This is a genomic window from Arthrobacter sp. zg-Y895 (genome assembly GCF_020731025.1).
Classification (GTDB): Bacteria; Actinomycetota; Actinomycetes; order Actinomycetales; family Micrococcaceae; genus Arthrobacter_B.
Genome location: NZ_JAJFZY010000004.1, coordinates 226,747 through 283,092, shown reverse-complemented (window position 1 = coordinate 283,092; position 56,346 = coordinate 226,747). Strand labels below are relative to the sequence as shown.

57 protein-coding genes (2 of these 57 cut by a window edge) are annotated in these 56,346 nt (G+C 66.0%); 24 read left to right on the top strand and 33 right to left on the bottom strand.

Annotated features, from left to right (window positions below; translation table 11 throughout):
* The 3 genes from LJ760_RS08070 to LJ760_RS08060 all read left to right on the top strand — a co-directional run.
* Positions 1–428, top strand: partial view of a DEAD/DEAH box helicase gene (locus LJ760_RS08070; RefSeq protein ID WP_227921568.1) — the 3' portion only. 2,434 nt of this gene lie to the left of the window's left edge; 428 of the gene's 2,862 nt are visible here — the last part of the coding sequence; the start codon falls outside the window, past its left edge; it ends in the stop codon at positions 426–428.
* Positions 429–471: 43 nt separating this feature from the next.
* The gene (locus LJ760_RS08065) at positions 472–2,118 is read left to right on the top strand and encodes an amidohydrolase (protein WP_227921566.1); all 1,647 of its coding nucleotides are present in this window, start codon (positions 472–474) and stop codon (positions 2,116–2,118) included.
* 495 nt (positions 2,119–2,613) lie between these two features.
* A complete protein-coding gene (locus tag LJ760_RS08060) occupies positions 2,614–3,342 on the top strand; it encodes a polyprenol monophosphomannose synthase (RefSeq protein WP_227921564.1) in 729 nt (242 codons plus the stop codon).
* 199 nt (positions 3,343–3,541) lie between these two features.
* On the opposite strand, the gene LJ760_RS08055 is transcribed toward LJ760_RS08060, so the two are convergent.
* The 4 genes from LJ760_RS08055 to LJ760_RS08040 all read right to left on the bottom strand — a co-directional run bounded on the left by LJ760_RS08055 (position 3,542) and on the right by LJ760_RS08040 (position 6,705).
* On the bottom strand, positions 3,542–3,889 hold the full coding sequence (locus LJ760_RS08055; protein WP_227921562.1) for an RNA polymerase-binding protein RbpA: 348 nt from the start codon (positions 3,887–3,889) through the stop codon (positions 3,542–3,544).
* A gap of 244 nt (positions 3,890–4,133) precedes the next feature.
* Entirely contained in the window at positions 4,134–5,099 is a 966-nt protein-coding gene (locus tag LJ760_RS08050) for an SPFH domain-containing protein (RefSeq protein ID WP_227921560.1), read from the bottom strand.
* 104 nt (positions 5,100–5,203) lie between these two features.
* Positions 5,204–5,680 (bottom strand): NfeD family protein, encoded by a 477-nt coding sequence (locus tag LJ760_RS08045; RefSeq protein WP_227921558.1) that lies wholly within the window; start codon positions 5,678–5,680, stop codon positions 5,204–5,206.
* Positions 5,681–5,868: 188 nt separating this feature from the next.
* The gene (locus LJ760_RS08040) at positions 5,869–6,705 is read right to left on the bottom strand and encodes a putative RNA methyltransferase (protein ID WP_227921556.1); all 837 of its coding nucleotides are present in this window, start codon (positions 6,703–6,705) and stop codon (positions 5,869–5,871) included.
* Positions 6,706–6,762: 57 nt separating this feature from the next.
* Between LJ760_RS08040 and LJ760_RS08035 the strand changes: the two genes are divergently transcribed.
* Positions 6,763–8,802, top strand: coding sequence for a S9 family peptidase (locus LJ760_RS08035; RefSeq protein WP_227921554.1), 2,040 nt, complete (start codon positions 6,763–6,765; stop codon positions 8,800–8,802).
* Between the two features lie 12 nt (positions 8,803–8,814).
* On the opposite strand, the gene LJ760_RS08030 is transcribed toward LJ760_RS08035, so the two are convergent.
* Entirely contained in the window at positions 8,815–9,444 is a 630-nt protein-coding gene (locus LJ760_RS08030) for a peptide deformylase (protein WP_227921552.1), read from the bottom strand.
* A 65-nt stretch (positions 9,445–9,509) separates the two neighbouring features.
* Here LJ760_RS08030 and LJ760_RS08025 point away from each other — a divergent pair, with 65 nt between their 5' ends.
* The gene (locus LJ760_RS08025) at positions 9,510–10,070 is read left to right on the top strand and encodes an SOUL family heme-binding protein (RefSeq protein ID WP_227921550.1); all 561 of its coding nucleotides are present in this window, start codon (positions 9,510–9,512) and stop codon (positions 10,068–10,070) included.
* Here LJ760_RS08025 and LJ760_RS08020 read toward each other — a convergent pair.
* The 5 genes from LJ760_RS08020 to LJ760_RS08000 all read right to left on the bottom strand — a co-directional run bounded on the left by LJ760_RS08020 (position 10,043) and on the right by LJ760_RS08000 (position 14,864).
* Positions 10,043–10,207, bottom strand: a complete 165-nt coding sequence (locus LJ760_RS08020; RefSeq protein WP_227921548.1) for a hypothetical protein — start codon at positions 10,205–10,207, stop codon at positions 10,043–10,045. The two genes, LJ760_RS08025 and LJ760_RS08020, sit on opposite strands and share 28 nt — an antisense overlap.
* Positions 10,208–10,214: 7 nt before the next feature.
* A complete protein-coding gene (locus tag LJ760_RS08015; protein WP_227921546.1) occupies positions 10,215–10,649 on the bottom strand; it encodes a cytidine deaminase in 435 nt (144 codons plus the stop codon).
* Between the two features lie 90 nt (positions 10,650–10,739).
* Positions 10,740–11,042: a DUF4193 domain-containing protein gene (locus LJ760_RS08010; RefSeq protein WP_227911407.1), complete on the bottom strand. Its 303-nt coding sequence runs from the start codon at positions 11,040–11,042 to the stop codon at positions 10,740–10,742.
* Between the two features lie 1,114 nt (positions 11,043–12,156).
* Positions 12,157–12,987, bottom strand: coding sequence for a class I SAM-dependent methyltransferase (locus LJ760_RS08005; protein WP_227921544.1), 831 nt, complete (start codon positions 12,985–12,987; stop codon positions 12,157–12,159).
* Positions 12,988–13,049: 62 nt separating this feature from the next.
* Positions 13,050–14,864, bottom strand: a complete 1,815-nt coding sequence (locus LJ760_RS08000; RefSeq protein WP_227921542.1) for an SARP family transcriptional regulator — start codon at positions 14,862–14,864, stop codon at positions 13,050–13,052.
* 277 nt (positions 14,865–15,141) lie between these two features.
* Between LJ760_RS08000 and LJ760_RS07995 the strand changes: the two genes are divergently transcribed.
* The 5 genes from LJ760_RS07995 to LJ760_RS07975 all read left to right on the top strand — a co-directional run bounded on the left by LJ760_RS07995 (position 15,142) and on the right by LJ760_RS07975 (position 19,912).
* Positions 15,142–15,585, top strand: coding sequence for a YciI family protein (locus tag LJ760_RS07995; protein WP_227921540.1), 444 nt, complete (start codon positions 15,142–15,144; stop codon positions 15,583–15,585).
* Between the two features lie 2 nt (positions 15,586–15,587).
* Positions 15,588–16,835, top strand: coding sequence for a DUF6596 domain-containing protein (locus tag LJ760_RS07990; protein WP_227922760.1), 1,248 nt, complete (start codon positions 15,588–15,590; stop codon positions 16,833–16,835).
* Positions 16,836–16,942: 107 nt separating this feature from the next.
* Positions 16,943–18,574 (top strand): glycoside hydrolase family 13 protein, encoded by a 1,632-nt coding sequence (locus LJ760_RS07985; RefSeq protein ID WP_227922757.1) that lies wholly within the window; start codon positions 16,943–16,945, stop codon positions 18,572–18,574.
* A gap of 167 nt (positions 18,575–18,741) precedes the next feature.
* Entirely contained in the window at positions 18,742–19,089 is a 348-nt protein-coding gene (locus tag LJ760_RS07980; RefSeq protein WP_227921538.1) for a UBP-type zinc finger domain-containing protein, read from the top strand.
* A 37-nt stretch (positions 19,090–19,126) separates the two neighbouring features.
* A complete protein-coding gene (locus tag LJ760_RS07975) occupies positions 19,127–19,912 on the top strand; it encodes an SDR family oxidoreductase (protein WP_227921536.1) in 786 nt (261 codons plus the stop codon).
* Between the two features lie 6 nt (positions 19,913–19,918).
* On the opposite strand, the gene LJ760_RS07970 is transcribed toward LJ760_RS07975, so the two are convergent.
* Positions 19,919–21,013, bottom strand: coding sequence for a lysylphosphatidylglycerol synthase transmembrane domain-containing protein (locus LJ760_RS07970; protein ID WP_227921532.1), 1,095 nt, complete (start codon positions 21,011–21,013; stop codon positions 19,919–19,921).
* Positions 21,014–21,180: 167 nt separating this feature from the next.
* On the opposite strand from LJ760_RS07970, the gene LJ760_RS07965 reads away from it, so the two are divergent.
* The 5 genes from LJ760_RS07965 to LJ760_RS07945 are packed head-to-tail and all read left to right on the top strand — an operon-like array spanning position 21,181 to position 24,384.
* Positions 21,181–22,326 (top strand): ABC transporter permease, encoded by a 1,146-nt coding sequence (locus tag LJ760_RS07965; RefSeq protein WP_227921530.1) that lies wholly within the window; start codon positions 21,181–21,183, stop codon positions 22,324–22,326.
* Positions 22,323–23,024, top strand: a complete 702-nt coding sequence (locus LJ760_RS07960) for an ABC transporter ATP-binding protein (RefSeq protein WP_227921528.1) — start codon at positions 22,323–22,325, stop codon at positions 23,022–23,024. Before LJ760_RS07965 ends, LJ760_RS07960 begins: the two co-directional genes overlap by 4 nt.
* A 25-nt stretch (positions 23,025–23,049) precedes the next feature.
* On the top strand, positions 23,050–23,655 hold the full coding sequence (locus tag LJ760_RS07955) for a TetR/AcrR family transcriptional regulator (RefSeq protein WP_227921526.1): 606 nt from the start codon (positions 23,050–23,052) through the stop codon (positions 23,653–23,655).
* Positions 23,652–24,056, top strand: a complete 405-nt coding sequence (locus LJ760_RS07950) for a DUF3054 domain-containing protein (protein ID WP_227921518.1) — start codon at positions 23,652–23,654, stop codon at positions 24,054–24,056. The genes LJ760_RS07955 and LJ760_RS07950 overlap by 4 nt, the downstream gene beginning before the upstream one ends.
* Positions 24,057–24,102: 46 nt before the next feature.
* Positions 24,103–24,384, top strand: coding sequence for an Lrp/AsnC family transcriptional regulator (locus LJ760_RS07945; RefSeq protein WP_227921514.1), 282 nt, complete (start codon positions 24,103–24,105; stop codon positions 24,382–24,384).
* A gap of 29 nt (positions 24,385–24,413) precedes the next feature.
* On the opposite strand, the gene trpD is transcribed toward LJ760_RS07945, so the two are convergent.
* Entirely contained in the window at positions 24,414–25,460 is a 1,047-nt protein-coding gene (trpD, locus tag LJ760_RS07940) for an anthranilate phosphoribosyltransferase (protein WP_227921511.1), read from the bottom strand.
* 160 nt (positions 25,461–25,620) lie between these two features.
* Between trpD and ctaE the strand changes: the two genes are divergently transcribed.
* The 4 genes from ctaE (at position 25,621) to qcrB (ending at position 29,946) form a co-directional block, all read left to right on the top strand.
* Positions 25,621–26,259 carry an aa3-type cytochrome oxidase subunit III gene (ctaE, locus tag LJ760_RS07935; protein ID WP_227921508.1) on the top strand — a complete coding sequence of 213 codons (639 nt, stop codon included), beginning with the start codon at positions 25,621–25,623 and terminating at the stop codon, positions 26,257–26,259.
* Positions 26,260–26,340: 81 nt separating this feature from the next.
* Positions 26,341–27,141, top strand: coding sequence for a cytochrome bc1 complex diheme cytochrome c subunit (qcrC, locus tag LJ760_RS07930; RefSeq protein WP_227921507.1), 801 nt, complete (start codon positions 26,341–26,343; stop codon positions 27,139–27,141).
* A gap of 85 nt (positions 27,142–27,226) precedes the next feature.
* Positions 27,227–28,258 (top strand): cytochrome bc1 complex Rieske iron-sulfur subunit, encoded by a 1,032-nt coding sequence (gene qcrA / locus LJ760_RS07925; RefSeq protein WP_227921506.1) that lies wholly within the window; start codon positions 27,227–27,229, stop codon positions 28,256–28,258.
* Between the two features lie 2 nt (positions 28,259–28,260).
* Complete coding sequence (qcrB, locus tag LJ760_RS07920; protein WP_227921502.1) at positions 28,261–29,946, top strand: cytochrome bc1 complex cytochrome b subunit; 1,686 nt, start codon at positions 28,261–28,263, stop codon at positions 29,944–29,946.
* A 102-nt stretch (positions 29,947–30,048) separates the two neighbouring features.
* Here qcrB and LJ760_RS07915 read toward each other — a convergent pair whose 3' ends face one another.
* From LJ760_RS07915 to LJ760_RS07885, 7 genes are all read right to left on the bottom strand, one after another.
* Positions 30,049–30,606: a hypothetical protein gene (locus tag LJ760_RS07915; protein ID WP_227921499.1), complete on the bottom strand. Its 558-nt coding sequence runs from the start codon at positions 30,604–30,606 to the stop codon at positions 30,049–30,051.
* A 60-nt stretch (positions 30,607–30,666) separates the two neighbouring features.
* Complete coding sequence (locus tag LJ760_RS07910) at positions 30,667–31,440, bottom strand: GntR family transcriptional regulator (protein WP_227922755.1); 774 nt, start codon at positions 31,438–31,440, stop codon at positions 30,667–30,669.
* A 235-nt stretch (positions 31,441–31,675) separates the two neighbouring features.
* Positions 31,676–32,077 (bottom strand): cytochrome c oxidase subunit 4, encoded by a 402-nt coding sequence (locus LJ760_RS07905; protein WP_227921498.1) that lies wholly within the window; start codon positions 32,075–32,077, stop codon positions 31,676–31,678.
* A complete protein-coding gene (gene ctaD / locus LJ760_RS07900) occupies positions 32,077–33,801 on the bottom strand; it encodes an aa3-type cytochrome oxidase subunit I (RefSeq protein WP_227921496.1) in 1,725 nt (574 codons plus the stop codon). The genes LJ760_RS07905 and ctaD overlap by 1 nt, the downstream gene beginning before the upstream one ends.
* A gap of 8 nt (positions 33,802–33,809) precedes the next feature.
* The gene (ctaC, locus tag LJ760_RS07895) at positions 33,810–34,667 is read right to left on the bottom strand and encodes an aa3-type cytochrome oxidase subunit II (RefSeq protein WP_227921493.1); all 858 of its coding nucleotides are present in this window, start codon (positions 34,665–34,667) and stop codon (positions 33,810–33,812) included.
* 182 nt (positions 34,668–34,849) lie between these two features.
* Entirely contained in the window at positions 34,850–35,230 is a 381-nt protein-coding gene (locus tag LJ760_RS07890; protein WP_227921490.1) for a HesB/IscA family protein, read from the bottom strand.
* Between the two features lie 160 nt (positions 35,231–35,390).
* On the bottom strand, positions 35,391–36,806 hold the full coding sequence (locus LJ760_RS07885) for a dipeptidase (RefSeq protein ID WP_227921481.1): 1,416 nt from the start codon (positions 36,804–36,806) through the stop codon (positions 35,391–35,393).
* Between the two features lie 38 nt (positions 36,807–36,844).
* On the opposite strand from LJ760_RS07885, the gene LJ760_RS07880 reads away from it, so the two are divergent.
* Positions 36,845–37,438 (top strand): DUF3043 domain-containing protein, encoded by a 594-nt coding sequence (locus LJ760_RS07880; RefSeq protein WP_227921479.1) that lies wholly within the window; start codon positions 36,845–36,847, stop codon positions 37,436–37,438.
* A 63-nt stretch (positions 37,439–37,501) separates the two neighbouring features.
* Here LJ760_RS07880 and LJ760_RS07875 read toward each other — a convergent pair whose 3' ends face one another.
* Positions 37,502–38,572, bottom strand: a complete 1,071-nt coding sequence (locus LJ760_RS07875; RefSeq protein ID WP_227921476.1) for a quinone-dependent dihydroorotate dehydrogenase — start codon at positions 38,570–38,572, stop codon at positions 37,502–37,504.
* Between the two features lie 78 nt (positions 38,573–38,650).
* Between LJ760_RS07875 and LJ760_RS07870 the strand changes: the two genes are divergently transcribed.
* Positions 38,651–39,649: an alpha/beta hydrolase gene (locus tag LJ760_RS07870; RefSeq protein WP_227921474.1), complete on the top strand. Its 999-nt coding sequence runs from the start codon at positions 38,651–38,653 to the stop codon at positions 39,647–39,649.
* Here LJ760_RS07870 and LJ760_RS07865 read toward each other — a convergent pair.
* The 8 genes from LJ760_RS07865 to LJ760_RS07830 form a co-directional block, all read right to left on the bottom strand.
* A complete protein-coding gene (locus LJ760_RS07865) occupies positions 39,633–40,454 on the bottom strand; it encodes an isoprenyl transferase (protein WP_442860645.1) in 822 nt (273 codons plus the stop codon). The two genes, LJ760_RS07870 and LJ760_RS07865, sit on opposite strands and share 17 nt — an antisense overlap.
* Positions 40,455–40,456: 2 nt before the next feature.
* Entirely contained in the window at positions 40,457–41,206 is a 750-nt protein-coding gene (recO, locus tag LJ760_RS07860) for a DNA repair protein RecO (RefSeq protein ID WP_227921472.1), read from the bottom strand.
* Between the two features lie 67 nt (positions 41,207–41,273).
* A complete protein-coding gene (gene leuA / locus LJ760_RS07855) occupies positions 41,274–43,016 on the bottom strand; it encodes a 2-isopropylmalate synthase (protein ID WP_227921469.1) in 1,743 nt (580 codons plus the stop codon).
* Between the two features lie 177 nt (positions 43,017–43,193).
* Entirely contained in the window at positions 43,194–44,717 is a 1,524-nt protein-coding gene (locus LJ760_RS07850) for an LCP family protein (protein WP_227921466.1), read from the bottom strand.
* A gap of 90 nt (positions 44,718–44,807) precedes the next feature.
* Positions 44,808–45,737 carry a GTPase Era gene (era, locus tag LJ760_RS07845; protein WP_227921464.1) on the bottom strand — a complete coding sequence of 310 codons (930 nt, stop codon included), beginning with the start codon at positions 45,735–45,737 and terminating at the stop codon, positions 44,808–44,810.
* Positions 45,730–47,034 carry a hemolysin family protein gene (locus LJ760_RS07840; protein WP_442860656.1) on the bottom strand — a complete coding sequence of 435 codons (1,305 nt, stop codon included), beginning with the start codon at positions 47,032–47,034 and terminating at the stop codon, positions 45,730–45,732. Before LJ760_RS07840 ends, era begins: the two co-directional genes overlap by 8 nt.
* 20 nt (positions 47,035–47,054) lie before the next feature.
* Positions 47,055–47,531, bottom strand: a complete 477-nt coding sequence (gene ybeY, locus LJ760_RS07835) for an rRNA maturation RNase YbeY (RefSeq protein WP_227921458.1) — start codon at positions 47,529–47,531, stop codon at positions 47,055–47,057.
* The gene (locus LJ760_RS07830; protein WP_442860655.1) at positions 47,528–48,607 is read right to left on the bottom strand and encodes a PhoH family protein; all 1,080 of its coding nucleotides are present in this window, start codon (positions 48,605–48,607) and stop codon (positions 47,528–47,530) included. The genes ybeY and LJ760_RS07830 overlap by 4 nt, the downstream gene beginning before the upstream one ends.
* A gap of 372 nt (positions 48,608–48,979) precedes the next feature.
* Between LJ760_RS07830 and LJ760_RS07825 the strand changes: the two genes are divergently transcribed.
* Positions 48,980–49,951: a GerMN domain-containing protein gene (locus LJ760_RS07825; protein ID WP_227921454.1), complete on the top strand. Its 972-nt coding sequence runs from the start codon at positions 48,980–48,982 to the stop codon at positions 49,949–49,951.
* Positions 49,952–49,964: 13 nt separating this feature from the next.
* Here LJ760_RS07825 and LJ760_RS07820 read toward each other — a convergent pair whose 3' ends face one another.
* The 3 genes from LJ760_RS07820 to hrcA all read right to left on the bottom strand — a co-directional run bounded on the left by LJ760_RS07820 (position 49,965) and on the right by hrcA (position 52,995).
* Positions 49,965–50,732: a 16S rRNA (uracil(1498)-N(3))-methyltransferase gene (locus LJ760_RS07820; protein ID WP_227921452.1), complete on the bottom strand. Its 768-nt coding sequence runs from the start codon at positions 50,730–50,732 to the stop codon at positions 49,965–49,967.
* Between the two features lies 1 nt (position 50,733).
* On the bottom strand, positions 50,734–51,876 hold the full coding sequence (gene dnaJ / locus LJ760_RS07815; RefSeq protein ID WP_227921449.1) for a molecular chaperone DnaJ: 1,143 nt from the start codon (positions 51,874–51,876) through the stop codon (positions 50,734–50,736).
* Positions 51,877–51,981: 105 nt separating this feature from the next.
* Positions 51,982–52,995 carry a heat-inducible transcriptional repressor HrcA gene (gene hrcA / locus LJ760_RS07810; RefSeq protein ID WP_227921446.1) on the bottom strand — a complete coding sequence of 338 codons (1,014 nt, stop codon included), beginning with the start codon at positions 52,993–52,995 and terminating at the stop codon, positions 51,982–51,984.
* 209 nt (positions 52,996–53,204) lie between these two features.
* On the opposite strand from hrcA, the gene LJ760_RS07805 reads away from it, so the two are divergent.
* Positions 53,205–54,053, top strand: a complete 849-nt coding sequence (locus tag LJ760_RS07805) for a DUF3097 family protein (protein ID WP_227921444.1) — start codon at positions 53,205–53,207, stop codon at positions 54,051–54,053.
* 117 nt (positions 54,054–54,170) lie between these two features.
* On the top strand, positions 54,171–54,599 hold the full coding sequence (locus tag LJ760_RS07800) for a DUF4870 domain-containing protein (protein WP_255766287.1): 429 nt from the start codon (positions 54,171–54,173) through the stop codon (positions 54,597–54,599).
* Between the two features lie 59 nt (positions 54,600–54,658).
* Here LJ760_RS07800 and hemW read toward each other — a convergent pair whose 3' ends face one another.
* Positions 54,659–55,891, bottom strand: a complete 1,233-nt coding sequence (hemW, locus tag LJ760_RS07795) for a radical SAM family heme chaperone HemW (protein WP_227921443.1) — start codon at positions 55,889–55,891, stop codon at positions 54,659–54,661.
* Positions 55,888–56,346 carry the 3' end of a translation elongation factor 4 gene (gene lepA, locus LJ760_RS07790; RefSeq protein WP_227921442.1) on the bottom strand. The gene runs 1,395 nt beyond the window's last position, so 459 of the gene's 1,854 nt are visible here — the last part of the coding sequence; its start codon lies beyond the right edge, outside the window — the gene reads right to left on this strand; the stop codon is at positions 55,888–55,890. Before lepA ends, hemW begins: the two co-directional genes overlap by 4 nt.

The following is a 56,346-nucleotide window of genomic DNA, read 5'->3' as shown; positions in this document are numbered from 1 at the left end:
CTGACCTCGACGCCGCCGAGCTGGCCTGCCTGGCCTCTGCCCTGGTCTACCAGGCGAAGCGGGAAGAGCGCGGGCTGCGGCCGAAGATGCCGAGTGTTTCGCTGGAGTCGGCGGTGGACGTCGTCATCCGCCAGTGGTCCGAGCTCACGGACCTCGAAGAGGCGTCCCGGCTGCCGCAGACCGTCGAACCGGAACTGGGCCTGGTCTGGCCCATGTACAAGTGGGTCAAGGGCAAGCACCTGCAGGTGGCCCTGAACGGCACGGAGCTGGCGGCGGGGGACTTTGTCCGCTGGGCCAAGCAGGTGATCGACCTGCTGGACCAGCTGGCCAAGGTCCCGGACCTGCCGGCCGGCATGCGCCGCCGCTTCCTGGACGCCATTTCCCTGGTGCGGCGCGGCGTCGTCGCCTACTCCAACGTCGGCGACTGAACCGCCGCCACCCTCCATCGCCCTACAGAAAACAGGTGAGTCCTTGAACGGCAGTCCCATCCCGAGCGCCCGCACCCTGACGCTCTACCGCAACGGTTCGGTCTACAGCGCCGGCGATCCCTTTGCCACCGCAATGCTGGTCGACGGCGACACCATCGCCTGGGTGGGGTCCGAACAGGCCGCCACCTCCATCCAGGACAGCAAGATGGACGTGGTGGACCTGCAGGGCGCACTGGTGGCGCCCGGATTCGTGGATTCCCACGTCCACACCACCGAGCTGGGCATGTCCCTGGTGACGCTGGACCTGAGCGGTTGCACCTCCCTTGACGATCTGCTGGACACTGTCCGGGAGCACGCGGCGGGGACCACGGGCCTGATCCTGGGGTCCAACTGGGACGAGTCGCGCTGGCCGGAACGGCGCGCACCCACCGCGGCCGAACTCGACGCAGCCTCCGGCAACCGCGCCGTGTACCTCTCCCGCTCCGATGTGCACTGTGCGGCCGTCTCCGGCACGCTGGCGGCCGAACTTCGGCTGCAGGAGTACGACGGCTGGGACAACGGCTTCGTAGTCCGTGCCGCGCACGACGCCGCGCGCACCGTGGCGCGCGACGCCGATCCGGACCAGCGCGGTGTATTCCAGCTGGCTGCCCTGAAGCATGCGGCCTCCCGCGGGGTAGTGGCAGTCGCAGAAATGTCCGCACCGCACATTGCGCCGCCGGAGGACCTGCGCCGGTTGCTGGGCCTCGACGGTCCCCTCAGCGACGATGCGCTGCCGCAGATCCTCCCGTACTGGGGCCAGCTGGCGGAAACCGAGGCTCAGGTAGCCGGGCTGGTGGACTTCTTTGAGGGCCGGCTGCTGGGCCTCGCCGGCGACCTGAACATCGACGGATCCTTCGGTGCCCGTACGGCTGCACTGCGCGAGCCGTACGCCGACCGGCCCGACATCAGCGGCACCATGTACCTGACTCCGGAACAGGTCGGGCGGCATTTGGAGCTCATGACGAAGGCCGGACTGCAGGGCGGCTTCCACGTCATTGGCGACGCAGGGATGGACACGGCGCTGGCCGGGCTCCGCCTCGCTGCCGAGGCCGTCGGGGAGGCCGCCGTCCGGGCTGCCCACCACCGACTGGAACATGCGGAACTGACCGATGACGCCGCCATTGCCGAACTGCTGCGCTTTGGCGTCACTGTCAGCCTGCAGCCCGGGTTCGATGCTGCATGGGGCCATCCCGGCGGACTATACGAACAGCGCCTCGGGGACAGGCGGGAAAACATGAACCGGATGGCCTCGCTGCTCTCCGCCGGTGTGCCCGTTGCCCTGGGCTCCGACACGCCCGTCCTGCCACTGGACCCCTGGTCCGGTGTGCGCGCCGCAGTGTCCCATTCCAACCCCAAGGAGCGGGTCTCGGCGCGGGCAGCGTTTATCGGTCACACCCGTGCCGGCTGGCGTGCGGCAGGGGAGAGCAACTTCATGCGGGGCCAGCTGGCCGCCGGAGCACCGGCGTCCTTCGCGCTGTGGGAAGTACAGGAACTGATGGTCCAGACACCGGATGCGAACGTATCCGCGTGGAGCACGGACCCGCGCGCCGGCACGCCGCTGCTGCCCGCACTGGACAACGGAGACGAGCCGCGCTGCCTGCAGACGGTCCACAACGGCAAAGAGCTGTACCGCGCTCCGGATCTTGCCTGAACAGCGAAACTACCTGCGTGCTTCGGCCTCCTCCACACCGCGTCTGACCTGCATGGACATGAAAAGCTCCTAGTCAGGGGCCATATTGACAGGGGCTAGCCAGCACGTAGGCTATGAGGACCGTAGTCGGGTCCGGCCTTTTGAGGTATGCCGAGCGCTGTTCTGGAACTCTTTCCAGGTCTGCGCTTCGGGTGCCTTCGGCTGGCCCGTACTGCCATGGCCTGTACTACGCGCACCGGAGCAGCTGCTCCGCGGGTGCCGGTTACCGGGTCCAGCATCACACAACCGGGTGGATTCAACCGTCAGTAGAAAACAGGGCCGGCAGTTAGCCGGAACTGGCCCGAAGACGGCTGGATCCGCCCGGTTGCGCTGTCCGGGGCCGCAAGGCGCTGACCCGAGGGGCCGCACACTCCCATATACTGGATAGTCTGCCGGGGGAGTAACCCCGTCCCTGCCGCGAACAACGCGGCGTGCGTCCGCTGAAAGGCTTACTGAGTGCGTGTCCTGACTATCATCCCCACATACAACGAGATCGAGTCGCTCCCCATCACACTGAAGCGGCTGCGGGACGCAGTTCCAGATTCGGATGTACTGATCGCGGACGATAACAGCCCGGACGGCACCGGCGGCTACGCCGACGAAGCCGCTGCCAACGATCCGAAGGTGCATGTGCTGCACCGCAAGGGCAAGGAAGGACTCGGAGCTGCGTACATTGCCGGCTTCCGATGGGGCCTGGAACGCGGCTACGACATCCTGGTCGAAATGGACGCCGACGGTTCGCACCGTCCGGAGGAGCTGCCCCGCCTGCTTGAAGCCTCCAAGGCGGGTGCCGACCTCGTCATCGGTTCCCGCTGGGTCACCGGAGGATCTGTGGTCAACTGGCCGTTCCACCGGAAGCTGCTTTCCCGCGCCGGCAGCACCTACTCGCGGTTCATGCTGGGCATCCCTGTCCGGGACATCACCGCCGGCTACCGTGCCTTCCGCCGCGGCACCCTGGAGCAGCTGGACCTGGGCGCCGTCGAATCCGTCGGCTACGGCTTCCAGGTGGACATGACCTTCCGCGTGGCTCGCCTGGGCCTGAAGATCACCGAGGTGCCGATCACCTTCGTCGAGCGCGAACTCGGCGACTCCAAGATGAGCGGCAACATTGTCGTTGAGGCAATGGCCAATGTGACCCGCTGGGGTCTGACCGCCCGCTGGCGGAAGCTCACCGGACGCGGCTGAGCTTAAACGAAAAAAGCGGGGCGGGGGCCAGATTGCACCCCCCCCCCTTTTTTTTCTCTATGCGGCCCTTTACCGTCAACCCACCCGGCCCGCGGCTGAGCTTAAACCAAAAACGGGGGGCGCCCCCCTGAGGCCCCCCGCCCCGCTTTTTTGTCTCTAGGCGCCCTTGTCCGTTCACCGGACAGGGGGCCGCAAGGATTTAGGCGCTGGTGCGCTCTCCGCGGCGTTCGCGCAGGATCGTCAGGCGGTCCTGGAGGATCGTCTCAAGTTCCTCGATGCTGCGTCGTTCCAGCAGCATGTCCCAGTGCGTCCGCACCGGCTTGTCGTTGCTGGTGTCAGGCTTCTCGCCGTCCACCAGAAGCGCTTCCTTGCCGGTCTTGGAGATCCAGACCGGAGGAACGTCCGCTTCGGCAGCGAAAGTTACGAAAACACGCTCGCCGTCCTCACAGCGGTATTCCACCCGCTGGCGGGGAGCCGGCTCCACACCGGATTCAGTCTCCATGCTCTGTGCGCCCAGGCGCATACCCCGCAGGCTACGATCGCTCATCTTTTCTCCCTCTTAAATCCGCTGGATCCGCTGGCGGATCCCTTGTTATGCCGGTGCCGTACCCGCCTGCCGCCCGGAGGCGGACCGGCTGGGTGCCTAAGGCTGGCCGTCACAGCCAATACAACGCCGACGACGCCGCAGCTGTTCCCGTCGGCGGTCCCGTTCGGTGCCGCAGCTATTGTCCGGCAAACAACCGATTATACCGGCACCGAACGGGAATCGGCTAACAGGGGGAGCGGACGGGCTAGGCTCCGGCTGCAGGCCCGGATGCAGCTGCGGGACCGGTGGCCTGGGCCGGGGTGCTCCCGTTGGATGAGTGCATGGCTGCGTCCGGCACAAAGTCGCCCAGTGCGCTGCCTACACCCTTGAGGGCTTCGCCGAGCTCGCTGGGAATGATCCACAGCTTGTTGGAGGTGCCTTCGGCCAGTTTCGGCAGGGTCTGCAGGTACTGGTAGGCCAGGAGCTTCTGGTCCGGGTTGCCCTTGTGGATGGCATCGAAGACCTTGGCGATTGCCTGGGCCTCGCCGTCGGCCCGCAGGATCGCTGCCTTGGCGTCACCTTCGGCAGCGAGGATGGCGGCCTGCCGGCGGCCTTCGGCGGTGAGGATCTGCGACTGCTTGGTGCCTTCGGCCGTCAGGATGGTTGCGCGCCGTTCCCGCTCGGCCCGCATCTGCTTCTCCATGGAGTCCTGGATCGACAGGGGCGGTTCAATGGCCTTGAGCTCCACCCGGGAGACCCGGATACCCCAGCGGCCGGTGGCGTCATCCAGGACGCCGCGCAGCTGGCCGTTGATCTGGTCACGGGAGGTCAGCGCCTCTTCCAGGTTCAGCCCGCCGACTACGTTGCGGAGTGTGGTGGTGGTCAGCTGCTCCACTGCCTGGATGTAGTTCGCGATCTCATAGGTGGCTGCCCGGGCATCGGTGACCTGGAAATAGACCACGGTATCGATGGAGACCACGAGGGAGTCCTCGGTGATGACCTGCTGCGGGGGGAAGGACACCACCTGTTCACGCAGGTCCAGCAGGGGCAGCATCCGGTCCACAAAAGGAACCAGGATGGTCAGGCCGGGATTCAACGTGCGCTGGTACTTGCCAAGCCGCTCCACCACGCCTGCCCGGGCCTGCGGGACGATCTTGACCGCCTTGACCAGGATGACCAGTACAAAGATCACCAGGACGGCGAGAATAACTAGGACTGCTGTTCCACTCATGTTCCCCCTTGCGTTCCGCGGGAGCCGGGCCGGATCCCGCGGATTGGTTCAGCGGGATCCCTTCCGGAATTCCCGCACTTGGTTTGGCGGCCATGCCGCCGGGTTTATGCCGCTGTTGTTCCCGTTCCGGTTGCCTGGACCAGGGCGGTGGCCCCCTCGATGCGTGCGACGCTGACCTCGACGCCCGCGGGCAGCGGGGATCCGTCAACGCTGCGGGCAGTCCACGTGTCTCCGCCGATCTTCACCGTTCCGGAGGAACCCGTTACGGATTCCAGCGTCACCGCAGGCGCGCCTATTATCCGGTCAATGTTGGACAGCTGGTCCTTGTCGCCCTTCTGCAGGTGCTTCAGGGCGACCGGGCGTACTACACCGATCATAAGAACGGAGACCACCGCGAACACCACGACCTGCAGGAAGAGCGGGGCGGCGAAGAACGAGGCCAGCATAGCGGCCAGGGCGCCCACGGCGAGCATGCCGAAGAACAGGTCAAGGGTAAGGGCCTCGACGGCGGCGAATCCAAGGAATAGCACCAACCAGAGGGCCCAGCCGTAGCTGAGCATCCATTCGAAGACTTCCTGCATCCGTTTTCCCCTTATCTTCCGGACAGTTCCGCTTGTCCTGCTTGTCCTGCTTGTCCTGCTTGGTCCGCTACCTGCGGCAACGGTAGCGCGCGGCGGCGGTTACCGGGCGTTTAGTACATTCTGCCCGAGACCGTGCCCCAGACCTAGGGCTACGGGCGGCGGAAGGATAACGTTTTGTGCGTCCGGGCTCAGTCGGCGCGGAAGATCTGCAGGGTGAAGGATGCAGTCACTTCGACGGGATCGGGCAGGTCGGCCAGGGTCCGCTCGAGGGCGGCCGGTTCCAGGTGCCGGGCGGAAGGGCCCATCAACACGACGTTTCGAACGTCCGCTTTGCCCAGCTGCATGCAGTACGTGCACTGTGCGGTGTCCAGGCGAGAGAAACCGGGCGACAGGGACGCGCTGACCCGTTCTTCCTTTTCGGCGGCGATACCCAGCATCGCCGCCCCTGCCCGGATTTCCTGCAAATGCTCGGGCCGCGGAGTCACCACTGCCAGGATGCCGCCGGGAGCCAGGACACGGCGGAATTCGGGTGGGTTCCTCGGTGCGAAGACGTTCAGGACCACGTCCACGGAGGCATCCCGCAGCGGAAGCCGCCGCCAGACGTCCCACACCAGTGCGTAGGTTCCCGGCAGTGCGCGGGCTGCCCGGCGCAGCGCGTACTTGGAAATGTCCAGTGCCACCGCGGCGGCCCCGGGCAGCGGCCGAAGCACCTCGCCGAGGTAGTAGCCCGTGCCGGCGCCGGCGTCGAGGACCGCTCCTGCGCGAGGTGCTGCGGCCGATACGAGGCGTGCCAGCTCAGCCGCCATGGGTTGGTAGTGCCCGGCCGCCAGAAAGTCGGTGCGGGCCTGCACCATGGCGGCAGTGTCGGCCTGGAACTTGGTGCCGCCGCCGGTGAGGAGATTGAAATAGCCCTGCTTGGCCGCATCATATCGATGACCTGCAGCGCAGCTGAGGGACCGGTTGCCCGAATCGGGTTCGAGGCTGCTGCCACAGACGGGACAGACCAGCAGCGGCAGGGAAGGCATGAGTCCATCCTAAGGCGGCGGTTGGCCCCGCCGGCTGAGGACATTAGGCTTCGGAGCGTGAAACCATGTGACCTGCCTCTCCTGCATTCCCTGTCCGCCCCGGCCGTGCATCCCGATGCCCTGCACTGCGTGGTCTCAGTGACCCGGCCGGACTTCACCGCTGATGCCTATACAGGGCAGCTGTGGCGGGTTCCCCTGACGCAGGGAGGCCGGCCGCGCCGGCTCACCCGCGGTTTCCGGGACACGTCGCCGAAATACAGTCCCGATGGTTCCAGCCTCGGTTTCCTGCGTGCGGCACCGGGGGAGCCGGCTCAGCTGTATATCCTCGGTGCCGGCAGCGGGGAGCCCGTCCAGCTGACTGACGCATTGCTGGGCGTGTCCTGGTTTAATTTCTCGCCGGACGGACGCAGCGTGGTGTTTTCCGCCCGCGTACCGGAGGAAGGCCGGTACGGAACCACGGACGGCGTGGGTTCCACCGCTGAGGATCCCCGGCTCATCACCACCTTCAAATACCGGATGAACGGGGTGGGCTACACCGGCGACAAGCCCGTGCAGATCTTCCACTTGGTCTTGCCGGACCTCGACGCCGAGCCGCACGTCGAACCGCGGGGCCGGGCCAAGGACGGCGGCGAGCCCGGAAAGGGCCTGCCCGAGGCCGTGCAGCTGACTTCCGACGCAGTGGACCATCTGCAGCCGGTGTTCACGGCGGACGGCGGCAGGATCCTGTTCACGTCCTCCCCGGATATGGATGCGTCCCTGGTGTCCGATGTCTTCAGCATCCACCCCGACGGCACCGGCCTGACCCGGCTTACCAACCACGACGCCGGCAACCCGCTGACGGTTTCGGATCCGGTGGAGAGCGCCAACGGGCACTGGCTGTTCTATCTGGGCCAGGAGGTTTCCGTCACCGGCACCGATTTCGTCGCCCGGAACACCGCACTGTATGCGGCCCCGGCAGCGGATCCGACCGCAGTGCGCCGACTGACGGACCCGGAGAGCGTTGATCTGGCAGAGGGTACCGTGGTGCCGCACCTCGGCGCCGAGGTGCTGGTCTTTCGCCGGTCCCGCGGGGCAGGCGAACTCCTGGCCGTGGATGCGCGCGGACGCGTGGAAGTTCTGGTGACGGGGCACCGGGTCGTGGAAACTGCCGGGTCCGCGGACGGCACAGTGGTGGTCGGCTACACCGACCCGCGGACGGCCGGCGACCTCGCCGTCGTCGACGACGGCGGGCTCCGCCCCATCACGGACTTCTCCGACGCGCTGCGCCGGGAAACCGCAGTGGCGCTGCCGGTGGAGGAAACCCACCCCTCCGGAGACGGCTATCCCGTGCACGGCTGGCTGGCACTGCCCGAGGGGCCCGGCCCGCACCCGGTGCTGCTGAACATCCACGGCGGGCCGTTCGCCCAGTACGGCTGGGGCTATTTCGACGAGACACAGGTCTACACCAACGCCGGTTACGCGGTGCTGATGTGCAACCCCCGGGGGTCCGCCGGCTACGGGCAGGCACACGGCCGAAGCATCAAGGAAGCCATGGGCACCCTGGACCTGGCCGATGTGCTGGCGTTCGTGGACGGTGCGCTGGCCGCGCATCCGGAACTGGACGGAAACCGGCTGGGCATCATGGGCGGCTCCTACGGCGGCTACCTCACGGCGTGGACCATTGCACACGACCACCGGTTCACTGCCGCCGTGGTGGAACGCGGCTTCCTCGATCCGCTGTCCTTTGTCGGCTCCGCGGACATCGGCTGGTTCTTCAGCGCCGGCTACACCGGCACGGATCCGGCCGCCGTGCAGGCGCAGAGCCCGATGGCGTGCGTGGACTCCGTCCGCACCCCCACCTTCGTAGTCCATTCCGAAGAGGACCTGCGCTGTCCGGTGGAGCAGGCCCAGCGGTACTACACCGCCCTGAAGCTGCGGTCGGTGCCTACGGAGCTGCTGCTCTTCCCGGGCGAAAACCACGAGCTCTCACGCAGCGGCACGCCGTGGCACCGGCGGCGGCGCTTCGAGCACCTGCTCGCCTGGTGGGCCCGCTGGCTGCCGACGCCGCAGAACCCGGCCCCGGAACAGGCCCGCACGCCGGAGCCTGCGCGTGCCTAAAGCCCGCCGGACCTAGAAACCCAGTATCCGCTGGGCCTCGCCGATCCCCGGCGAGGCCCACCGGCGGGCGTATTCGGCATTGCTGCACAGGGATCGGGGAAGCATCCTGTCCACATACACGGTTCCGAAGAGATGGTCCGTTTCATGCTGGACTATCCGCGCCTGCCAGCCGCTGAAGCGCTCCATGCGCTGCCGGGACTGCAGATCGGTGTAGTCCAGCACCACGGAACGCGGCCGGCGGACCACACCTTGGTAACCCTCGAAGGACAGGCAGCCCTCGAAGAACTCGACCGTCTCGTCACCGTCTGCTTCATACCGGGGATTGATGATCGTGAAGAACGGCAGGGGAACCCGCTCCCGGAGGGCGGAGGCCTCGGCACCGGCGTCGAAGGTGTCTTCCAGCACCGCGATCTGCAGCGGAATACCCAGCTGGGGTGCAGCCAGCCCCACGCCGGGGGCGGCGTGCATGACCCGGCGCATGAGCGCAACGAGCGCGTCCAATTCGGCGGCGTCCAGTTCGCCGTCGAAGGGCAGCGCCTCACGGCGGAGGGCGGGGTGCCCCAGTTGGACTATCGGCACGAGCTCCTGCTCTAGCATCGGCAGGACCAAGTCGCGCAGCAGGGCGGTGGAATCTGTGGGCACCGCTTCATCCTAGTAGCCGCTACGGTGTTCTCGCGCAGCCGGGGCGGCGTAACGTCGTGGGCACCATGACCGAGCAGCAGCCGTACAACGTCCTGGGACGGTATCCGGGTTTCGAATTGCGCCATTACCCCGCGCACATCGTGGCACAGGTCACCGTGAACGCAGGCTTCCAGGGGGCGGGCAATGCCGGCTTCCGGCACCTCTACGCGTACATCAGCGGGAGGAACTCGTTCCTGCCCCCGCCGGAACAGCCTCCCTCCGGCACCGACGGACAGGCCATGGCGATGACGGCTCCGGTCCTCCTGGAACCAAGCGCGATTCCGGGCGCCTTCTGCGTGGCCTTCGTCCTGCCCGCGGAGCTGACCGCTGCCGCAGCCCCGGTGCCCGAGGACCCGGCCGTCAGCATTGTTTCGGTGCCGGGCCAGACGGCCGCTGCTGCGGCGTTTTCCGGCCGCTGGAGCGAAGCCAACTACCAGAGCCATCTCCAAGACCTCCTGGCTGCCATATCCGCCGAAGGGTTCACCCCCCTTGGCGGTCCGCGGTTCGCGCGGTTCGACCCGCCGTTCCGGCCGTGGTTCCTGCGCCGCAACGAAGTGGTTCAGGATGTGGAGGGTCCGGGGGACTGAAGATACCCGGCGGCCTGTCCGACGTCGTCGAGCCGGCAGCCGAACTGGTGCTCAAGTGCAGGCTCGGCGGCGAACGCCGTCTGGAGGGACGGAGCGTCGGCGTGCGTCCAGGGACGCAGCAGGGGAGAGGCAGGCATCGGGCAGTTATGCCGCAGGCGGGACGAATCCCAGGGGCAGCAGGTCTTCCGCGGGAATGCTGACCGGGCCCTCCGGCGTCGGCAGGATCACGCGGATCCCGGGGTAGTAGTCGGCAAGGATCTGCCGGTCCCGGCCGCATGGGCTTTGGACGCCGCGGCCATGGTTTCCGACGGCGACGATGCAGGTGGGATCGGCCGCTCCGGCCGCCCGTGCCGCACCCAGGGCAACAAGTTCGGCGCAGGGACCGCCCGTGAAGTGATAGAGGTTCACGCCCGCATGCATGCCGCCGTCGGCCGTGCGGACCGCAGCGCCCATGGTATGGATGCCGTCTTCGTCGGGGCCGGCGTCGGTAGCAGCGTCAATGGTGCACCGGGCCAGGTCCACGAGTTCCCGGTCCGCCGGGGTGAGCGGAACGGCTGACGGGGGAAGGGAAGTAGGCATGCGCAGAGTCTACGGCGCGGGTCCGGCCGTTAAAGACAAACAGCCGGGCCCGCCGTCTGGCGAAACCCGGCTGTGCGGCTCGGGGCGTGACTAGCCCTCGCAGTCCACGCAGTAGGCCTCGCCGTTTTTTTCGCGGGCAATCTGCGAACGGTGGCGTACGAGGAAGCAGGACATGCAGGTGAACTCGTCTGCCTGCGGGGGAACCACCTTGATGAGCAGTTCCTCGCCGGAAAGATCCGCACCCGGAAGGTCAAAACCGTCAATGGCGTCTGACTCTTCGACATCGATGACTGCAGTCATCGCTCCGCCACGCTGCTGAGCTTTCAGACCCTCGAGGGAGTCTGTGTGCTGGTCTTCTTCCTTGACGCGCGGGGCATCGTAATCGGTAGCCATTTTCTTGTGCTTATCTCCTGATTGTGGGGGGGTGAAGCGTAGATCATATAGGGCAACGAAAGTCGCTGCACCAAACCGTACAGGCGTGGCGGACCACGGATGACAAAATACGGCAGGAAAGTGATCAACGTCCCGTCGGAACTTTGTATTCCCGCTTTCATGCCCGCGGCTGCCCGGGCCACGACCCGCTGGAGAGCAGGGAAGGGCAGCGTTACGCCTCCGGTTATGTTAAGCCGCGTAGTCCCGTCTGAGCAGCAAGCCCGGGCATTATGTCAACCCGCGACGGTACGCCTTGCGAGGGTGGCGTCAGCTGAAATCCGCGCGACCAGGTCGGACGGTTTCCCGGGCAGGGCAGGAGTAGGCGGGCGGTTATGTAAAGCCGCGCAGATGACCCAGCCGGGTTCCCGGGGGACGTTATGTCAACTGAGTACGCAGCGGCGCATGGGGCTCCAAGGGGACGGAAAGCGTCGGACCTGGTCAGCCGTTTTTGAGGCGTCAGCCGTGGCGGCCTTTCATTGCAGACGGCATCCGGGGCGGAGCCAGCACTGAAAAGCCCGGACGCTTGAAGATTACGAAAAACGGCGAAAACGGGGGATTAGCGGGCAATCGGGGCCGGATGGACGATCGGGGAATATCTGTGGTTTACGCCACTTCCGGCACCCCGTTTATAACGCCGATAATCTACATTATGTCAACTAGCGTTGAGAAGGGGGTCCCCCGGGGGCCGGTCCCTCAGTCCGGAGGACCTCGCTCGCCCGGAAAGCTCTGGATGCGTTCACGGGACGCAGGCTTCGTGCGGCGACGACTCCTGTGCCGTAGGTTCCGTCGGCAGGATTCCCTCCTGTGCCGTACTTTTCGGGTCGGGACGGCCGTCCGGGGTCAGGCGAAGGGTCAGGACGGACGCCGGACGCCGGCCCGTTCCTCTGACGCCGGTCCGTTCCACCTGTGCGGCTGATTCCCGCAGGATCCCGAGGTCTGTGACGCATGGGAAAGATGTGAACCCTCCAGCCACATGCGCCCCACTCAGTGGGACGCTGTGCCCGGCGGGACTGCTGGGCCGGGCCAGGCCAGCTCCCAGCCCAGCTCCTAGGTCCACTCCCCTAGGCCCACTCCCCTAGGCGCGCTTCGCCGTCACCAGCAAGTACTCCCAGTCCATGGCCGTGTTGCCGGTGCCGGCGCTGAACCCCCTCACCAGCTCCAGCAGCGCCTCATCCAGTGCAGCAGCGCGCTCCGGGCTGTCCGCAAGCGATTTGTACACGGCGATGGTGGGACCGTAGTTCGCTTTGAAGAAGCCCAGGAAGTCCGCCGGGGTCGCGAACCGGTCAACACGCAGGGTCCGGCGTTCGGCGGTGAAATCCTGCACCTTGCCGGCCAGGAGAGACTCCACATGCTCGGGGTTTCCCCACAACGGCGGCGGCTGCGCTCCGGGAGGCGGAGGCGGCGCGTACGGCTTCATGGTGGCGAACATGCGCCCGATGAATCCTTCCGGGGTCCAGTTGATCAGTCCGATCCTTCCGCCGGGCCGGCACACACGCACCATTTCAGACGCCGTCTGCCCGTGGTGCGGAGCGAACATCACTCCGACGCAGGACATCACCGCGTCGAAGGAGCCGTCCGCGAACGGAAGCGATTCGGCGTCGGCCACCACCCAGTTCAGGTGCGCGCCCCGGGACTGCGCTATCCGCTTGCCCGATTCGAGGAGTTCCGGTGTCAGGTCCGAGGCTGTCACGTCGGCGCCGGTCTCCGCAGCGACAATTGCTGCGTTGCCCGTACCCGCCGCGATGTCCAGGACCTCATCCCGGTCCGTAATAGCGCAGGCCTCCACCAGCACCGGGCCCAGGCCGGGAATGATCTCGGTGGCCACGGCCGTATAGTTCCCGAGCGCCCATACCGCCCGGAGCCTCGCTTTCAGTTCCCGGTCGGGGCTGGTTTGTGTGTCCGTCATGATCCTCACGTCCTTGCGTTTGAGGGGTCTTGCATTCCGCCCCTTTGTGCTGCCTGACCCTGTCAGTGTTCGACCCCGGCGTGTGCGGTGCCGTGTGCAAGGCCGGCCAGGTCACCCCGCAGCCGGGGATTGGTGATCCGGGCGGCCAGCAGCGGAATAGCTGTTTCCACGGCCGAGTCCCCCAGCGCCGCCCGGAACGAGTAGGCCCGGACAGTGAGCTCGTCGTGGCCGTAGCGGCTGGACAACTCGCTGAGTTCCCGTGCGTACACGAGTGCCAGCGGGGGATCCGAATGCAGCGACACCGTGCAGGCGAAGTCCAGGTTCCGTCCCCGGAACCAGCGGTACCAGGGGTCGGGGCGCAGCCCGCGGCGGATCCACTCTTCCGCAGCAGCCCGTTCGCCGGCAGTCAGCAGGACCCGGGCCTTGGCCTGGAACGCCGAGTCCAGATAACAGCGGTCCCCAAACGCCCCGGCCAGCGCGACCGCATGGTCGGCCATCTCCGCCGCTTCCAACGAATCGCCGGAAAACAAATATGCCTCGCTTCTCAGTGCCTCCACCAGCGGTCGGAACGCCGCCCAGTGCTCACTTGCAAGGAGCATCAGGGACGCGTCGAGTTGCTCAGCGGCGGTGCGGTGGTGCCCGGTCAGCAGGTATAGCCGGCCCAGCATGGCACGGGCGAACGCCTCCTGCCGGAGGTTGCCGCCAGCGGTGCTCAGACCCGCCGATCCGGCCAGCGCTTCGGCGGCTGCGGGATAGTCAGCGGTATCGGTGGCCAGCATTCCGCGGACGCCCAGTACCCTGGCCGTTTCGTCCGTCAGTCCGGCTGCCGACGCCAGCGCCAACGCCCGGGCCAGCCAGCGCAGCCCGCTCGCCGGGAAGCCGCGCTGTACGGCGAGGAATCCCAGTTCCCGGTACGCGGCAGCCTGCACGGCAGGACTGCCGTCCGGCCCGGAGAGGGACACCACGCGGTGCAGCAGGTCGGCGACCTCGGCGCCGCGGCCGCCGGCGCCGTGAATCAGGGCTCCGGCCAGGGCCAGGAGTGCCTCGGCCTGCAGCTGGCGGTTCCGGGTCCGTTCCGCCAGGCCGCCGGCCACCCGCAGGTGCGCCAACGCGGGTGTGGCGGCACCGGCGGCGAGGCAGGACGCAGCCGCTTCCAGATAGGACCTGACCGCGACGGCGGTGGCTGGCAGAGCGGTGATCCTGACATCCGGGGCGGCCAGTGCCTGCTGGACTTCAGCGGGCATGCCCAGGCCAAGGTGTTCGGCAAAAAGGCGGGCGCACCGGGTGGCCTGGTCCCGGGCTCCGCTGCGGTCCCCGCCGGCCAGGAGGGCGCGGACAAGCAGCGCATGGAAGTCACCGTTCAGCTGGTCCAGGCGAACGGCCTGCCCGGCGAACTGCACGGCAGTCCCGGTATCGCCGTCGGCGAGGGCAGCCAACCCCCTTTCGTAGGCCGCTGTTTCGACGAAGTGCCGCAGCCGGTGGCGTTCCACGGTTAGCCAGGTATCGAAGCCGGGGCAGTCGGCGAACTCCAGCCGTTCGAGCAGTTCGGCGGACGCGGTGTCCGCTGACCAGGGTGCGGCGGTATCGGCGTCGCAGGACGACGACGGCGGCAGCCGCAGGATCAGCGGGTCGCCCTGCAGCACCGACCCTGGGCCCAGCACGCGGCGCAGGTCCGACAGGTGCCAGCGCAGCGCCCCGAGCGGATCCCCGGCATCCGGGAACAGCATCGCGGCCAGCTGGCCGCGCGGTGTGGGAATGCGGTGCAGCAGCAGATAGGTGAGCAGCCCCCAACCCTTTCGGCCACGGGGCTGCCTCCCGTCACCGGCTGGGCACTCGATCGACGGCGGCCCCAGGAGGCGCACCTTAATCCCGGCCATGCACCACACTGTAGGACCAGGCCCGGCACGCCGAAAGGCCGGGACGCAACCACGCTGCGGGCAACGCCGTCGTCCGCACGAACCGACGGGCCTGGCGCTGCCCGTTGCGTGCCGGCCCCGGTGAGGTTAGCGTGCCGCACGGACTGGGAGCCCGCGCAATAGATCCGCTCTGCGCCAGGAAAATTCTTCTGCGCTGTCGATATCCACGCTGCCCGTTCGACGTCATAGTAGGAGGCGCATCAGCACCTTCTACGGAACAAGCAGCAAGGAGAGTGCCATGAAGTACATGTTCATCATGCGGGCCACGGACGAGGCGCTGCAGGCATCCAAGGACATCCCGTTTGAGCAGATCATCAACCAGATGGGTGCGTACAACGAGTCGATGATCAATGCCGGAGTGATGATCGGCGGCGAAGGCCTGGCAGACGTCTCGGAGGGCAGCGGGTTGGTGGTGGATTTCTCCGAGGATCCGCCGCTGGTCACCGACGGCCCCTACGGTGAAACCCACGAGCTGTTCAACGGGTTCTGGATTGTCCAGGTGGGCTCCCGCGAGGAGGCCGCGGAGTGGGCCAGCCGCGCACCGCTTGGGCCCGGGTCCAAACTCGAGGTCCGGCGCGTGCATGAAGCCAACGATTTCGCCGACTTTGCGGACAACGAGTACATCCGGAAGGAAGAACTGTGGCGTTCGGAAGAGGAGAACCTGAACGCGGGGAACAAATAGCCGTGGATTCCGCGGCAGCAGTCCGGGGACGCCTCGATGCCCTGTGGCGCATCGAAGGCGCCCGGATTGTGGCCGCCCTGGCCCGGGTGACCGGCGACGTCGGCCTTGCCGAGGACGCCGCGCAGGACGCCGTCGCCGAGGCCCTGGTCTCATGGAGCGGAACCGGCATTCCCCGTAACCCCGGTGCCTGGATCAGCGCGGTGGCCAAGCGCCGGGCCATCGACAGGTGGCGGCGGGCCGAGCAACTCCAGGACCGCTACGAGATGCTGGCACGCCGGGCGCAGGACGAGGCAGCCCCGGAGTGGGACCCGCTGCCCGACGATGTGCTTCGGCTGCTGTTCACGGCCTGCCATCCGGTGCTCTCCACGGAGGCACAGATTGCATTGACTCTGCGGGTGGTGGGGTCGCTGCGCACCGACGAAATTGCCCGGCTGTTCCTGGTCCCCACCGCCACCGTGCAGCAGCGCATTGTCCGGGCCCGGAAAACCCTGGCGGCGGCGAGGGTTCCCTTTGAACCGCCGGAGCCCAATGAGTGGACCCCGCGGCTGCGCGGGGTGCTGCATGTCATCTACCTGATGTTCACCGAAGGGTACGCGGCGACCAGCGGCGAGACCTGGACCCGGCCGGACCTGGCGAACGAAGCGCTGCGGATCGGAAGGATCCTCGCCGGGCTGGTCCCCCGGGTACCGGAGGCACACGCGCTGGTGGCCCTGATGGAATTCTCCGCCTCCCGCTTCGCCGCCCGCACCGGTCCCGGCGGTGCGCCCGTCCTGCTGGCGGACCAGGACCGCACCCGCTGGGACCGGGCGCAGGTCCAACGCGGCATCGCAGGCCTTGCCCGTGCCGACGGGTTGTCACAGGAGCTCGGCCGCGCACGCGGGAGTTATGCCCTGCAGGCCGCTATTGCGCAGTGCCACGCCACGGCCGCACGGCCCGAGCTTACGGACTGGCCCCGCATCGTGCTGCTCTACGAAGCACTGGGCCGGCTCTCCCCCGGTCCGGTGGTTGAACTGAACCGGGCGGTGGCAGTGTCCATGGCCACCGGCCCGGAAGCCGCCCTGGTCATCGTGAACCGCCTGGCGGCCGAAGGTGCACTGCAGGGATCCCACCTGTTGCCCAGTGTGCGGGCCGAGCTGCTGGCAAGGCTTGGCCGGACGGAGGAGGCCCGGGCCGAGTTTTCAGCTGCCGCAGCCCTGACCCGGAACCGCCGCGAACGGGAGGTGCTCGAACGCCGGGCCGCCGCTCCCTGAGATGTCAGCTGCGCCACGCCCGTTGGTAGAGTCCAGGGAACGCTTATACGCCGCATACCCGAAGGACCGCCTTGACCGCTTCCGCGCAGCCAATCCACGCCGACCCGATGAAGGATCCGCACTGGTGGCGGCAGGCCGCCGTCTACCAGATCTATCCGCGCAGCTTCTCGGACTCGAACGCAGACGGCCTCGGTGACCTGCCCGGCATCACGGCCAAGGTTCCGTACCTTGCGCAGCTGGGGGTCGACGCCGTCTGGCTGAGCCCGTTCTACCCCTCGGCGCTCGCCGACGGCGGGTACGACGTCGACGACTACCGCGCCGTCGATCCGCGCCTGGGCGGCCTGGACGACTTCGATGACCTGGCTGCGGCCCTGCACTCCGCCGGCATCAAACTGATCGTGGACATCGTCCCCAACCACTCCTCCAACCGCCACGCCTGGTTCCGGGAAGCACTGGCGTCCCCCAAGGGCTCCCCCGCCCGCAACCGGTACATCTTCCGGGACGGAACAGGACCCGGCGGGTCCCTGCCGCCGTCGGACTGGCAGTCCGTCTTCGGCGGCAGCGCCTGGGAGCAGGTGCCGGACGGGCAGTGGTACCTGCACCTGTTCGCCCCGGAACAGCCCGATTTCAACTGGGAGAACCCCGAGGTGCGCGCGGAGTTCCTCACCACCCTGCGCTTCTGGGCCGACCGCGGCGTGGACGGCTTCCGGATCGATGTGGCCCACGCACTGGCCAAGGACCTTACTGAGCCCCTGGCAACCAGCGCCGAGCTGACGCCGGAAGGTGACGGCGTCGACGGCGGCCACCCGTTCTGGGACCGTGACGAGGTCCACGAAATCTATGCCGAGTGGCGGAAGCTGTTCAACGAGTACGATCCTCCGCGCACGGCGGTGGCCGAGGCCTGGGTGCATGCCTCGCGCCGCGGGCGGTACGCCAGCCCCGAAGGCCTGGGCCAGGCGTTCAACTTCGACCTGCTCCAGGCGGACTTCGACGCCGCCCGGATCCGGGAGATCATCACCGCCAACCTGGGCCAGGCCGCCGCCACCGGGGCCTCCTCCACCTGGGTGCTGTCCAACCACGACGTCGTCCGGCACGCCACGCGTTACGGCCTGCCGCCCGCTCCGGCGGGCAGCCAAAAAGGGCAGGACGGAAAAGCGTGGGTCTTTTCGGGCGGCACCGAGCCGGCGCTGGACCGTGAGCTGGGCCTGCGCCGGGCGCGGGCCGCCACGCTGCTGATGCTCGCGCTGCCCGGCTCGGCCTACCTGTACCAGGGGGAGGAACTGGGCCTGCACGAAGTGGCGGAGATCCCGGACGCGGACCGGCAGGATCCCACGTTCCACCGCAATGCGGGTGTGGACAAGGGCCGTGACGGGTGCCGGGTGCCCCTGCCCTGGACCGCGGAAGGTCCGTCCTTCGGCTTCGGCACCGGCTCCGCCCATCTGCCCCAGCCCGGGGACTTCGCGCGGGCTGCCGTATCCGCCCAGGAGCAGGACGGGGACTCGAACCTGAATTTCTACCGCCGGGCCTTGGAACTGCGCGGAAAGCAGCAGGGTCCGGAGGAACTCGACTGGCTCGACAGTCCGGCCACCGTGCTGCACTTCCGGCGGCCCGGCGGCTGGCAGAGCATCACCAACTTCGGTGCCGAAGCCATCCAGCTGCCGGAGGGGTCCGTGCTGCTCAGCAGCGGGGCGCTCGAGGGCGGCCTGCTGCCGCCCGATACCACCGTCTGGCTGGCCTAGCCCGGACCCCGGTCCCGGGTCCTGTTCCGCCGGCACCTGTTGCGTCCGGGACCTGTTCCGTCCGCCACCTGTTGACGGGGACGGCCGGGTGGCTACCGTGGTGGGGACGGCATCCCCGTATGCCGGCCGGTACTGATGATCCGCCCGTACCTAAAAGGAGGTCCGTCATGGACCCGATCCCCGGTATCAACGTTTCAGTTCCGCCCAGCGGCCCGGGCTGCGTGGAATGCGCCGAGCAGCAGGGGTGGTGGTACCACCTGCGCCGGTGTGCCGAATGCGGGCACATCGGCTGCTGCGACAGCTCCCCCGGGCAGCACGCCACCCTTCACGAACAGCAGACCGGGCATCCCGTGATCCGCAGCTTCGAACCCGGGGAGGACTGGTTCTGGAACTATGCGGAGTCCTCCGTCTTCGCCGGACCGGAGCTGGCCCCGCCGGCCCACCATCCGAGCAGCCAGTCTGTTCCCGGACCGGCCGGCCGGGTGCCGCCGGGCTGGCAGGAGCTGCTGCACTGAAATGCCGGGGCGAGGCTGACAGGTCTACACTGTAAACATGACTAGAACCTATATTGTGACCGGATCCGCCTCGGGCATCGGAGCAGCAACCGCCGCCATCCTGAAGGAACGCGGCAACACCGTCATTGGCGTCGACCTGCGCAACGCCGACGTCGAAGCTGACCTGAGCAAGCCCGAGGGCCGCTCCGCCGCCGTCGCGAAGGCCGTGGAACTTGCCGGCGGGAACGTCGACGCGGTCATCGCGTGCGCCGGCATTTCCGCCCCGGCACCCATCACCGTTGCCGTGAACTTCTTCGGTGTCACGGATTTCCTGACCGAACTGGCCCCGACCCTGGCCAAGAGCAGCGCCCCGCGCGCCGCCGTCGTCAGCTCCATGGCGAGCCTGCAGCCCAACTCCCCCGAACTTGTCGACGCCATGCTCGCCGGCAACGAAGAGGAAGCCCTGCGGATCGGCCAGGCGCTTGCCGACAACGGCCCCCAGACCGGCTACCTGAACTACCCGTCCAGCAAGCGGGCCCTGAGCCGCTGGGTCCGCCGCGAGAGCATCACCCCCGCCTTTGCCGGCGCCGGAATTCCGCTGAATGCGGTTGCACCGGGCACCGTGCTCTCCGCCATGACGCGCGACCTGCTGTCCACCCCTGAAGGCCGGGCCATGGTGGACGCCAACGTGCCCATGCCGCTGAACGGCCACTCGGAACCGGAAGTTATTGCCCGCCTCCTGATCTGGCTGACTTCCGAAGAGAACACCCACACCACGGGACAGACCATCTACACCGACGGCGGCGCCGACGCCACGCTGCGCGGCGACGACATCTGGTCCTAACCTGCCTCACCGCCCATCGGCGGAACCGTTGGCGCCGGTGAGGACTATCTCCCGGCGCCGGCGGCCCGCCCGGCGCAGCACGCCCAGCCGCATTGACACATAGGCCAGCGCCCCTACGGGGATCGGCAACCAGAACTGCAGGATCCGCCAGGACAGGACCCCCAGGACCGCCACGTGTGACGGTGCGCCGAATCCGGTGAGAGTGGGGACCAGCAGCCCCTCCACCAGCCCTACCCCGCCGGGGGTCAGCGGCACCATCGACACCAGCCCGGCCAGGGAATAAGCGACCAGCAGCTCCCCCGGCCCCAGCACATGGCCAAACGCGGCCACCAGCACCCACAGGCAGGCTGCGTCCAGAAGCCAGCGCAGCGCCGCAAGCGCCACTCCGGCAAGAAGCCGGCGCGGCTGTGCACGGAACATCTGTGTTTCGCCGGCCACCGTCCGGACAAATTTTTCGGCACTGTCCGGATGCATCAGCGGAACCGCTCCTGCCACCGACCGCACCACCCGCACCGCTCCCGCGAGATGCCGGTCCAGGACGGTGAGCAGAGCTACGACAAGCACGAACAGTGCCAGCACCACGGACCCGGCGGCCGCGTAATAGCCGCTGACGTTCACCTGCCCGAGCATGGACAGCAACCCGATACCAAACAGCGCACCGAGAACCAGGTTCGCTCCCAGCACCTGGATGGTTGCCGCGCTGAGCGCATCCTGCGGCGGAGTCCCGGACAGGGTGAGCAGCCGGAACCGGGCAGCGGCCGACGTCGTTCCCCCGCCCGGCACCACGTGGTTAATGGCGGTGTCACACAGGTCGATCCGCACCAGCGTGAAATAGGACGGCCGCGAGGAGCCGGGTAGTACCACCCGCGTCAGGGCGCTGTAGCTCAGCCAGGAGGTGACCTCCAGGCACAAAGCACCCACCAGCACTATCAGCGGCAATCCGGCCAAGGACCGCAGGACGTTGTCGATACCGACCAGCTGCGGCAGGACCGCGTATTCGAAGACCAGCACCAGCACCACGCCCACCGCCATCGCGCGCAGATACCGCCGGCGGCTGGACGAATGCCGGGAACCGCGTGCCGAGAAGCAGTGCCTAGGCATGGTTCAAGCACAGCAGACAGTCTGCATCCATGCCAGCCCCCGGTCTTTGTCCGGGCAGGCAAGGCGCAACACGCGCATTTCGCCTCGGCGTGCCCTTTCTGACATGATGTTGGTATGTTACCGACATCGTGTTGGCAACAGTTCCAGCAATTCACCAAGGGGTTCCGATGTTCCTAGCGCTTCGAGAGTTGCGTTTCGCCCGGGCCAGGTTCGGACTGATGGGTGGCGTCGTCGCCCTCATCGCCGTCCTTATGGTCCTTCTATCAGGCTTGTCCTCCGGACTCGTCAACGACGGCGTGTCCGGCCTGAAAGCCATGCCGGCCACCGCCTTCGCCTTCAACGAGGGCACCAAGACCGATAACGCCTTTTCCCGCAGCGTGGTGGACGAGCACCAGGCCGCCGTCTGGGCCGGGCAGCCCGGCGTGGAAGAGGCCGCCCTGATGGGCACCGCCATGATGAACGGCACCACCGGCACCGGCACCCAGGTTGACCTGGCCCTGTTCGGGATCGAGCCCGGTTCCTTCCTGGCCCCGAAGGTCGGCGAAGGACGCAGCATTGCCGCCCCGAACGAGATAGTGGTGTCAGCCACTGCAGCCGAAGAAGGCCTGCACATCGGTGACGTCGTCACCCTGGAGCGCATCGGCGTCGAGCTGACCGTTGTGGGCTACACCGACGGGCAGGCGACTTTCGGTCACGTCAACGTGGGCTACCTCCCGCTGGACACCTGGCAGTACCTGGCCAGCGGCCAGAGTACTCCCGGGGCGCCGACCGCTGACACCGTGTCCGGCGTTGACTTCGACACCGCCAGCACGGTTGCCCTGAAGGCAGCCGACGGCGCGGACCTCGATTTCGCCGCCGGCGACGAAGCCGCCGGAACAGTCACCTCGACCCTGGCGGAGTCCTTCAACGCCTCCCCCGGATACTCCGCCGAAACCATGACCCTGGAAATGATCCAGATCTTCCTGTACGCCATCTGCGCCCTTGTGGTGGGCGCGTTCTTCACGGTCTGGACCATCCAGCGCAAGCACGAGCTCGCGGTGCTGCGCGCCGTAGGCGCCTCCACCGGATACCTGCTGCGTGACGGACTGCTCCAGGCAGCCATCATCCTGGTGACCTCCACCGTTGTCGGCATTCTCGCCGGCCTCGCCATGGGTGCCGGGCTGAGCGGTACGGCAATGCCGTTCGCCCTTGAGGCCACCCCCATCCTGACGGCCACGATGCTGACGATCGTCCTGGGCCTGGCGGGCGCTGCCCTGGCCATCGTCCGGATTTCCCGCGTAGATCCCCTTGCAGCCCTTGGAGGACAGAGATGAGCACCGCCACTGAAGAACGTTCCCCCGGCACGCGTACCGGCGGACTGTTGATCGACTCCGCAAACCTCGCCCTGGGCGACGGTGACAGCACGGTGCAGGCCCTGGCTAACGTGTCGCTGACCGTCCGGCCCGGTGAGATGGTCGCCGTCGTCGGCCCGTCCGGCGCCGGAAAGTCCAGCCTGCTGGCCGTGGCCGGAGCCCTCACCATCCCCGATTCCGGGACCGTCCGGGTCAACGGAGTGGATCTGGCCACCTTGGGCAAGGCGGCCCGGGCCCGGTTCCGCCTGCAGGAGATCGGCTTCGTGTTCCAGTCCGGAAACCTGATTCCGGCGCTGAATTCGGCGGAACAACTGCGCCTGATGCAAAAGCTTGCCGGCACCCGGGACACTCTCGACCCGCTGGAGCTCCTGGCGGCAGTGGGCATGGACCACAAGGCCCGGAGCCGGCCCGACCAGCTGTCCGGTGGTGAACGCCAGCGGGTCGGGATTGCGCGTTCGCTCGTGAACCGGCCGTCACTGCTGCTCGTGGACGAGCCCACCGCTGCACTGGACCGCGCCCGCAGCCAGGACGTGGTTGCCCTGCTGGCCAGGGAAACCCATGAGCGCGGCGTTGCTACAGTTATGGTGACGCACGATCACGACGTCCTGCACCACTGCGACCGCGTCGTCGAGATGGTGGATGGACGCCTCTCAAGCTAGCCACAGCACGAACAGGAGGGCATAAGTGCCCCGAATCACTGCCCCCACGGTGGCCGAACACCGGGCGGCACAGCAGCGGGCGCTGCTGGACGCGGCACGTACCCTCCTGGCCCGCACCGGCGAGGCCCCCAGCATGGCCGAAGTGGCCGCGCTGGCGGGCCTTGCCCGTCCGAGCGCCTACCAGTATTACAAGTCCCGCCAGGATCTCCTCCATGCCCTGGTGCTGGACGTTTTCCCTCGCTGGACGCAGCGGGTGCGGGAAGCCATGGATGCGGAGCAGGAACCCGCGGACCGCATCATGGCCTACGTGCTGACGAACATCCGCCTGGTCGCGGAGGGTGAGCACGCGGTCGGCAACGCGCTGGCCGCCGTCGCCCCCGGCGAGGAACTGGACAACCAAAGTGCCATGATGCACCGCCAGCTGCTTACTCCGCTGGTGGAGACGCTGAGCTCGATGGGGGTTCCGGATCCCCCGGTGACGGCCGAGCTCATCAACGCCATCGTGCATTCGTCCACCAGGCTGCTGGAGTCCGGCACCGGGCCGGAGACGGTCGAGGAGCGCGTCCGGGAACTCCTCGGCCCCTACGTCCGCGAAAACCGCACTATCCCCGCCCGGGAGGGCACCCCATGACAGACACGACCGTCCGACCTGCCCCGACCGTCCGGACCTGGCCTTGGGTCCTGGCCGCAGACCTCGTCCTCATCGTCGTTTTCGCCGCCCTCGGCCGGCAAAGCCACGAACACGGCCTGGCCGTACTCGGCATCCTCACCACCGCACTGCCGTTCCTGGCGGCCTGCCTGCTCTCGTGGACGGCCATGCGCGCCTGGCGGCGTCCGGCACGGCTATGGCCCGACGGCGTCGTCATCTGGCTCGGAACCGTAGCCGCCGGCCTGGGTATCCGTGCGCTGGCCGGCGGCGGCACCGCCGTCAGCTTCCAGGTGGTCACCCTCGCCGTGCTCGGGGTGTTCCTGCTCGGCCAGCGCGCGGTGTGGACAGTTATGTCCCGCCGCCGGCACCGTTCCATCCACTAGGCTCAAAGAAAGCATCAGTCGATACCACCCGCAGGGAAGGCCCTCCATGATCACCGCTTTTGTACTCATCCAGACCGACTCAGCCAGGATCCCGGAATGCGCCGAGGAAATCTCCGAGATCGACGGCATCAGCGAGGTCTACTCAGTGACCGGCGAATGCGACCTGATTGCCATCGCACGGGTGCAGCGCCACGAGGACCTCGCCGATGCGATTGCCAACCGCCTGTCCAAGGTCGACGGCGTGATCGGAACCACCACGCAGATCGCGTTCCGTGCCTACTCGCAGCATGACCTGGACGCGGCGTTCTCACTGGGCTTCGACAGCTAGCAAACCTCCGGCGGCCTGCCCGCCGACGCTTACTGCGTAACGGCCACCCATCGGTCCAGCGCCGCCTGCGCGGCACCGCTGTCGATCGAGTCGCAGGCACGGACCAGGGCGCGGGACAGCCGGTCAATCAGCGGGCCGTCCGCCTCGCTGTCCAGGGCCACCAGAGCCGCGGCCGCGTTCAGTACGACGGCGTCCCGCACCGGCCCCTTGTCCCCCGCCAGCACGCTTCGCACCACTGCCGCATTCGCGGCGGCGTCACCGCCCCGCAGATCCTCCAGCGTGGCCCGGCTGATCCCGAGATCCAAGGGATCCACTACGGACTCCTCTACGGCACCGTTACGGACTTCCCAGACGGTAGAGACACCGGTGGTGGTCATCTCGTCCAGCCCGTCGCCGCCGCGGAACACCAGGGCGCGCACACCGCGCCGGGCGAGCACGCCGGCCATCAGCGGTGCCAGCCGGGCGTCTGCGACACCAATGGCCGACGCGCTGGGGTTGGACGGATTCGTCAGCGGCCCCATGAAGTTGAAGGCCGTGGCCACCCCCATCTCGCGGCGCGGTACGGCGGCGAAGCGCATGGACGGGTGGAAGACCTGGGCAAAGCAGAACGTAATGCCGGCTTCAACAGCAGCCTGCGCCACCCGCTCCACGGAGAGATCCAACCGGACCCCCAACGCTTCAATAACGTCCGCGGATCCGGAGGCCGACGACGCAGCACGGTTTCCGTGCTTGACCACCTTCGCGCCCGCTCCGGCACACACGAGGGCAGCCATGGAGGAAATATTGACGGTGTTGTGGCGGTCCCCGCCGGTGCCCACGATGTCGAGGGTCTCCCCCGGGATGTTGATCGGCCGGGCACTGGCAACCATGGCCTCGACCAGCCCGGTGAGCTCATCCACGGTTTCACCCTTGGCCCGCAGCGCCACCAGGAACCCTGCAATCTGGGAGTCCGTGGCGTTGCCGGCCATGATGGTGGCCATCGCCCATCGGGTCTGCTCGGTGGAGAGGTTTTCGCCTCCAATGAGGGCATTAATCAGGCTCGGCCAGGTGTCACCGGAACTCGGAATCGTAGTCACACACCCTAGGTTATCTACGTTTCGTAGAAAAAGCTGATTTCTTTCTGTGAGGCCTATTTCCGCGCCAATACAGGGATCCGGGGCGTCGCGGCCGACTTTGGACGCGCCGTCGGCCCTGATCTGTTGGAGAACTGGGCAGTTTTACCGCCATAATGTCTATGTGACAACAGCGACCCATGCCCCCAGTACCCCGGCTCACCCCACGCTGAACCGCCCCAATATGGTTTCCGTAGGAACCGTGGTGTGGCTCTCCAGCGAACTGATGTTCTTTGCTGCTCTCTTCGCCATGTATTTCACCCTTCGCTCGGTCTCGAGCGATCTGTGGGCCATGGAGACCGAGAAGCTGAACGTTCCGTTCGCTTTCGTGAACACGGTGATCCTTGTTTCCAGCTCCTTCACCTGCCAGTTCGGCGTCTTCGCTGCAGAACGACTTCAGGCACGCCGCACCGGAGGGCTCCTGAAGTTCTCCCGTTGGGGCATGACTGAGTGGTTCCTGCTGACCTTCGTACTCGGAGCCATCTTCGTCTCCGTACAGGCCTACGAATACGCCATGCTCGTGTCTGAAGGCGTCTCCCTCTCGTCGAACTCTTACGGTTCCGCGTTCTACCTCACCACCGGTTTCCACGGCCTGCACGTGACCGGCGGCCTGATCGCGTTCCTCTTCATCATCGGCCGTGCCTACGCCGCCAAGCGCTTCGGACACTTCGAAGCAACTTCGGCGATCGTAACCTCGTACTACTGGCACTTCGTTGATGTGGTCTGGATTGCCCTGTTCGTCATCATTTACTTCCTCAAGTAACACTGCTTGAGGATCGCACCCCACGAAATACTTCAAAGTGGCACAAGTTTCCCAAAGACCACATAAGTTAGGAACTACGAAGTGAAGGCACTATCGCAAAGGCGGCGTCATCCCCTCGCAGCAGTCGCGCTGCTGCTGCTGGGACTCCTCGTTACGGGTGGTCTCTATGCCGTAGCCAACGGAGCCAACCAGGCCCAGGCTGCTACCACCACGTACACTGCCGAAGACGTCAGCGAGGGCGAGAAGCTCTTCGTCGCCAACTGTGCAACGTGCCACGGCATTGAAGCCACGGGCACCGAAAACGGTCCTTCGCTGGTAGGCGTCGGCGCAGCATCGGTCGACTTCCAGGTCGGCACCGGCCGCATGCCGATGGCCATGCAGGGCCCGCAGGCCCAGGAGAAGCCGGTCCAGTTTGACGAAGACCAGACCGCTGACCTGGCTGCCTACGTTTCCAGCCTCGGTGCCGGACCTTCGGTTCCGGACTCGGAATACCTTGAGTCGGACACCACCGACGAAGAGGCAGCCGCCAACGGCGGTGAGCTGTTCCGCGTGAACTGCGCCATGTGCCACAACGCAGCAGCTGCCGGCGGTGCACTGACCCGGGGCAAGTTCGCTCCGAGCCTTGACGGCGTCAGCGAAAAGCACATCTACGAGGCCATGGTCACCGGCCCGCAGAACATGCCTGTCTTCAGCGACACCAACATCACGCCCGAGGACAAGCAGGACATCATCACGTTCCTCAAGGACATCGAATCCAGCGGCTCCCCCGGTGGGGCCCAGCTGGGCTCGCTCGGTCCGGTATCCGAGGGTCTGTTTATCTGGACCGCCGGTCTGGGAATCATCATCGCTTTCACCATCTGGTTGACCTCCCGGTCTTCCTAACCACAGCCGCGCTCACCTCCACGGGTGACATCACAGTTACATATAGGTCTATAAATGCAGTTTTCAGAGAAGGATGAGGGGGATCATGGGCGACCATAGTCACGGCAGTCCGAACACCTCGGGCACCGTCGCTACGGCTGGCCAGGGAGATGAGGAGAAGTTCCAGAATCCGGGACTTCCCCCACACCGCCCTCGTCTAGCCGACACAAATCCCCGCGCCGAAAAGCGGGCAGAGCGGCAGGTGGCGAGCCTGTTCATCGTGTCGATCATCGGCACCATCGTATTTTTCATCGGGTACTTCAGCATCCACCTGGATGATGCCAGCATCGCTGAACTGCGGCTGCAGAACATCCTCCTGGGACTCGGCACCGCGTTCGCGATGCTCGGAATCGGCGTCGGTATTGTCCACTGGGCAAAGACGCTTATGCCGGACCACGAGGTCACCGAAGACCGTCACGAGATCCGTCCTGAAGAGGACCGCGTGGTCGCGGAGAAGATGGTTGGGGACATCATCGAGGAAACGGGCATCAAGCGCCGTCCCCTGATCCGCAACACGCTCCTCGGCGCCATGGTCCTGGCACCGCTGCCGGCCATCGCCGTCTTCCGGGACCTCGGCCCGCTTCCGGGCGACACCCTCCGCCACACCATGTGGAAAGAGGGCACCCGCCTGGTGCGCGACCCCAGCGGCACCCCCATTAAGGCTTCGGATGTCACCCTGGGCTCGGCGTTCCACGTCATCCCGGACGGCCTGAACGATCTCCCCGAGCACAAGCTTGAGGAAAAGGCCAAGGCCGTTGTCCTGCTGATGCGCCTGAACCCCGAGGACCTGAACCCCTCCCCCGGACGCGAAGACTGGGCAGTGGACGGCATTGTCGCCTACTCCAAGATCTGCACGCACGTTGGATGCCCGGTTGCCCTTTACGAGCAGCAGACGCACCACCTGCTGTGCCCGTGCCACCAGTCGACCTTCGATGTCACGCAGGAATGCAAAGTCATCTTCGGACCGGCCGGGCACGCACTGCCGCAGCTGCCGATCGAGGTCGACAGCGAAGGCTACCTGGTCGCCCAGCGCGACTTCGAAGAACCTGTTGGACCGAGCTACTGGGAGCGTGGCTGATCATGAGTGTTCCCTCTGCCACCCCTTACGAGGCCAAGACCCGTCTGGGACGCGTCACCAACTTCGTTGACTCCCGGGTCAACGGCTCCGGCATAGTCAAGGGGCTGGGCCGCAAGGTCTTCCCCGACCACTGGTCGTTCATGTTCGGCGAAGTTGCTCTGTACTGCTTCGTCATCCTGCTGCTGACCGGAACGTTCCTGACGTTCTTCTTCGATCCGTCCATGGCGGAAACGCATTACGAAGGCAGCTACGTGCCGCTGCGCGGCGTCGAAATGTCCGTGGCCTATGAGTCCTCCCTGAACATCTCCTTCGATGTCCGCGGCGGCCTCTTCATGCGCCAGGTACACCACTGGTCGGCCCTGCTCTTCGTAGCAGCCGTCTCGGTGCACATGCTCCGCGTGTTCTTCACCGGCGCCTTCCGCAAGCCCCGCGAACTCAACTGGGTGGTGGGCGGCGTCCTGCTGATCCTGTCCCTGGCTGCGGGCTTCACCGGCTACTCCCTCCCCGATGACCTGCTCTCCGGCAACGGCCTGCGCATCATCGACGGCGTCATCAAGTCGGTCCCGGTGGTAGGCACCTACATCAGCTTCTTCCTCTTCGGAGGTGAATTCCCCGGAACCGCGATTATCGGCCGTCTCTACATGCTGCATATCCTCCTGGTTCCGGCGCTGATCCTGCTGATGATTGCGATCCACCTGTTCATGGTGGTTATCCACAAGCACACGCAGTTCCGCGGCCCCGGCCGGACCAACAACAACGTTGTCGGCTACCCGGTCGGCCCGGTCTACGCAGCGAAGGCCGGCGGCTTCTTCTTCATCGTCTTCGGCGTGATTGCGATCATTGCGGGCTTCTTCACCATCAACCCGATCTGGAACTACGGTCCCTACGATCCCTCCCCCGTGTCCGCCGGTACCCAGCCCGACTGGTACATCGGTTGGGTCGACGGCGCCCTGCGCCTGATGCCCGGCTTCCTCGGCGCGTTCCCGCTGGAATGGGTCATCCCGTTCCCTTGGGGCGATAACACCCTGTCACTGAACGTGCTGCTCCCGGCCCTGGGCCCGGCAGGCCTCGTCTTCACCCTGCTCTTCGCATGGCCGTGGATCGAAGCCTGGCTGACCAAGGACAAGCGGGTCCACAACCTGCTGGACCGCCCGCGCAACGCGCCGTACCGCACCGCCGTCGGCGTTGCAGGCATCACGTTCTACTGCGTCATGTGGGCTGCTGCCAGCTCCGACCTCATCGCCACGCACTTCCACGTGTCGCTGAACGATGTGACGTACTGGCTCCGCGTCCTGTTCTTCGTCGGTCCGATCCTGGGCTTCATCATTGCCCGCCGCATCGCCCTGGCGCTGCAGCGCAAGGACCGCGAGATTGTCCTTCACGGTGTTGAGAGCGGCCGTATCGTCCGTCTCCCGCACGGTGAGTACATCGAGGTGCACGAGCCGCTGGACGAGTACAAGCGCTACCGCCTGGTGGACTTTGACTCCTACAAGGCACTCCCGGCCCAGCCGGACGCCAACGGCAAGATCTCCCGGAAGGAGAAGCGACGCGCCAAGCTGTCCCGCTTCTTCTTCGAGGACCGCGTTGCTCCGGTGACGCCGTCCGAACTGGAGAACGCGCATCACCACGAATCGCCGTCCGAGGTTGCAGCCAAGGCTGACGACCAGGCATCGATCGAACAGCACTAACCGCAAGGCAGTGCAGAAGAGGGCCCGACCGGATCATCCGGTCGGGCCCTCTTCTTTTGTTTGTCCATCGGCAATGCGCCGGCGGTCAGCCGGTTGAGTCGGTTAGGCCAGCGTGAAGGGGTGCTTGGCCGGAAGCGGGTACCGCTGCTTCAGGGCGGACAGGTCCGCCACGGGTGCCGATCCGATGGTGAGCTTGGTGAAGTCGAGCAGCGGATCCCGGAGCACTACCTTCAGGCCTGCGACTGCCTTGTTCACGTCCGGGACCAGGCAATAGATATTCAGCTTCCGCGGTGCGAACTCCGTGTGGTCCACCTCCCCCAGCCCCCGCCACAAGAAGTACGAGGAAATGGCCTGGGTGGCCTTGTGCTCGAGGTAGCGGTCCCGCTCCGTGCCGCCGGCGGTCTTGAGCGCGTACTGGACGATGACCCAGTGCTGGTCTGCCGGATCTATCTCCGCGTACCCCTCTTCCTCCGAAGTGACGACAAAGGCGTGCAGAAGGCCCTCCGCGGCTTCCGGTGCCACCTCCTGGACCTTGGCCGAGCCCTCGTAGCCCACGGGACCGGAGGAAAGCATCAGCTGCCCCTCGTCCTCGTCATATAGGGCCTCACGGAAGTGGAGCACCCCCGCCTCGTCGCGCTTGTACATCCGAATGGTGACCATGGTGGTGTTCCTCTTCCTGCTGTGGGGTCTGAACGGGGGCTGCGGCCCCCTGGGCGGCGCTCAGGCGTTCGGGCGCCGGCGTGGGTGGTAAGAGCGTGGGGTGCGTACTCCGGGCCGTTGCAGCGGCACCCAGAGCTTGTAGCGGTCCGCCCGGTAGTAGGACACCGAGTAGTCGACCATTGCCCGTGACACGTAGGCGTGACGCTGGATCTTCAGCACCGGTGCGCCCAGCTCAACGTTGAGCAGGCGTGCGATGGAGGCCGAGGCAGCCGTTGCCTCAATGGTGTCCTCGCCCCACTCCATCACCAGGCCGTACCGTTCGCTCAGCACGTTGTAGAGCGACGTCGGCGGCTCTTCCTCGAGAATGCCAGGGACGTAGTGTGAGGGGATAAAGTTCTCATCCACACTCATCGGTTCGCCGTCCGCCAGCAGCTGCCGCCGGAACCGTATAACCGGCTGGCCCGGTTCAATCTGGAGTTCACGAGCTACCAGCTGCGAGGCACCGATCTGCTCGAAACTCAGGACGTGTGCGGCAGGGACCATGCCGCGGCGGTGCATTTCCTCGGAGTACGAGGTCAGCTGAACCTGCAGGTCCATCTTCGTCCGTGCCACGAAGGTCCCGAGCCCGACGACGCGCTCCAGCACGCCGTCCGCCACCAGGGCGTCCACAGCCTGGCGGATGGTCATGCGGGCTACGGAGAAGTGCTCGGAGAGCTCGCGCTCCGACGGGATGATCTCCCCTGCCCCGGCATGGCTTTCCACGAACCGGCGGAGGATGCCTTGGAGCTGCACGTGCTTGGCGACGCCCGTGCCTGGATCAATGCCCTCGGTCATCAGGCGCAGGCGGTGGTTGCTCACCCGCGGTATCCCGAGCGAATGAACGGATCCGTAACGTGCATCTTTCTATTCCGCCCCTCCGGCTGGGAAAAACTGCTGCCGTCTAAGGATACCGGCATCCCGCACCACCCCTCCCCTACCGCACTCCTTGCCCTGCCGCGGCGGGCCAAGGCAAAAAGGAAGGACCCGCAGTCTCCTGCGGGTCCTTCCTCTTTATGCTGTTATGCAGTCCCTAGTGGGCGTGGTTTCCGCGGCTGTACTCGAAAACCCAGCCAACCAGTGCGATGACGGCCAGGCCGGCGCCGATGTAAAGGATCCACCAGCCGACTGCCATGCCCAGGAAGCCGATAGCGGCAGAGGCACCCAGCAGCAGCGGCCACCAGCTCCACGGGCTGAAGAAGCCCTGTTCGCCGGATCCTTCGTGGATCTCGGCATCCAGGCGATCCTCGGGCCGGGGGCCGACGCGCTTACCGGTGAAGCCGATGTAGTAGGCGATCATGCCGGACATGCCGCCGGTGAGGAAGAGCGCCAGGTAACCGACGGGCTCCATCCAATCGACCATGTAGCCGTAGACAACACCGACGACGATGAAGAACGGCGTCATGTAAGCGAAGAGCTTAGTCTCAACCTTCATTAGACTTTTTCCTTCCGGTCGCCGGGGCCGAATACCTTGGCAGCGGCGGAATCGTCAGTGACGTGCTGCTGCAGTTCGGGGTGGTGCAGGTCCAGCGCCGGACGCTCCGAACGGATCCGGGGCAGCGAAGTGAAGTTGTGGCGCGGCGGCGGGCAGGAAGTTGCCCACTCGAGCGAGCCACCGAAGCCCCAGGGGTCATCCACTTCAACCTTCTTGCCGTGGCGCCAGGTGATGTACACGTTCCAGAAGAACGGGATCATCGAGGCACCCAGGACGAAGGAGGCGATGGTGGAGAACTGGTTCATCGCAGTGAAGTTGTCTTCCACCAGGTAGTCGGCGTAGCGACGCGGCATGCCCAGGACACCCAGCCAGTGCTGGATGAGGAAGGTGCCGTGGAAGCCGATGAACAGGAGCCAGAAGTGGATCTTGCCCAGGCGTTCGTTGAGCATCTTGCCGGTCCACTTGGGCCACCAGAAGTAGAAGCCTGCGAACATTGCAAACACCACGGTGCCGAAGATGACGTAGTGGAAGTGGGCAACCACGAAGTACGTATCCGAGACGTGGAAGTCCAGCGGCGGGGAGGACAGGATGATGCCGGTCAATCCACCGAAGAGGAACGTAATGAGGAAGCCGATGCTCCACAGCATGGGGGTCTCAAAGGTAATGGACCCCCGCCACATGGTGCCGATCCAGTTGAAGAACTTCACGCCCGTAGGCACCGCGATCAGCATCGTCATGAAGGCGAAGAACGGCAGCATGACTGCACCGGTCACGTACATGTGGTGCGCCCAGACCGTCACCGACAGTGCGGCGATGGCGATGGTTGCGTAGACCAGGCCCTTGTAGCCGAAGATCGGCTTGCGGCTGAAGACCGGGAAGATCTCGGACACGATGCCGAAGAACGGCAGGGCGATGATGTAGACCTCGGGGTGGCCGAAGAACCAGAACAGGTGCTGCCACAGGATGGCGCCGCCGCGTTCCGGATCGAAGATGTGCGCTCCGAAGCGCCGGTCGGCGCCGAGGGCGAACAGTGCAGCCGCCAGGGGCGGGAACGCCATCAGGACCAGGATGGCCGTGACCAGCGTGTTCCAGGTGAAGATCGGCATGCGCCACATGGTCATGCCCGGGGCACGCATGCAGATGATGGTGGTGATGAAGTTGACAGCACCGAGGATGGTACCGAAGCCCGACAGTGCCAGGCCGAAGACCCACAGGTCTCCGCCAACGCCCGGAGAGAACGTGGTGCTGGACAGCGGGGTGTAGGCGAACCAGCCGAAGGACGCAGCGCCCTGCGGCGTAATGAAGCCGGCAACGGCGATGGTGCTGCCGAAGAGGAAGAACCAGAACGCCAGGGCGTTCAGCCGCGGGAAGGCGACATCCGGTGCGCCGATCTGCAGGGGCATGATGACATTCGCGAAACCGGAGAACAGCGGGGTGGCGAACATCAGGAGCATCACGGTGCCGTGCATCGTGAACAGCTGGTTGTACTGGTCCTTGGTCTGCAGGATCTGCATACCGGGCTCAAACAGCTCCGCGCGGATGACCAGTGCCATCACGCCGGCGAGGCAGAAGAAGATAAACGAGGAAATCAGGTACATGTACCCGATCGTCTTGTGGTCAGTGGACGTGATCCAGCTGACAACAATTCGTCCCTTGGAGACGGGTACTACGCGAGGCGCAACCCTGGTGCCGGAATCTTCCGAAGTGTATTCGAGAGTAGTCATGACGTCACCTACTTCCTAACTTCGCTAGATTCTGAGTTGTACTGGCGGTCGTAGTCCCCGTCGACCTGCCCGGTGGGCAGTCCGGCTACGTACTCGTCGTACTCGGCTTCGGTGACAACCTCGACGTTGAAGAGCATTTCGGAGTGGTACTCACCGCAGAGCTCGGCGCACTTACCGTCGAAGGTGCCGGTCTTACCGGTTTCGAGGGTGATGACGTTGGTGCGGCCGGGGTAGACGTCCATCTTCTGCAGGAACGCAGGCACCCAGAAGGAGTGCTGGACGTCGCGGGTGTTCAGCTGCAGCTCGATGGTCTTGTCGACGGGGAGCACCAACGTGGGGAACTCATCCTGGTCGACTTCCTGGCCGTCAAGGTTGACCTGAACGCCCTGGTAGTACTTGTCTTCGTTGACATAGTTGAAGTCCCAGGACCACTGCTTGGCGCGCACATCAATAATGACCCGGTCCGGGTCATCGCTGGTTGCATTGATCGCCTTGATGTCCTGGTTGGTGAAGTAGAACAACACCAGAACCATGAACAGCGGCACGGCCGTGTAGAAAATCTCCAGCGGCAGGTTGTAGCTGAGCTGGCGCGGGTACCCGGTCTCGTTCTTGCGACGGCGGTAGGCAACCATGCACCACAGGAGCAAAGCCCAGGTGAGGATACCAACAGCCAAGGCAGCGATCCACGAGTTGACCCAAAGGTCAATGATCCGGCCGGTGTGGTTAGTGGTGTCGCGGTCCGTCGGCAACCAGCCCGTTTGAGCCTCCGATGAACACCCCGATAAAAACAACGCGCCGGCCGACGTTACGGCTGAGATCTTTAAGATCCTGGCGCGTCGGCTGCTGGTTCGGTCCTGCGAACTCACAGACGGCCCTTCCTCTTGTTGCGTGCAAGTGCTGTCCGTACGGAGACAAAAAAGTTCCCCGTTACGGACATTAGTTTTACTACTACGTGTAGAGCTTACCCGTACGCGCGGCGATCCAGTGACAGATCACCGCCGCGCCGGGCGTTTAATGCTCCTGTTACGGGCCGCCGCAGCCATGGTTCCTAGTGGAAGGAATCTCCACAGGCGCATGAGCCGCCGGCATTGGGGTTGTCGATGGTGAACCCCTGCTTCGAAATGGTGTCCTCGAAGTCGATCGATGCGCCGGACAGGTAGGGAACGCTCATCTTGTCCACGATGACCTCGACGCCGTCGAAGTCACGGACGGCGTCGCCGTCGAGGACACGCTCGTCGAAGTAGAGCTGGTAGATGAGTCCCGAGCAGCCACCGGGCTGGACTGCCACACGGAGACGGAGGTCTGTTCGGCCTTCCTGCTCCAGCAGGCTGCGGACCTTCTGTGCGGCTACATCCGACAGCAGTACTTCGTGTACGGGCAGCTCGGCCTCTGCTGCGGCGGTCTTGTTTTCGCTGGTGGAAACGCTCATAGTTTCTCTCTTTCCTCAGCTGGTCTTTCCGCGTGCACACCTTGAATCGCCTGCCGCGGGCCGGACCAGTGTCTCAATGGTACGTCTGCTGACCCCCAACGATCTAACAAGTGCCGGGCCTAAAGGAATTCCCGCCCGGCACTTGCTTTGGTCCTGTTTCCTAGCCTGCAACGGCCCCGAGGCGGGCGAGGAGCAGCGCTTCGGCCAGGATGGCGTTCCGGAAGTCGCCGAGGTCCAGTGATTCGTTGGCGCTGTGGGCGCGTGAATCCGGATCTTCGACGCCGGTGATCAGGATCTGCGCCTCCGGGAACAATTCCACGAGGTCCGAAATGAACGGGATGGATCCGCCCATGCCCGATTCCACCGGCTCCACTCCCCACGCCCGTTCGAGGGCCCACAGCGCGGTGCGTGCGGCGCTGGCGCTGGTGTCGGTGGCGAAGGCATTGCCCTGCTCCCCCGGTGTGAAGGTGACCTTGGCACCGAAGGGAGCGTGGGCCTGGACGTGTGCCTCGACGGCTGCCATGGCTTCCTCCGGGCTCTGCCCGGGGGCCAGGCGCAGGCTGAACTTCGCGCGGGCCTTCGGCTGGATGGTGTTGGAGGACATCGCCACTGTCGGCACGTCTATGCCGATGATCGACAGGGCGGGTTTGGTCCACAGCCGGGACGCAATGGAGCCCGTTCCGGCCAGCCGGACGCCGTCGAGCAGCGACGAATCGGCACGGAAGTCCGCCTCGGGGTAATCCACTGCGGCGTCGTCGCCGGACACCAGTCCGGTGATGGCGACGTCGCCGGCGTCGTCATGGAAGGTCGCAATCAACCGGGCCAGCAGGGTGGGCGCGTCCAGTACCGGACCGCCGAACATCCCGGAGTGCACGGCGTGGTCCAGCACCTGGACCTCGACCGTCCCGTCCACCAGCCCGCGCAGGCTCGTGGTGAGCGCCGGTACGCCTACCTTCCAGTTGCCCGAATCGGCTACCACAATGACGTCGGCGCGGAGCAGGTCCTGGTAGGTCTCCAGGAAGGTGCGGAAGGTCGGGGATCCGGCTTCTTCCTCACCTTCGATGAACAGGGTGACACCGACGCCGGACTCCTCCCCCAGGACGTCTTCCAAGGCACGCAGCGCACCGATATGGGCCATGATGCCGGCCTTGTCATCCGCAGCGCCGCGGCCGTAAAGCCGTCCGTTGCGCTCTTCGGCGGTGAAGGGGTCGGACTCCCAGAGGTCCGGGTCCCCGGGCGGCTGGACATCGTGGTGGGCGTACAGCAGGACGGTGGGCGCGCCGGCCCGGGCGGGACGGCGGGCGACGACGGCGGGGCCGCCGGGGGTGCCGTTGTTGTCCACGCGCAGCACCTGGACGTCTTCGATGCCGGCCTCGCGGACCAGCTCGGCGACGGCGGCGGCGCTGCGGTTGAGGTGCTCGGGATCAAAGGAGTCCCACGCGATGCCCGGGATGCTCACCAGGGATTTGAGCTGCTCGACGGTCCGCGGGAAATCCGCGGCCACGCTGGCACGGAGGGCGTCTTCGTGGACATCCGCGGATGAGGGATTTGCGTCTGGAGTGGGGTTGGAAGTCATAGCCAAAACCCTACAATCATTCACGGTATCCTTGGGATGTGTTCGGACGAAAGAAAGAAGCGCCCACCGCGCAGGAAACTGTGGACCAGGCAGCTGCCGCTGACCAGGCAGCCAACGTACGGGTGGGCAAGGGTGCCCCGACGCCCCGCCGAAAGGACCAGGTAGCCGCCCGCCGGCGGCCGCTGGTGCCTGATGACCGGAAGGCGGCCAAGGCTGCCAACCGCGAGGCACTCCGGGAGGAGCGGCTGAAGACCCGCCGCGCGCTGGACACCGGCGAGGAGCGTTACCTTCCCCTTCGGGACAAGGGCCCCAACCGCCGGTTTGTCCGCGACATTGTTGATGCCCGCTGGAACATCGGCGAATTCATCATGATCGCTGCGCTGGTGTTCGTCCTGTTCAGCTTCATCCAGAACATCGATGTCCAGCTGATTGTTATGGCGGCGTTCTGGGTGCTCATCCTGTTGGTCATTGCGGACAGCTTCATGCTGCGCCGGCAGATCCGGAAGCGCCTGACGGCCAAGTTCGGCGGGCCCAACCCCGGTGATGTCTGGTACGGGGTTTCCCGGTCCCTGCAGCTGCGGCGTTTCCGCCTGCCCAAGCCGCAGGTCAGCCGCGGCCAGTACCCCTCCTGAGGTTTTCCAGGACAACTTCCGTACGAAATGAAAGGGCCGCCCGCGGGCGGCCCTTTCATTGCTTTAACGGCGGGACCGGGCCAGGCCCCGGTTGATCCGTGCCGCCCAGAACGGACCCTCGTAGAGGAACGCGGTGTACCCCTGCACCAGGACAGCGCCGGCGTCGAGGCGCTCCTGCACATCGGCAGCCGTTTCCACTCCCCCGACGGAAATGATCGCCGGGCCGTCCTCCCCCAATGCGGTGCGGAGCCGCCGCAACACCTCGAGGGACCGTTTCTTCAGCGGTGCACCGCTGAGCCCGCCGACGCCGCAGGCAATGACGCGCTCCGGGTCCGTCACCAGGTTTTCCCGGGTGATCGTGGTGTTGGTGGCGATCACGCCGTCAAGCTTCAGGGCCAGGGCGAGCTCGGCGACGTCGTCAATGTCCGCGTCGCTCAGGTCCGGGGCGATCTTGACCAGCAGCGGGACGTGCCGTCCTGCGGCCTGGTCTGCGGCGCTGCCCACCTGGGCCAGCAGCGGGCGCAGCGTGGAAATGTCCTGCAGCAGCCGCAGCCCGGGCGTGTTGGGTGAGCTGACGTTTACGGCGAGGTAGTCCGCGTGCGGGGCGAGGGTCCGGGCACTGGCGAGGTAGTCCTCAACGGCGTCCGTGAGCTCGACGGTTTTGGTCTTGCCGATATTGACGCCGATGACGGGGCGCGGCGTCCCGAAGGCTTTTGCCAGTGCCGTCCGGGCTTTGTCCAGGCGGGGCGCCACGGCGGCGGCGCCGTCGTTGTTGAATCCCATCCGGTTGATCACCGCCCGGTCCTCGACCAGGCGGAACAGCCGCGGCTTCGGATTGCCCGGCTGGGCGGAAGCGGTCACGGTACCCACCTCCACGTGTCCGAAGCCCAGATTGCTGAGGGCAACAATGCCCGAGCCTTCCTTGTCGAATCCCGCAGCCAGGCCGAACGGGGAGGGAAAGGTCAGGCCCAGTGCTTCGGTCCGCAATACCGGGGCAGGGCGCATCAGGCGACGGAGCACCGGACCGGCCGGGGTGCGGGCGGCCGCGCGGATAAGGACAAAACCGATCCGGTGGGCCAGTTCGGGATCCATGCCGGAGAAAACGAGCCGGAAGAAGGTGGGATAGATGCGCATACCTCAAAGATTCCAGAACCGGCACCGCGTGCCAAACCCCAACGGCGAACCGGCGTCCGGTCGGCTAATGTCGGTTGCATGCGCCGTGAACACCCCGACTGGAAACCTGATGTTCTCGGCGACGGATTCCGCAGCCTGACCCTCGAGCTGGGGGAAGACGACGAAGGCCCGGTGGTTGCCACCCTGGTCTCGCACTGCCCGCCGGTTCCGCCCGTCCCGGTCGGGGGCAAAGTGGATGCCGTCCTGTACCTGCACGGATGGAGTGATTATTTCTTCCAGGCGGATCTGGCGCGGTTCTGGGCCGCACAGGGTGCGGCCTTCTATGCCCTTGACCTGCGCAAGTACGGCAGGAGCCTGCGCCCGGGCCAGTCGGAGGGCTATGTAGGCGATCTGGCGGAGTACGACGCCGATATCGAGGCGGCGCTCGAAGCAATGGAGGCGGACCTCCAGGACCGCTGCGGCGCCGGCATGCGCATCACGCTGATGGCGCACTCAACCGGCGGGCTGGTCGCCGCGCTCTGGGCGGACCGATTCCCCGGGCGCCTTAAGGCACTGATCCTGAACAGTCCCTGGCTGGAGCTCAGCGGCAGTTCCATGCTGCGCTTCGCCACCAACGGCCTGCTGGAGCCGCTCGCCCGCCGCAGGCCCCGGACCCGGCTGAAAATCCCGGAGTTCGGTTTCTACTTCCGGAGCATCAGTTCGGCAATGGACGGAGAGTGGGACGTGGATCCGCTCTGGCGGCCGCCGTTCAGCTTCCCGGTCCGCGCCGGCTGGCTCAGGGCTGTGCTCGCGGGCCACGCTCAGGTTGCCCGGGGCCTGGACATCCGGGTGCCGGTGCTGCTGCTGGCCTCCGCGGCCTCCACCATCGCGCCCACATGGAATCCGCTGATGCTGCGTACCGACAGCGTGCTGGACGTGTTCCTGATGGTTCAGCGCGGCGTCCTGCTTGGCCCGGAGATCACCGTGTACCGGTTCGACGGCGCCCTGCACGACACCCTGCTGTCCGCGCTGCCCGTCCGCACCCGGGTCTACGAGGGAATCCAGCGGTGGTCCAGGGCCTTTATGCTCCCGCGCTAGCTCCGGCCTTGTCGACCGCACCGCCGTACCTGCGGTCCCGGCGGGCGTAAATCTCCACCGCTTCCCAGAGGGTCCGCCGGTCCACGTCCGGCCAGAGCGTATCCATAAAGACCATTTCGGCGTACGCGGACTGCCAGAGCATGAAGTTGGAGAACCGCTGCTCCCCCGAGGTGCGCAGGAACAGGTCGACGTCGGGCAGGTCCGGTTCGTCCAGGTACTTCTGGATGGTCTTCTCGGAAATGGACCCCGGCCGCAGCTTGCCTTTCTGGACGTCGGCGGCAATGGCGGCGACGGCGTCGGCGATCTCGGCCCGGCCCCCGTAGTTCACGCACATGTTCAAGGTGCACACGGTGTTGTTGCGGGTTTCCTCTTCCGCGGTCTCCAGTTCCCGCACCACGCTTTGCCACAGCCGCGGACGGCGCCCCGACCAGCGGATCCGCACACCCCACTCGCTGAGCTGGTCCCGCTGCCGGCGCAGCACATCCCGGCTGAAGCCCATCAGGAAGCGGACCTCCTCCGGGGACCGCTTCCAGTTCTCGGTGGAGAACGCGTACACGGAAACGTGGCGGATGCCCATCTCGATGGCGCCGGCCATCACGTCCAGCAGCGCGGCCTCACCGGCGCGGTGTCCCTCGGTCCGGGGCAGGCCGCGCTGGTTCGCCCAGCGGCCGTTGCCGTCCATCACGATCGCCACATGGGCGGGCACCAGTTCGGTCGGAACCTGCGGCGGAACCGCACCGGAGGGGTGCGGAGCAGGCCGGCTCGCGGGTCCTGCCGGTTTGGCGGCGGAAGATTTTGAACGCAAGGTCAGACACGCTCCACATGTTGAAGGGACCGCAGCACCCGTTCCAGGTGCCACTGAAGATATCCGGCCACCAGGCCGGCGGACTCGTGGCGCGGCTGCGGGCCGGATGCGTCGGCAGTGGGCCAGTCGCCGGTGAGCAGCGCCCCCAGCAGCACCATTGTCTCCGGGGACGGCGACGCCGAGCCGGGCGGCCGGCAGGCGGGACAAACAGCGCCGCCCAGCGGTGCGGAGAAGGCGGTGTGCGGGCCAGCGGCCCCGCAGCGGGCGCAGTCGGTAAAACTCGGTGCCCACCCGGCAGTGGACAGGGCGCGCAGCAGATAGGAATCCAGGATCAGTTCCGGGGCGTGGGAACCGCGGCTGAGGGCCGCAAAGGCACCGATCACCAGCTGGTAGTGGGCCTTGGCGGATTCGCCGTCGATGTCGGTCAGCCGCTCCGCGGTCTCGGCAATTGCGGCCGCCGCCGTGTATCGGGCGTAATCTGCTGCGATGCCGTGCCCGTAGGCACCCTTGGTCTGGGCCTGGGTCACAATGTCCAGGTTCCGGCCGTGCGAGAGCAGCAGCTCGGCGACCATGAAGGGTTCCAGCCGGGCACCGAACTTGCTGGAGGTCCGCCGAACGCCTTTGGCCACGGCACGCACCTGCCCGTGCTCGCGGGTGAGGAGGACGAGGATGCGGTCCGCTTCGCCCAGCTTGTGGGTGCGCAGGACAACCGCGTCATCCCGATACGTGCGGGATGCAAAGGATTTGGCCACAGAACCTATTTTCCCACGCCCGGGCACGCCCGGCGGACCGCTGCCGCCCGGCGTGCCTCCGGGCAGCCTAGGAGTGGTCCCGGATGGCCCGGTTCACGGCCGAGATGACTGCCTTCAACGCGGACATGGTTGTGTTGGGATCGATCCCGACACCCCACAGCACCCGCTCCCCCACGGCCAGCTCAACGTACGCCGCAGCGTGCGCGTTGCCACTGGCAGACAGGGCGTGTTCGGTGTAGTCGAGCAGCCGGACGTCGATTCCGTCCTGGCCCAGGATTTCCAGCAGCGCCGCGATGGGACCGGTTCCGCTGGCCATCCGCCGCTTCGCCACTCCGTCCGTACTCAGGGTCGCGGTGAGGTTGAAGCGGCCGTCGGCAGCCGTGTCCGCGTTCACCGAAGTGAGCTCGTAGTGTCCCCAGGCGGCGCCGTCGGACTCCGGTGTGCTCGGCAGGTACTCGTCCTGGAACACCTTCCAGAGCTCGGCTCCGGTGATCTCGCCGCCGGCAGTGTCCGTGCGGCGCTGGATCACCCCGGAGAATTCGATCTGCGCCCGGCGCGGCAGGTCCAGGTTGTGCTCGTTCTTGAGCAGGTAGGCCACACCGCCCTTGCCGGACTGGGAATTCACCCGGATCACGGCTTCGTAGCTGCGGCCGATGTCCTTCGGATCGATCGGCAAATAGGGCACGCCCCACTGCAGTTCGTCCACGGTCCGGCCGTCGGCGGCGGCTTCCTTCTCCATGGCTTCGAAGCCCTTCTTGATGGCGTCCTGGTGGGAGCCGGAGAAGGCGGTGAAGACCAGGTCGCCGCCGTACGGTGACCGCTCGGGCACGGGGAGCTGGTTGCAGTATTCGACGGTGCGGCGGATCTCGTCCATGTCGGAGAAGTCGATCTGGGGGTCAATGCCGTGGCTGAACAGGTTCATGCCCAGCGTCACCAGGTCCACGTTGCCGGTGCGTTCACCGTTCCCGAAGAGGCACCCTTCGATCCGGTCCGCGCCGGCGAGGTAGCCCAGTTCCGCCGCTGCGACACCGGTGCCCCGGTCATTGTGCGGGTGCAGGGACAGGATGACCGATTCGCGGTTGGCAATGTTCCGGTGCATCCACTCGATGGAGTCCGCGTAGACATTCGGCGTGGTCATTTCCACCGTCGCCGGAAGATTCAGGATCATCTGCCGGTCGGGGGATGCCTCCAGCACTTCCCCGACGGCGTCGGAGATACGCAGGGCGAAATCCAGCTCCGTGCCGGTGTAGGACTCGGGCGAGTACTCATAGGTGACGTCGACGCCGCGCAGCTGCTCCTCGTACTTTTTGCACAGGCGCGCACCCGAGAGGGCAATATCCACAATGCCGTCGCGGTCCGTGTTGAACACGACGCGGCGCTGCAGCACGGAGGTCGAGTTGTAGAGGTGGACAATCGCCCGGTCTGCGCCCTCGAGGGATTCGTAGGTGCGCTCAATCAGGTGTTCCCGGGACTGGGTGAGCACCTGGATGGTGACGTCATCGGGGATCCGGTCGCCCTCGATGAGCTGGCGGACAAAGTCGAAGTCCAGCTGGGACGCGGAGGGGAAACCGACTTCGATCTCCTTGAACCCCATCTTCACCAGCAGGTCGAACATCTTATGCTTGCGTTCGGGCGTCATGGGATCGATCAGTGCCTGGTTACCGTCCCGCAGGTCCACGGCGCACCAGCGCGGTGCCTTGGTGAGGACCTTGTCCGGCCAGGTCCGGTCCGGCAGGTCCACGGCAATCTGTTCGTGGAAAGGGACGTACTTGGAGATCGGCATGCCCGAAGACTGCTGTGCGTTACGCATGGTGTTGGTTTGGCCTTTTCTAGTCGATCATCAGAAAGAGTGGCCGGGCAACACAGACTCCGCAGCGAGGGGCGGCCTAAGCAGGTGCTTGTGTGGCCTCGCCGCGGCAGCTAAGGAGGAGGATCTCTGCGTGCACGTGACCAGACTAACATGCAGCCGATCCCGTTTACCGAACGGCTAGTTCCCAAACGCCGTCTGGCACGTAACCTGGGCCGCGGTTTGCCCGTCCAGGTCACCCAGATCGCCCAGGTCCCCCATGGTGGAGCCGCTGGCGAAGTCCGCGCCGATCTGCACCGACACTCCGGTGTAGGCGGCGCTGAGAACCACCTGCACGCCCGGGATGTTCAGTGTCCGGGCCACTTCCTGGGCCATCTCTTCATATCCGTAGCCGTAGAAGATCTGGGTGGCCGGGCTCTGGGACGCGCCTGCGCCGCCGGCCAGAGCCTGGGTGAACCCCTTGGAGGTGAGGTACTCGAGGACCGCGGTGTCGCGGCCGGCGGTGCCCGAAGCGTTGACCAGCGTCACCGGAACCGCAGCGGGGTCCACGGCCGGTACGGCGGGTTCCGCTGTCCCGGGGGTGGCAGGGGTACCCGATTCAGCCGTATCAGTGGCCTCCGGGGACGGGGTTCCATCCGCGGTGATGCCCTGGTCGGAGACCAGCGCGTCGAAGAGCGGCTGGGCCTTGGCTTCGTCGAGGACCAGCCGGTTGGTGTCGTATTCGTACGGCACAACGGGAGCCGTCACGAAGGCAACGTTCCCGAGGTCTACGTCTTTGAGGCGGGTTGCCAGTGCGACCAGGTCGGGGATGTTCGCAAGCTCCTCGTCCACGGTGAGGTTCTTCGTGACGGTTTCCGCAATCGAATAGAGCTTGGGCAGGTTGTTCAGCGTTCCCTCTTCCTTGACCTTCCGAACCATGGAAGCCAGGAAGCTCTGCTGGGCGCGGATGCGGCCTTCGTCGCCGCCGTTGCCGAACCCGTGCCGGGTCCGGAGGAAGGCAAGGGCCTGCTCGCCCTGGACACTGCTCACACCGGCCGGCAGGTCCAGGCCGGAGAGCGGGTCGTCAACGGGCTGGTTGACGCAGACCTCCACGCCGCCGAGGGTGTTCGACAGTTCCTTCACCGCATCGAAGTCGGCCATCATGAAGTGGTCGATCGACAGGCCGGTGACCTCGTTGATGGCAGCAACGGTGCAGCCGGGTCCACCGTTGCCCAGGGCGCCGTTCAGCTGGCCCAGGTCCATGGCGTCATACACCGTGCCGGACGAGGGATCCTCGCATTCCGGCAGCGGGACCAGGAGATCCCGGGGGAAACTGACCACGGTGACGTTCGAGCGGTCCGCCGTGAGGTTCACCAGCATCATGACGTCGGAGTTGTTCGAGTCCTGCCCGTCACGCTGGTCGGTACCGAGCACCAGGATCTGCATGGGATCGGTGTTGGCGTCCACCTGCTCCACCTGTGTGTCGTCGGACCCCAGGTTCAGGGGCTGGGTATCGAAGTTGCCCCTCAGCCTCAGCAGTTGGACGGCGCCGAAGACCACCCCGCCGACCAGGACCAGGGCAAGAGCCGCGGCGATGCCTTTAAGCAGCGGATGGCCGGCGGCGGTTCCACTCGAGAGGTGCCTCCCGCCTGGTTCTGCTGAACCCTTACCTGCAGTCGGTTTTCCCAAGGGGCCGCCGCCCGTTGCGGCACGGCGAGATGACATAGCCGGTCCCCTTCATGAATCAATGTGCTCAAACGAATGCTTCAAAGTGTACGGCCAGCTCCTGTGGATACGGGAGCCGGCCGCTCCGGACTAGAAACCGAGCTTCACCAGCTGCTTGGGATCCCGCTGCCAGTCCTTGGCGATTTTAACGTGCAGGTCAAGGTACACCTTAGTGCCCAGCAACGCTTCGATGCCGCGTCGCGCGGTGGTTCCGACGTCGCGCAGCCGGGACCCGCCGCGGCCGATAATAATGGCCTTCTGCGAAGAACGCTCCACGTAGAGGTTGACCCGGACGTCCAGCAGCGGGTTGTCTTCGCTGCGTCCCTCGCGCGGCACAATCTCGTCCACTACCACTGCAAGGGAGTGCGGGAGCTCGTCGCGGACGCCTTCCAGGGCTGCTTCGCGGACCAGTTCGGCCACCATCACGGCCTCGGGCTCGTCGGTCAGTTCGCCGTCCGGGTACAGAGGCGGGGACGCGGGCATGTGCCCCGCCAGGACCTTCGCCACGGTATCGACCTGGAAGCCGTCGGCTGCCGAAACGGGCACGACGTCGGCCCATCCCGCCTCGCCCAGCACGTCATTGCCCAGTGCGGTGACGGACATCAGCTGCTTGGCCAGGGCGGCGCGGTCCACCAGGTCGGTCTTCGTCACCAGGGCAATCACGGGGGTCCGCTTCAGGGCCGCCAGCTGCGCAGCGATGTAGCGGTCGCCGGGGCCCACTGCCTCGTTGGCGGGCAGGCAGAAACCAACGGCGTCAACCTCGGCCAGGGTATCCGCCACCAGCTCGTTCAGCCGCTTGCCCAGCAGGGTCCGCGGACGGTGCAGGCCCGGGGTATCCACGAGGATCACCTGGGAGTCCTCGCGGTGGACAATGCCGCGGATGGTGTGCCGGGTGGTCTGCGGCTTGGCGGAAGTGATGGCCACCTTGGAACCGACCAGCGCATTGGTCAGGGTGGACTTTCCGGCGTTGGGCCGGCCCACCAGGGAAACGAATCCTGCGCGGAACTGCGGTTCAGTCATTACGGGGTACCAATTCTGTAGAGCGGGTGCGCGGAGCAGGGTTTCTGCCCTCGTCGCTGATTTCTTCGTTTTCGGTGTTCCAGGCCAGCACATGCGAAACGCGGTTGCGCCGGCCCTCCAGCCGTTCGGCGTGCAGGGCGATGCCTTCGACCACTACCTCGCTGCCGACAATCGGGACGCGGCCCAGGGCCTTGGCCAGGAGGCCGCCCACCGTGTCCACTTCATCATCCTCCAGTTCGACGCCGAACAACTCACCAAGGTCGTCGATCCCGGTCTTGGAGCTGACCCGGTAGCGGCCGTCGCCGAGGCCTTCGATGTCGGGGCGCTCCGAGTCATACTCGTCCACGATTTCCCCGACGATCTCTTCGATCAGGTCCTCCAGCGTAACCAATCCCGCGGTTCCGCCGTATTCGTCGATCACGATCGCCACGTGAGTGGATTCTCGCTGCAGTTCCTGCAGCAGCTCGCTTACGGCCTTGGACTCGGGAACATAGCGGACGCTTCGGGCGTAATCTTCGACCTTCTGCACCGAGGCGCGCTCCGGGTCACTGTGCATCTGCGCGGCGACGTCCTTCAGGTAGAGGATGCCCACCAGATGGTCGGCGCTGTCCTCGATCACCGGGACGCGGGAATAGCCCGAGCGCAGGAACAGCGACATGGCCTGGCGCAGCGTGCTGCCGGCTTCGATGCACACCATGTCCGTGCGCGGGACCATGACGGACCGGACTTTGGTGTCGCCGAGTTCGAAGACCGAGTGGATCAGTTCCGCCTCGGTATCCTCGATCATGTCCGCATCGGACGCGCGGTCCAGCAGTTCGCGGAATTCCTCTTCCGTGAAGAACGCGGCATCAGGCCCCTGGGTGCCGGGAGCGACGGCGGTGCCGAGGCGGACGAGCCATCCCGGGATCGGTCCCAGGACGGTCCGCAGCACGCGGACGAGTCCGGCCGTCAGCACAACGACGGCCGTGACGTGCTTGCGGCCGATCTGTCGCGGAGAGACGCCCACGAGGACAAAACCGACGGCAGCCATGGTCACCGTGGCAAGCAGGCCCGCCAGCCAGATATTGTCCAGCAGCAGCTGGAAGAGCGTCGCCACGGACACCGCCATGGCCATTTCGAACCACACGCGCCAGAACCGCAGGGCGTGCATGTGCGCCACCGGGTGCGCCAGGATGCGGCGCAGCGGGGCTCCTGCCTTGCCGTGGAGCAGTGCTTCGGCGTCCTGCCGGGGCAGGTAGCCGTAGGCCGACTCCGCGGCAGTCAGCAGGCCCGCCAGGACCATGAAAGCCATGGCCATGACGATGAGGACACCAATACTCAACTTCGGGTCTCCTTGGGTGCCTGTTTACCCAGGTAGGCGGCAAGGAGGCGGCGCTGGAGACCGAACATCTCCTTCTCCTCTTCCGGTTCGGCGTGGTCGTAGCCCAGCAGGTGAAGGACGCCGTGGGTGGTGAGGAGCAGCAACTCCTCACCGGTGCTGTGGCCGGCGTCGGCGGCCTGCCGGGCCGCCACCTGCGGGCACAGCACAATGTCGCCGAGGACACCGGCGGGGGTGATCCGGCCGGCGGTTCCGGGGCGCAGTTCGTCCATCGGGAAGGACAGCACATCTGTGGGACCCGGCAGGTCCATCCATTCAATGTGCAGCTTTTCTATGGCGTCCTCATCCACCAGGATGATCGACAGGTCTGCCTCCGGATGGACGTACAGGCTGTCCAGGAGGTACCTGCCCAGCCGGGCGAGTTCCTCTTCATCGACGGCCGGTGCACTGGATTCGTTGTTCACTTCGATGCTCATGCGCGGGCCTCCCGGTTGCGTCCGGCGTTGGTGTGGCCGCTGCCGTTGGACCGGGCGCCGTTGTTGGACCGGCCGCCGTCGGCGCGGGCTGCGTCGGAGCGCCGGACCTCGTCCCATTCGCTGTAGGCCGTGACAATGTCACTGACCAGGCGGTGCCGGACAACGTCCACTGCCTGCAGTTCCGAGAATGCGACGTCGTCGATGCCGCCCAGAATGTCGTGGACAATCCGCAGGCCGGAGGCGGTGCCGCCGGGCAGGTCCACCTGGGTAACGTCGCCGGTGACGACCATCTTCGAGCCGAAGCCGAGACGGGTGAGGAACATCTTCATCTGCTCGGGCGTGGTGTTCTGGGCTTCATCGAGGATGATGAACGCGTCATTGAGCGTCCGGCCGCGCATGTAGGCCAGGGGCGCCACCTCAATGGTGCCGGCGGCCATCAGGCGGGGAATCGATTCGGGGTCCATCATGTCGTGGAGGGCGTCGTAGAGCGGCCGCAGGTACGGGTCGATCTTGTCGCTCAGCGTGCCCGGAAGGAAGCCGAGCCGCTCCCCCGCTTCCACTGCCGGCCGGGTGAGGATGATCCGGTTGACCTCTTTTTGCTGCAGGGCCTGCACCGCCTTGGCCATCGCCAGGTATGTCTTGCCGGTGCCCGCAGGACCGATGCCGAAAACAACTGTGTTGCGGTCAATCGCATCCACGTAGTTCTTCTGGTTCAGGGTCTTGGGCCGAATGGTCTTCCCCCGGGTGGAGAGGATGTTCTGCGTCAGGACATCGGCCGGGCGGTGGGTGCTCTGGTCCTTGAGCATGCTGATCAGCTGCTCGAGGACCTGCGGCGTGACGCGGGTCTGGTGGCGGGCCAGTACACGGACTTCGTTGACCAGGCGTACGGTCTGTTCCACCTCCGCCGCGGGGCCGGACACGGACAGTTCGTTGCCCCGCACCATCAGGCTTACCTCGGGATTTGCCGTCTCAATGATCCTGAGCGCCTCATCATTGGCACCCAGCGACTGGACCATGTGCTCCGTCGAGTCAAAGACTATTGTCTGGTTGTCCAGCCGAATGGTGCCGATTTCCATTGAAGATTCGGTCATATAGACGGCCCTTTCAGGCCTTTCATCGCCCCTTATAGAGTCTGGTTCTTAAAGTTCATCGAACTTTTTACGGTGGTGGCGGTTGGTCCGGCTATCCGTCCCGGCAAAGTAAACGCCCCGGTACAGCCGATTATTTCCCGGGACCCGGACGACGCGCCGCGCAGCGCACGCTACCTAAATCTTACTTGATGCTCTCCCCTGCGAACGGAACAGCATCGGGTTTTATCTCGGCCCCGCAACGGTGATGTCTCAATCGTGTTTCAGTCCGGGCGCTGGCCCGCCCACGGCACGGAAGGGCCCCAAAGCATGTGCAAAGGTTGAAGACGTACGTTTTCGAGTTACCCCAGAGGAGGATAGATGGACGCCGGATCCAACAACGCAACGTCCAGTCTCCGAGGGCTTCGCCAGCGGTATTTCCTGGCCGGTTCCCTATTGGCCGCGGCTGCACTGGGGCTGGGTGGATGCGGGGTCGTCGCCGAGAATCCCACCATCACGATGCCATCATCCTTCGACGGCTCAGACGCCTCCGCAGCAGCTCCGATGACGGTCTCCCCGCCGGCGGAAGCGAGTTCCGTCGGAACGCTCATGCCGGTGTACTGGCTGGGACGGAATGACTCGACGGTCAGTCTTTACCGTGAGTTCCTTTCCTCGGACAACACCGGTGATCCCATCGGCGAGGCAGTTCAGGCCATGACGGCGGACCAACCGCTGGACCAGGACTACTTCACTCCCTGGCACGCGGCTGACAGCGTCACCGCATCCATTTCCAGCAAGAACGTCATTACCGTGGACATCTCCTCGGACGCGTTCAAGGGCTCCCTCGACTCGGGCATGGCCCACCGTGCAGTGCAGCAGCTGGTCTACACCGCCACGGCAGCAGCCGCCAACGCTGGGTTGACAACCGTAGGGCAGGAAAGCAGCGTGGCGATCCTGGTCGACGGCAAAGAGGGGTACCGCGCGTTCGGCCACGTAGCCCTGGAGGAGCCCCTGCACAGGGATCCCGCACTGGTGGCGCCAATCTGGGTGATTGATCCGCAGGAATCCCAGATCCGGGGCACCGAGGTCGAGGTCACCGGGACTGCGGTGGCGCAGACGGCTGAACTGCACTGGCGGGCCGAACCGATAGTGGACGGCAGGCCGTCGGCCGGGGCCGTGGCTTCCGGCAGCGTGCAACTGGACAAAGCGCCCGGCAAGACCGGTGAATTCAGCTTCACTGCTTCCCTAGCCCCGGGCGAATACAGCCTCCGGGTCTACTACAACGGGCAGGAAACCGCCGGGGATTCCAAGCGCATTACGGTCTCCGCTTCCAAGCAGGGCCCGGAGGGCTAGCCCTCCGGGCTTCCTACCAGCGGCCGAGCAGCGAATTCAGCACGGCCAGCGCCGCCGGACCTGCAGTGGAGGAACGCAGCACATGCGGTCCGAGCCGGACGGCGACCGCTCCGACACCGCGCAGCGCTTCCAGCTCGGCGGGGCTGATGCCGCCTTCCGGACCCACGACTACCGCAATGGAGGCGGGAGCCTCGTCCGGACCGCGCTTGCCAAGGTCACGAACAGCATTCGCCAGCGGTACATCGGCCTCCTCATGAAGGACAAGGACGAGGTCAAGTTCCGCCAGCCTGGCCGGCAGGGCACGGCTGTCCAGCGCAGGCTCCACCGCAGGGATGCGGGAACGGCGGGACTGCTTGGCCGCGGCAAAGGTCAGGGCCTGCCATTTGGCCTGTCCCTTAACCGCCTTCTCGGCGCGCCACCGGACAATGCTGCGGTCGGATTGCCACGGGATCACCGTGTCCACACCCAGCTCGGTCGCGGCTTCCACCGCCTGCTCGTCCCGGTCCCCCTTGGCCAGTGCCTGGACCAGGAGGAACCGTTCGGGCTCAACCGGTTCGTCGATGACGTTGGCTACCCGCAGCTCCAAAAGGGATGCACCGGTTTCCGTCACCGTGCCGGTGAGCCGGCGCCCGGCGCCGTCGACCACGTCCACGCTTTCACCGGCTCCGAGGCGCTTCACCGACACCGCGTGCCGCGCCTCCGGACCCTCGAGACGGAAGATGTCTCCGGGCCCGGCCGCCGCTACCTGCGCCGGGTCACCGAAGAAAATCGGGTTGGTCATCTCAGAGGTTGCCCAGACGGTCCCGCAGCTTGGCGAAAACGCCGTTGCCTGAGCTGTTGAGCTTTCCCTCGCTGTATTCCTCACCGCGCAGCTTGGCGAGGCGGCGGAGCAGTTCCTCCTGCTCGGAGTCCAGTTTCTGCGGGGTCTCCACGTGCAGGTGCACGCGGAGATCGCCGCGGCCGTGGCCGCGCAGGTGCGTGACGCCCAGGTCGTTGAGGACTGACACCTCGCCGGACTGGGTGCCGGGCTTGACGGTGATTTCGCGTTCGCCGTCGAAGGTCTCCAGTGCAACGGTGGTTCCCAGCGCTGCGGCCGTCATGGGGATGGTGAGCGTTGCGTGCAGGTCATCGCCGTCGCGGAGGAACGTCGGGTCATTGTTGACCCGGATCTCCACGTAGAGATCGCCGGCGGGTCCGCCTGCCATCCCGGCTTCGCCCTGTCCGCCAAGCTGGATCCGGGTACCGGTGGCAACGCCGGCCGGAATCTTGATGGTCAGGGTACGCCGGTTGCGGACGCGGCCTTCTCCGGAGCACTCGTGGCAGGGGTCGGGGATGACGGTGCCGAAGCCGTTGCAGGTTCCGCAGGGTGCCGAGGTCATGACTTGGCCCAGGATGGAGCGGACCGCCCGCTGGACCTGACCGGTGCCGTGGCAGATGTCACAGGTGCGCGGGGAGGTGCCGGGCTGGCAGCAGGAACCGTCACAGGTGGGGCAGACGACTGCAGTGTCGACGTCGATCTTCTTGTTGGTGCCGAAGACGGCGTCCTTGAGGTCGATCCGGACGTTGATCAGGGCGTCCTGCCCGCGGCGGCTGCGTGAGGCCGGTCCGCGTCCTGAACCCGGGGCGCCGCCGCCGAAGAAGGTATCGAAGATGTCCTGGAAACCGAACCCCTGGGCGCCGAAGCCGCCGCCGCCGCCGAAGCCGTTGTCGGTTCCGTTCTCGTTGCCCGTGGTGTCGTAGATCCGCCGTTTTTCCGGATCGGAAAGAACCTCGTAGGCGTGCGATACGGCTTTGAATTCGTCCGAGGCACCCGGAGCATTGTTGACGTCCGGGTGCAGCTTGCGGGCTAGCTTCCGGTACGCCTTCTTGATTTCTTCACCGGTGGCGTCTCGTCCGACACCCAGAACCTGGTAGTGATCGCTCACTCGTGCACATCGCTTTCCTGTATTGCGTGCCTTCAAACTTTGAAGACGGAGGTTGGGTTCCCGCCGGTTCCCCGGCGGGCGGGTCCGTAAGTGCTGGGGACCGCGTTAGTTGTTCAGTATTCGGGACAGGTACCTGGCCACGGCTCGCACCGCTGCCATGGTGGTGGGATAGTCCATCCGCGTGGGACCGAGAATGCCGACCTTAGCGGTGGCGTCGGGACCGTATCCCGTAGCCACCACAGACGCTTCCGACAATCCGCCGTACGGATTCTCCCGCCCGATCCGGACGGCAACGCCGCGGGCATCCTGTTCCATCTCCGACAGCAGCCGCAGCATCACCACTTGTTCCTCGAGCGCTTCGAGCACGGGACCGATAGTCAGCGGGAAGTCTACAGTGGAGCGGGCCAGGTTGGCTGTCCCTGCCATCACCATGCGGTCCTCGCGGTTGATGCCCGCAAGCTGCTCCAGGCAGTGGCCCAGGGCGTTGCCCACGCGCCTGCGTTCGGCCGGCACAGTGGCAAGGGCATTGGCCAGCTGGCTGGTGATGCTGCTCAGCGGCGTGCCTGCCAACGCGGTCAGGAAGTGCTGGCGAAGGTCACTCAGGTCCGGTTCCGTCACCGGCTGCGGAACGGTAATGACCCGCTGCTCCACCCGCCCCGTGGTCGAGATGAGCACCACCAGCACCTGCGCCGGAGCCAGCAGGACAAATTCAATGTGCCGGACCTTGGCATTGCCCAGATGCGGGTACTGCACCACGGCCACCTGGTTGGTCAGCTGGGACAACAGCCTGACGGTACGATCCATCACATCGTCGAGGTCGTCGGCTTCCTCCAGCAGCGACTGGATGGCGCGGCGTTCGGGAGCGGAGAGCGGCTTGACGTCGGAAATCCGGTCGACGAACAGGCGGTAGCCCTTGTCGGTGGGGATGCGCCCGGCGGACGTGTGCGGGGCGGTGATCAGCCCCTCTTCCTCAAGTGCGGCCATGTCGTTGCGGATGGTCGCCGAGGAAACGCCCAGGTGATGGCGTTCCACAAGTGCCTTGGATCCCACGGGCTCGCGCGAATGGACGTAGTCCTCAACAATGGCGCGGAGGACCTCGAGTCGGCGTGGCTCACTCATGGTTTTCCCTCCCTGTTGATCGGCGGTTTGATCGGCATTTTGATCTGCGTGTTGGCCTGCGTGGTGACCTATGGGCAGAGCGCCGGACGTTTAGCACTCACAGTGTTCAAGTGCCAAGTCTAGTACGGATCGGCAGCGTTGCTAGCATTGAGGAACCCGTGGCCTGCTGCGGTTTCCGCCCGATCAGAACCGTAAGTGAGGCAACTTCCGTGTCCAGCTTTTCCTGGGGTCCGCAGGACATCACTGCGCCGGCCCGGACCGTCCTGCGCAAAGTCGGCGCCGAAACCGGCCTGGTCCTTGAGGACGTTGCCTCGGGCTGGGTTGGTGCGGTGGTACGCGTGGAGAAATCCGGCGGACTGCACCTGATGGTGCTGGAAGACCGGCGCGGGAAAAAGAAATCCTTCGAACTGGGCTTCGGCTTCCTGCTCGAGGGCGAGCCGGTGGAAGTTGTGCCCGCGGCCGCGGCGGCAGCCAAGGCAGGACCGGCCCGGACGGCGTCCGGCTCGGTGCGCGTCGCCAACCAGCGCGCCCGCACCGCCCGGGCCAGCCGTATCTGGGTGGAGGGCAAGCACGACGCCGAACTGGTGGAGAAGGTCTGGGGCGATGACCTGCGGGTGGAAGGGATCGTCGTCGAGCCCCTCCACGGCGTCGATGACCTGTACTCCGCGGTCCGGGAGTTCGCCCCGGGCCCGGGACGCAGGCTGGGCATCCTGGTGGATCATCTGGTTCCGGGTTCCAAGGAATCGCGCATCGCAGCCGAGGCGATGACCTCCCCCGGCGCGCCGGGCAACGTCTTGATTGTCGGGCATCCGTACGTGGACGTCTGGCAGGCCATCAAGCCGTCCGTGATCGGACGTACCGCCTGGCCGGTGGTTCCCCGTCACCTGGACTGGAAAACCGGAATCCTGCAGGGACTGGGCTGGCCGCACCGGGACCACACCGACGTCGCCATGGGCTGGAAGAAGCTGCTGGGGCAGGTGAACAGCTATGCGGATCTGGAACCGTCACTGCTCGGACGGGTGGAGGAAGTCATCGATTTCCTGACCGTTCCCGGGTGAGACGCGCATCGCACTGCCTCTTTCCTTTCCGTGAGGAAGTGCGCGAGCCAGTACTCTTGAGGAATACGTAGTAGCGGACCGACCCTGTGTCACCATGAGCCAAAAGGAATATACGCCGTGTCCAACACACGCCAGAACCACCGCCCCCGACCGGAAGAACACGGCGGAGCGCAGCGTCCCGTGTACCAGGGGGCTCCGGCCAACGCACTGCCGCTGACCGCGTCCGAAGACCGGCAGTGGGCAACTCTGGCGCACTTCGGCGGCATCCTCGCTTTTGTTCCGTCGCTGATCATTTACCTGGTGTTCCGCGACCGCGGTCCGTTCACTGCCCAGGAATCCAAGGAAGCGCTGAACTTCACGCTTCCGCCCAGCATTGCTGCCCTGACGGTCTGGGCCCTGTCCTTCATTCCCGAGATCGGCGGCTTCTTTGCCGTGCTCAATGCCATGATCTGGGTCTACGTGGCCGTGTCCTCGGTGATCGCGGGCATCGAGTGCAACCGCGGCCGGCCGTACCGCTACCCGCTCAACCTGCGCCGCATCAAGTAGCGCCGCAGGGCGGATCTGCCGCCGCCGTCCGGGCAGGTGTGCCGGGACGGCCGCGCGACTCAGTCCGGCAGCAGCCGTCGAACCACTGCGTCGGCCAGCAGCCGGCCCGCCGGGGTGAGGATCACCTTGCCGGTCAGCGCAGCGCGCGGATCCACAAGGCCGTCGGCCATGAGTCCCGCCACGGCCAGCCTGCCGGGCTCACGCAGCCGGTCCAGTGCCAGGCCTTCGGCGAGCCGGGTCCGCAGCATAACGTCTTCCACGTACCGGGTATCGGCATCCAGGGTCTCTCGTCCGACGGCGGGCGACTCCCCCGCGCCGATCCGCTGGGCATAGGCGGTGGGATGCTTGGCATTCCACCAGCGCACGCCGCCGGCATGTGAATGCGCTCCCGGACCAACGCCCCACCAGTCATCACTGCGCCAGTAGGCCAGGTTGTGCCGGCACTGATCCTCGGGGGTGCGGGCCCAGTTGCTGACCTCGTACCAGTTCAGCCCGGCGGCGGTCATCATTTCATCCGCCAGCACGTATTTGTCGGCGTGGTCGTCGTCGTCGATGGGCGGAACCTCGCCGCGGCGCATCCGTGCGGCGAGTTTAGTGCCTTCCTCGATGATGAGCGCGTAGGCGGAGATGTGGTCCGGCTCGTAGCTCAGCGCCTCTTCGAGCGAGTGCTTCCAGTCAGCCATGGACTCCCCGGGGGTCCCGTAGATGAGGTCCACGCTCACGTGCAGGCCGGCGTCGCGCGCCCACTGCACGGCCTGCGGAACCCTCGACGGCATATGTGTGCGGTCCAGCACTGCCAGCACGTGCGGCACGGCGGACTGCATGCCGAAGGAAACCCGGGTGAAGCCGGCGTCGGCAAGCAGCTGCAGGGACTGCGGCGTGACGGAGTCCGGGTTCGCTTCGGTGGTGACTTCGGCGCCGGGAGCCAGGCCCCACTGGTCGACGGCGGTGCTAAGGATCAGCGCGAGATCCTCCGCCGGGAGCAGCGTGGGTGTGCCGCCGCCGAAGAAGACGGTGCCCATCCGGCGCTCCGGCAGGCCCGAACGCCGGAGGGCGTCCGCGGCGAAGACCACCTCGCGGGCCGCCGTGCCGCCGTAGGCAGCCTGTGACGCACCGCCGCCCAGCTCGGTGGCCGTATACGTGTTGAAATCGCAGTAGCCGCAGCGGACGGAGCAGAACGGAATATGGACGTACAGTCCGAAGTTCCGCTCCGCTGCTCCGTCCGCGGCCTGTGCGGGGAGGAGACCGTCGGCGGGTGCCGGGTCTCCGAGGGGCAGTGCACTGGGTGTCACTTCTTGGATTTGTCCTTGGACTCGTCGGAGGAAAGCGCAGCCACGAAGGCTTCCTGGGGAACTTCCACGCGGCCCACCATCTTCATGCGCTTCTTGCCTTCCTTCTGCTTTTCCAGCAGCTTGCGCTTACGGCTGATGTCGCCGCCGTAGCACTTGGCAAGCACGTCCTTGCGGATGGCGCGGATGGATTCGCGGGCGATGATGCGGGAGCCGATGGCCGCCTGGATGGGCACCTCGAACTGCTGCCGCGGGATCAGCTCACGCAGCTTGCCGGTCATCATGACGCCGTAGGCGTAGGCCTTGTCCTTGTGCGTGATGGAGCTGAAGGCGTCAACCTGCTCGCCCTGGAGCAGGATGTCCACCTTGACCAGGTCGGCGACCTGTTCGCCGTCGGCCTTCCAGTCCAGGGAGGCGTAGCCGCGGGTTTTGGACTTGAGGATGTCAAAGAAGTCGAA

Coding starts and splice junctions, on each gene's coding strand:
- LJ760_RS08055 (WP_227921562.1), bottom strand. CDS start 3,889: ATGAGCGATCGTAGCCTGCGGGGTATGCGCCTGGGCGCACAGAGCATG.
- LJ760_RS08050 (WP_227921560.1), bottom strand. CDS start 5,099: ATGAGTGGAACAGCAGTCCTAGTTATTCTCGCCGTCCTGGTGATCTTT.
- LJ760_RS08045 (WP_227921558.1), bottom strand. CDS start 5,680: ATGCAGGAAGTCTTCGAATGGATGCTCAGCTACGGCTGGGCCCTCTGG.
- LJ760_RS08040 (WP_227921556.1), bottom strand. CDS start 6,705: ATGCCTTCCCTGCCGCTGCTGGTCTGTCCCGTCTGTGGCAGCAGCCTC.
- LJ760_RS08025 (WP_227921550.1), top strand. CDS start 9,510: ATGACCGAGCAGCAGCCGTACAACGTCCTGGGACGGTATCCGGGTTTC.
- LJ760_RS08020 (WP_227921548.1), bottom strand. CDS start 10,207: ATGCCTGCCTCTCCCCTGCTGCGTCCCTGGACGCACGCCGACGCTCCG.
- LJ760_RS08015 (WP_227921546.1), bottom strand. CDS start 10,649: ATGCCTACTTCCCTTCCCCCGTCAGCCGTTCCGCTCACCCCGGCGGAC.
- LJ760_RS08010 (WP_227911407.1), bottom strand. CDS start 11,042: ATGGCTACCGATTACGATGCCCCGCGCGTCAAGGAAGAAGACCAGCAC.
- LJ760_RS08005 (WP_227921544.1), bottom strand. CDS start 12,987: ATGACGGACACACAAACCAGCCCCGACCGGGAACTGAAAGCGAGGCTC.
- LJ760_RS08000 (WP_227921542.1), bottom strand. CDS start 14,864: ATGGCCGGGATTAAGGTGCGCCTCCTGGGGCCGCCGTCGATCGAGTGC.
- LJ760_RS07995 (WP_227921540.1), top strand. CDS start 15,142: ATGAAGTACATGTTCATCATGCGGGCCACGGACGAGGCGCTGCAGGCA.
- LJ760_RS07985 (WP_227922757.1), top strand. CDS start 16,943: ATGAAGGATCCGCACTGGTGGCGGCAGGCCGCCGTCTACCAGATCTAT.
- LJ760_RS07980 (WP_227921538.1), top strand. CDS start 18,742: ATGGACCCGATCCCCGGTATCAACGTTTCAGTTCCGCCCAGCGGCCCG.
- LJ760_RS07975 (WP_227921536.1), top strand. CDS start 19,127: ATGACTAGAACCTATATTGTGACCGGATCCGCCTCGGGCATCGGAGCA.
- LJ760_RS07970 (WP_227921532.1), bottom strand. CDS start 21,013: ATGCCTAGGCACTGCTTCTCGGCACGCGGTTCCCGGCATTCGTCCAGC.
- LJ760_RS07965 (WP_227921530.1), top strand. CDS start 21,181: ATGTTCCTAGCGCTTCGAGAGTTGCGTTTCGCCCGGGCCAGGTTCGGA.
- LJ760_RS07960 (WP_227921528.1), top strand. CDS start 22,323: ATGAGCACCGCCACTGAAGAACGTTCCCCCGGCACGCGTACCGGCGGA.
- LJ760_RS07950 (WP_227921518.1), top strand. CDS start 23,652: ATGACAGACACGACCGTCCGACCTGCCCCGACCGTCCGGACCTGGCCT.
- LJ760_RS07945 (WP_227921514.1), top strand. CDS start 24,103: ATGATCACCGCTTTTGTACTCATCCAGACCGACTCAGCCAGGATCCCG.
- qcrA (WP_227921506.1), top strand. CDS start 27,227: ATGGGCGACCATAGTCACGGCAGTCCGAACACCTCGGGCACCGTCGCT.
- qcrB (WP_227921502.1), top strand. CDS start 28,261: ATGAGTGTTCCCTCTGCCACCCCTTACGAGGCCAAGACCCGTCTGGGA.
- LJ760_RS07915 (WP_227921499.1), bottom strand. CDS start 30,606: ATGGTCACCATTCGGATGTACAAGCGCGACGAGGCGGGGGTGCTCCAC.
- LJ760_RS07910 (WP_227922755.1), bottom strand. CDS start 31,440: ATGACCGAGGGCATTGATCCAGGCACGGGCGTCGCCAAGCACGTGCAG.
- LJ760_RS07905 (WP_227921498.1), bottom strand. CDS start 32,077: ATGAAGGTTGAGACTAAGCTCTTCGCTTACATGACGCCGTTCTTCATC.
- ctaD (WP_227921496.1), bottom strand. CDS start 33,801: ATGACTACTCTCGAATACACTTCGGAAGATTCCGGCACCAGGGTTGCG.
- LJ760_RS07890 (WP_227921490.1), bottom strand. CDS start 35,230: ATGAGCGTTTCCACCAGCGAAAACAAGACCGCCGCAGCAGAGGCCGAG.
- LJ760_RS07885 (WP_227921481.1), bottom strand. CDS start 36,806: ATGACTTCCAACCCCACTCCAGACGCAAATCCCTCATCCGCGGATGTC.
- LJ760_RS07875 (WP_227921476.1), bottom strand. CDS start 38,572: ATGCGCATCTATCCCACCTTCTTCCGGCTCGTTTTCTCCGGCATGGAT.
- LJ760_RS07870 (WP_227921474.1), top strand. CDS start 38,651: ATGCGCCGTGAACACCCCGACTGGAAACCTGATGTTCTCGGCGACGGA.
- leuA (WP_227921469.1), bottom strand. CDS start 43,016: ATGCGTAACGCACAGCAGTCTTCGGGCATGCCGATCTCCAAGTACGTC.
- LJ760_RS07850 (WP_227921466.1), bottom strand. CDS start 44,717: ATGTCATCTCGCCGTGCCGCAACGGGCGGCGGCCCCTTGGGAAAACCG.
- era (WP_227921464.1), bottom strand. CDS start 45,737: ATGACTGAACCGCAGTTCCGCGCAGGATTCGTTTCCCTGGTGGGCCGG.
- LJ760_RS07840 (WP_442860656.1), bottom strand. CDS start 47,034: ATGGCCATGGCTTTCATGGTCCTGGCGGGCCTGCTGACTGCCGCGGAG.
- ybeY (WP_227921458.1), bottom strand. CDS start 47,531: ATGAGCATCGAAGTGAACAACGAATCCAGTGCACCGGCCGTCGATGAA.
- LJ760_RS07830 (WP_442860655.1), bottom strand. CDS start 48,607: ATGGAAATCGGCACCATTCGGCTGGACAACCAGACAATAGTCTTTGAC.
- LJ760_RS07825 (WP_227921454.1), top strand. CDS start 48,980: ATGGACGCCGGATCCAACAACGCAACGTCCAGTCTCCGAGGGCTTCGC.
- LJ760_RS07820 (WP_227921452.1), bottom strand. CDS start 50,732: ATGACCAACCCGATTTTCTTCGGTGACCCGGCGCAGGTAGCGGCGGCC.
- hrcA (WP_227921446.1), bottom strand. CDS start 52,995: ATGAGTGAGCCACGCCGACTCGAGGTCCTCCGCGCCATTGTTGAGGAC.